The following is a 55,529-nucleotide window of genomic DNA, read 5'->3' as shown; positions in this document are numbered from 1 at the left end:
GTCACCCCCAACTCGCTAGCCTGGCGCTCCATTTGTGAGAGGGCGGGGAGGGGGGCAGTGATGGCCATACCGGCGGCGGCACGCGCTTACATTTGTGGCGCGGTGCTGTGCGCCGCGGTATGCGCACTGCCCGCGGTGCGGCACGCGGCCGAGGTCCCCTGGACCGCCGTGCTGCTGCTCGCCGGGCTGTACGCCGCGTGCGAGATGCCGGCCCGCTGCCGCTACCTCGGTAACTCCGTGCCGGTGGGCGCCGGATCCTTCTTCCCCGTACTGCTCGCCGGGGCGTTTGTACTGCCACCCGCCGCGGCCACGCTCGTCGCCCTCCCCGGCGCGCTGCTGGGCCGGGTCGACCAGCCGCCCGCGGGCATACGCCGGATCTGGCGGGCGGCGCAGCTCGCGCTCGCGACATGGGGAGCGGCGCAAACGTATCTGCTGCTCGCCGGGGAGCGCACGCTGCGGGCGCCGGACTTCCCGTACGCGCTGCTGCCCGCGGCGGCGGGGGCACTCGTCTTCTGTCTGGTGCTGACCGCGCTGGACGGCGGCATCCTCGCCACCGCGGAACAGCTGCCCGTACGGACCGCCTGGCGCGGGCTGCTGCTGCGGTCGTTGGCGCCGCACTGTGTGCACGGCCTCGCGGGGCTGATGATGGCGGTGCTGTGGCGCAGTCCGTACGGACCGCTGTCCGCGCTCCTCGTACTGCTGCCGATGTACATCTCCTGCTGGATCTTCGCGCAGTACCACCGGGAGCGTGCCGCGCACCAGGCGACGATCCGGGCGCTGGTGCAGGCCGTCGACATCAAGGACAAGTACACCCGGGGGCACAGCGAGCGGGTCGGCCGCGCCTCCGTGCTGATCGCGCGCGAACTGAGCATGGACGAGGGGCGGCTCGAGCTGCTCCGGTTCGCCGGGATCCTGCATGACGTGGGGAAGCTCGGAGTGCCGACGCGGGTGCTGCGCAAGGACGGTCCGCTGACGCCTCAGGAGCGGCGGGTGATCGAGCTGCACCCGGAGTACGGGCACGACATGGTGCGCGGCATCGGATTCCTGGGGGAGGCGAGGGCGGCGATCCTGCACCACCACGAGCGGCTGGACGGGAGCGGCTATCCGTACGGCCTCGTGGGGCGCCAGATCCCGGAGTTCGCGCGGGTCGTCGCGGTGGCGGACGCGTTCGACGCCATGACGTCGACCAGGTCGTACCGGCGGGCAAGGCCGGTGGCGGCGGCGCTGGAGGAGCTGAAGCGGTGCGCGGGGAGCCAGTTCGATCCACAGATGGTGCGGGCGCTGGTGAGGGCGCTGGAGCGGCACGGATGGGAGACGGCGGTGACGTCGGACGAGGCGGGCGCGGGAGCCGGATCCGGGGCCGCGGGCCGGGGCGTAAGCGGAAACGTCCCTCCGCAGCCGGGGCAGGCACGCGTGACGGTGCCGAGGCGTGACACGGGTACCCCGGGCGGACGGGGGTGACCCGCTCGCCCGGGACCCTCGGCCGACTCGTCCGCGCAGCCGCCGCGCTGCTCACCGGCAGTGCGCTGGCGGGGACTCTGTGGCAGGGCGTGGACCAGCCGTGGAACGCGCTTGCCTTCGGGGCGTTCATCGCCGTCGGGGAGCTCGCCCGGTGGGGGGCCCAGCCCGGGGAGAGGGAGCCGGCGCCGCTGGGGGCCGCGGGTGCGCTGGCATACGCGCTCCTCGGAGAGTGCGCCGGGCGGCCCACCACGCACGGGGTGCTGCAGGTCGTCGCCGTCGTCGTCGCGGCCGCGCTCGCCGGGGCTGTACCGCATGTGGCGCGCGGGAGCGGGCCCGCGCTCGACCATGTGGCACGGCGGGTGCTGACCGTCGGGTTCGCCGCCGTGTGCTTCCAGCCGCTGTACAACTCCGGTGAGCTGAAGCGCTGGGTCGGCCATGGCGCGTACTACGCGCTCTTTCTTCTCCTGGTGCTCGTGCTCACCGCCCTGTGCGACGCCGTTCTCGGCGCCGCGATGCTCCACGCCCGCACCCTCCCCCATGGCGCCAAGCGCATGGGAGGTACCCCTGTTCCGTACGGCCCCCTCCTTCGCGACGAGATCGGCGCCCTGCTCGGCATAGGCTCCGCGGTCTGCGCCACCGGAGCCGTGATGGCCCTCGCCGTAGCCGTCGCCGGACTCTGGGCGCTGCCCGTGTTCTGTGTGCCCCTCCTCCTCGCCCAGCTCTCCTTCCGGCGCTACGCGGCGGTCAGGACCACCTACCGGCAGACCATCGCGTCCCTGGCCCGCGCCACCGAGATCGCCGGATACACGCAGCCGGGCCACGCCCGCAGAGTCGCCGCGCTCAGCACCGCCGTCGGGCGGGAGCTCGGGCTCTCCGGGCCCGATCTGACCGTCCTGGAGTACGCGGCGCTGATGCACGACATCGGGCAGCTCTCGCTCGTCGATCCCGTACCGGAGGGGGCCACCGCCACCCTGCCCGCCGCCGAGCAGCGGCGGATAGCGCTGCTCGGCGGGGCGGTCGTCCGGCAGACCGGCGTCCCCGCGGCCGTCGCCGTCGTAGTGGAGATGCAGGCCGACCCGTACCGCGAACAGCCACTGCCCGCCCGGATCGTCCGGGCCGTCAACGCATACGACGATCTGGCCGGGGGAAGCGGAGGAACAGCGGGCGGGGCGCTGAGCGCACTCGAGCGGCTGCGGCTCGGCACCGGGCGCGACTACCAGCCCGAGGTGGTCGAATCCCTCGCCAGAGTCCTCGCACGAGGCGGTCTGACCCCAGTCCCACCTGGGTAACCCATGGGTAATGAGCGAGCCTCCGACTAGGCATGGTTGGATGCGAAAGAAGGCACAAGCACGTCCGGGACAGTGACCCGAGCGACCGGCAGGCGGGAATCGTGAGGATCTTCGGGAAGGTACGGCATCGGCCCTCCGCCTCTTGGCGGCAGGCCACCGACCGCGCGTTCACGCTGATCGGCGACGGCCGGTACGAGGACGCGGGCGCGCTGCTGACACGGGCGGCGGACCTCGAGCCCTGGCTCTCCGAGTCCTGGTTCAACCTGGCGCTGCTGCACAAGTTCCGCCACGACTGGGAGCAGGCGCGCGCCGCCGGCCTGCGGGCCGTCGCGCTGCTGGACAAGGAGACCGGCGCCCCCGACTGGTGGAACGTCGGTATCGCCGCCACCGCCCTGCAGGACTGGCCGCTGGCCCGCCGCTCCTGGCAGGCGTACGGCCTGAAGGTGCCGGGCGCGGCCGCCGCCAACGGCGAGCCGGTCGGCATGGACCTGGGCAGCGCGGCCGTCCGTCTGTCGCCCGAGGGCGAGGCCGAGGTGGTGTGGGGCCGCAGGCTCGATCCGGCCCGGATAGAAGTGCTCTCCATCCCGCTGCCGTCCTCAGGGCGCCGCTGGGGCGAGGTCGTCCTGCACGACGGCGTGCCCCATGGGGAGCGGATCACCTCCGCGGGACCTTCCTACCCCGTCTTCGACGAGATCGAGCTCTGGGCGCCCTCGCCCGTACCCACCTGGGTCGTGCTGCTGGAAGCCGCGACCGAGGCCGACCGGGACGCCCTGGAGCAGCTTGCCTCGGACGCCGGATTCGCCGCCGAGGACTGGTCCTCGTCGGTGCGGCTGCTGTGCCGGTCCTGTTCCGAGAGCCGGATGCCGAGTGCCGAGGGCGAGGGTGAGCACCTCGACCCGCACGACCACAGCGAGCCGGGCCACCCGGGGCCGCTCGGCCACCGCACGGCGGGCGACTTGTGGTCGCCGGAGCGCGAGTGCGGCATCGCGGCGCCCGACGGGCTTGTCCGGGGGCTGCTGGACAGCTGGGTCGCCGACAGCCCGGAGTCCCGTGAGTGGCGGGATCTCGAGGAAGTCTGCTGATCCCTGGCCGTAGGCTGTACGGGATCGGATTCGGGTTTTCAGGAAGGCGCAGTAGCGGACATGGCGCAGCAGCAGACGGACGAGCAGGTGAACGACGGCTTCGTCGTCGACACGGAGGACTGCGAGGAGCGTGAGCTGGCGCACCGCGAGCGCGGTACGGCACGGCCGATCACGGTCGTCGGCAACCCGGTGCTCCACAAGGAGTGCAGGGACGTCACTGAGTTCGACGACAAGCTCGTGGCGCTGATCGACGACATGTTCGCCAGCCAGAAGGCGGCCGAGGGCGTGGGCCTGGCCGCCAACCAGATCGGCGTGGACCTCAAGGTCTTCGTGTACGACTGCCCGGACGACGATGGTGTTCGTCACACCGGTGCCGTCTGCAACCCGGTCCTGGAGGAGCTGGCGCCCGAGCTGCGCGTCCTCGACGACTCCAATGAGGGCTGCCTCTCGGTGCCGACGGCGTACGCCTCGCTGCCCCGCCCCGACTACGCGGTGGTGCGCGGGCAGGACGCGGAGGGCAGGCCGATCCGGGTGCGCGGCACGGGGTACTTCGCCCGCTGCCTGCAGCACGAGACGGACCATCTGTACGGCTACCTCTACATCGACCGGCTCTCCAAGCGGGACCGCAAGGACGCGCTGCGGCAGATGGAAGAGGGCACGCCGCGCTACGAGACCGTGCCGAACGCCTGAGTTCTCAATTCCGAGTCTGCCGAGGGGTCCGCTCACGCCGAGCGGGCCCTTCGACGTGCTTGCCGCCATTGGGCGGACAAATGACGCCGCAGGAGACCCTGTTGACGCGCGTCGACCGTCCCGCCAGTCTCTGCCGTACACCGCTGTCACGGTATGGAGGCCCGATGTTCCGGCGTACCGCACGACTTCTGTTATCCCTTGTCATGCTTACGGTCGCAGCCTTGGCCGGCGTCGTCGCGACGGCCGGCACCGCCCAGGCGGACGGCTGCTACACCTGGTCGCGCACGCTCTCCCAGGGTGCGTCGGGTGCCGATGTCACCCAGCTGCAGATCCGGGTCGCCGGATATCCCGGTTACGGCGGGGTGCTCGCTATTGACGGCGACTACGGCCCGGCGACCACCGCGGCGGTCAAGCGGTTCCAGTCGGCCTACGGGATCGGCGCCGACGGAGTCGCGGGGACCGCCACGTTCTCCAAGCTCTACGCCCTCCAGGACGACGACTGCACGCCCGTCCACTTCAGCTACGGCGAGCTCAACGACTGCAACACCACCTGGGCCGGCGGTGCGGTGAGCGCCGCGACCGCCAAGTCCAACGCGCTGCGCACCATGTGGAAGCTGGAGGCCATGCGGCATGCGCTGGGCGATCAGCCCATCACGGTGACCAGCGGCTTCCGCTCGCAGGCATGCAACGACGCGGTCGGGGGCGCGGCGGGCAGCCGGCATCTGTACGGTGACGCGGCGGATCTGGGCGCCGGCCCGCACTCCCTGTGCAAGCTGGCGCAGCAGGCCCGCAACCACGGGTTCAACGGGATCCTGGGCCCCGGCTACCCGGGCCACAGTGACCACACGCACGTCGACCACCGCGCCAGTCGCTTCTGGTCGGCGTCCAGCTGCGGCATCTGAGGGCTCGGCTCAGGCGGCCGTACCGGGGGCGGCCGGCCCGCGGAGGGTCTTGCGGCAGGCGTTGGGCCCCGAGCGTCCGAAACGGCCGGGCGGACACGCGAAGGCGCCCGCCCGGCCGTGCGTCAGCAGAATCAGAAGTCGTCGTCGAAGCCGACCGAGCCCTCAACCGCCACCTGATAGGCGGAGGGACGGCGCTCGAAGAAGTTCGTCAGCTCCTGGACGCCCTGCAGCTCCATGAAGGAGAACGGATTCTCCGAGCCGTACACCGGGGCGAAGCCCAGCCGGGTCAGCCGCTGGTCGGCGACGCACTGCAGGTACTCGCGCATCGACTCGGTGTTCATGCCCGGCAGACCGTCGCCGCACAGATCACGGCCGAACTGCAGCTCCGCCTCGACTGCCTCCTTCAGCATGTCCGTCACCTGCTGCTCGAGTGCGTCGTCGAAGAGGTCGGGCTCCTCCTTGCGGACCGTGTCCACGACCTCGAAGGCGAAGTTCATGTGCATGGTCTCGTCCCGGAACACCCAGTTGGTGCCGGTGGCCAGGCCGTGCAGCAGGCCGCGGGAGCGGAACCAGTACACGTACGCGAACGCGCCGTAGAAGAACAACCCCTCGATGCAGGCCGCGAAGCAGATCAGATTCAGCAGAAAGCGCCGGCGGTCGGCCTTCGACTCCAGCCGGTCGATCTTCTCGCCCCCTTCCCCTTCGAGGGCGGCCATCCACTTGAAGCAGAACTGGGCCTTCTCCCGGATCGACGGGATCTCCTCGACCGCGTCGAAGGCGGCCGCGCGGTCGTCCGGGTCGGGGAGGTAGGTGTCCAGCAGCGTCAGATAGAACTGGACGTGCACAGCCTCCTCGAAGAGCTGGCGGCTCAGGTACAGCCGCGCCTCGGGGGAGTTGATGTGCTTGTAGAGGGTGAGCACCAGGTTGTTGGAGACGATCGAGTCGCCCGTCGCGAAGAACGCGACCAGCCGGCCGATCATGTGCTGCTCGCCCGGCGTGAGCTTTGCGAGGTCGGACACGTCGGAGTGGAGGTCGACCTCCTCGACGGTCCAGGTGTTCTTGATCGCGTCGCGGTAGCGCTCGTAGAAGTCCGGGTAGCGCATCGGACGCAGGGTCAGCTCGAAGCCCGGGTCCAGCAGGTTTCTGGCAGGGACAGACTTGTTCTCGGTCGAGCTCATTACTGACAGGCCTCGCAGGACTCGGGGTTTTCCAGGGAGCAGGCGATCGCGTCGGCGTCGGGCGCGGAGGCCTGCTGCACGGGGATGGTGGCCGCGGCGGGCGCGGTTGCGGATGCCGCGCGGGCGATCCGCGTCGCGGGACGGGAGCGCAGGTAGTACGTCGTCTTCAGGCCCTGCTTCCAGGCATACGCGTACATCGAGCTGAGCTTCCCGATGGTCGGCGTCTCAAGGAACAGGTTCAGCGACTGCGACTGGTCCAGGAACGGTGTGCGGGCGGCGGCCATGTCGATCAGGCCGCGCTGCGGGAGCTCCCACGCCGTGCGGTACAGCGCGCGGACGTCGGCCGGGATCCAGCTGAAGCCCTGCACCGAGCCACTGGACTCGCGCAGCGCCTCACGGGTCTGCGCGTCCCACACGCCCAGCTTCTTCAGCTCCTGGACCAGGTAGGCGTTGACCTGGAGGAACTCACCGCTCAGCGTCTCGCGCTTGAAGAGGTTGGAGACCTGCGGCTCGATGCACTCGTACACCCCCGCGATGGAGGCGATGGTCGCGGTCGGCGCGATGGCGAGGAGGAGGGAGTTGCGCATGCCGCTCTCGGCGACGCGGGTGCGTAGCGCGTCCCAGCGCTCCGGCCAGTTGAGCGCGACATCATAGTGGTCGGGGTGCAGTACGCCACGGGCCGCGCGGGTCTGGGACCAGGCGGGCAGCGGGCCGTTGCGCTCGGCAAGGGCGCAGGACGCCTCGTAGGCGGCGAGCATGATCCGCTCGGCGATCTTCGTGGAGAGCGCCGTCGCCTCGGGCGAGTCGAAGGGGAGGCGGAGCTTGAAGAAGACGTCCTGCAGGCCCATCGCGCCCAGGCCCACCGGACGCCACTTGGCATTGGAGCGGCCCGCCTGCTCGGTCGGGTAGAAGTTGATGTCGACGACCCGGTCGAGGAAGGTCACGGCGGTACGGACGGTCTCGTCCAGCCGCTCCCAGTCGATGACTCCCGACGCGAGCACGAACGAGCCGAGGTTGACCGAGCCGAGGTTGCAGACGGCGGTCTCCCCGTCGTCCGTCACCTCCAGGATTTCGGTGCACAGGTTCGATGAGTGGACCACCTTGCCCGGCTCCGCGGTCTGGTTGGCCGTGCGGTTGGAGGCGTCCTTGAAGGTCATCCATCCGTTGCCGGTCTGGGCGAGCGTACGCATCATCCGGCCGTACAACTCCCGTGCGGGGATGGTCTTTCGCGCGAGTCCTTCGGCCTCCGCCCCGCGGTACGCCGCGTCGAACTCGTCGCCCCACAGGTCCACCAGGCCCGGCACATCGGCGGGTGAGAACAGCGACCAGTCGGCGTCGGCCTCGACGCGGCGCATGAACTCGTCCGGGATCCAGTGCGCGAGGTTGAGGTTGTGCGTACGGCGGGCGTCCTCACCGGTGTTGTCGCGCAGCTCCAGGAACTCCTCGATGTCCGCGTGCCAGGTCTCCAGGTAGATCGCGGCGGCGCCCTTGCGCCGGCCGCCCTGGTTCACGGCGGCGACCGAGGCGTCGAGGGTCTTGAGGAACGGCACGATGCCGTTGGAGTGGCCGTTGGTGCCGCGGATCAGTGAACCGCGGGCGCGGATGCGGGAGTACGAGAGGCCGATGCCGCCCGCGTGCTTGGACAGGCGCGCGACCTGGTGGTAGCGGCTGTAGATCGAGTCGAGCTCGTCCAGCGGGGAGTCCAGCAGATAGCAGGAGGACATCTGCGGGTGGCGGGTGCCGGAGTTGAAGAGCGTGGGCGAGGAGGGGAGGTAGTCGAGGCGGCTCATCAGCCCGTACAGCGCGGCGACTTCGTCCACGGCGCCGGCGGAGATGTCTTCCGCCAGTCCGGAGGCGACACGCAGCATGAAGTGCTGTGGGGTCTCGATCACCTGGCGGGTGATGGGGTGCCGGAGCAGATAGCGGCTGTAGAGGGTGCGCAGCCCGAAGTAGCCGAAGCGGTCGTCCGCGTCCTGGTCGATCAGCGCGTCGAGACGGGCGGCGTGCAGCGTGACGAACTCGGCCGTGCGGTCGGCGATCAGGCCCTCGCGGTGGCCGACCGCGACCGACGCGGAGAAGGACACCGCGCCCTGTCCGGCAGCCTCGTCCGCGATGTGACGGGTCAGCAGGCGGGCGGCGAGCCGGGAGTAGGCCGGGTCCTCGGAGATCAGCCCCGCGGCGGCGTCGGTGGCGAGGCCGCGCAACTCGGCAGCGTCCGACCGGGCGTTGCGCCCGCGCAGCGCGGCGGAGGCGACGCGTCCCGGGTCGGTGTCCGGCAGATCGGCCGTGAGATCGGTCAGGGTCCGCAGAAGCGCGGCCCCGGGGCCGTCGGCAGCCTGCTCGATGATGCCTGAAGCCGGATCGGCTGGCGCGATGGTCACGTGGTGCTCTCCCTCGCTCGGCTCTGGGCCGGCGGGGGAGGGGGAGGGCCGCGGGGGCGTACGTACCCGGAAAAAGGCAGCACACCGCACGGCGTCCACCGACCCAACCGCGAGGCCCGGACGTCTCGGCACCCGGTTCGGTCGAGCCGGATGCGCCGTCGGCAGGTCTCCGGACTGGTGGGGTACGACAAAGCACACCACAGCACACCGTTGCGGGACAGTTCCGGATTCGCACCGGATTCCCCTGCGGCGACAGCGAGCATGAGCATACATGTGGGGGCCGCTGGATGCGTCACCCCCCACATGTTGTGTCCTGGCGGGCTACAGCTCCAACGCGTAAGTCAACAGGGAGAGTCCCGGGACGGGCTCCCAGTCCCGGTCGGGCGTACGAACGAAGCCCATCCGCTCGTATATCCGGTGGGCGGCGAGCATGCTGCTCTGCGTCGACAGCAGCAGACGTTCCACGCCGTCGATGGCCCGTGCCCGCTCGACGCAGGCCCGTACGAGCGCCTCACCCGCACCGCGCCCCCGCCCCTCCCGGGCGACCGCCAGCATCCGGAACTCGGCCTCGCCCCCGCGCGCGATGTCGGCCCAGACACTGCCCGGAGCGGCGAAGGTCACACCGCCGAGCAACTCCCCCTCGTCCACAGCGACGAGCACTTCCGCGCCGGCGGCCCGGCGCTCCACGGCCCGCAGTTCGTGGAGGTACGCGTCGTCCTCGCCGAAGTCCAGCAGCCCGTCGTCGAGATAGGCCCGTGCCGTGATCTCGCCGAGACGCTCGTACTCCTCGGGCCTGGCCTCCCTGATCGTGATGTCCATGCTCCGAAGTGTGCACCAGGGGTACGACAACGGGCCGCCGTATTTCCGTCCCCGGAAATGCGGCGGCCCGTCGTACCTTCACCGGCTCAGCTGCAGCCGTACTTCACGGGCTCAGCAGCAGCGGAACCCTTCGCGCGGATCCGCTTCCCGTGCGTCCGTGCGCTTGCGCTCGAACTCCCGCCGGGTCATGACCTCGGCGGCCGGGTCGCAGGATCTGGCGTGCGCGACGTACTTGTCGTAGACGCTCTCGCCCGACACCTCGCGTACGTACCAGCGGATCCAGTCCGCCGCCCGCCGGGCTCTCGTCACCGGGCTCACGGCGAGCCGGTCCCGGCCGGCACGCCGTCCTCGGCGCGGCCGTCCTTACGGATGCCGCCCTCGGGGCCGACCCCCGCGGCCAGGAGCTCGGCCTTCTCCTCCGCCGTGGGGAACAGACCGGCCGGTGCCACCAACTTCGACTCGGTGAACGGGACCTCGGACAGTTTGACGCTCGCGGGGTCCCTGACGGCCTTGACGCAGACCCGTGCCGCGTCCGCGATCACCACGATGATGAGGAGGGCGAAGAGGGCGCAGAGCACGCCGTCGACCGTGGAGTTGGTGACGACGGTGTGCATGTCGTCCATGGTCTTGGCGGGCGGCAGCACCTCGCCGGAATCGATGCCCGCCTGGTACTTGTCCCGCTGGGAGAAGAAGCCCACCCGCGGGTCGGCCGAGAATATCTTCTGCCAGCTCGCGGTGAGCGTGACGGCGGCGTCCCAGGCCAGCGGGACGGCGGTGATCCAGGCCCACTTGAGGCGGCCGGACTTGACCAGCAGTGTGGTGCAGACGGCCAGCGCCACGGCGGCCAGCAGCTGGTTGGCGATGCCGAACAGCGGGAAGAGCTGGTTGATGCCGCCCAGGGGGTCGTGCACGCCGACCCAGAGGAAGTAGCCCCAGCCGCCGACGACGACCGCGCTGGCGATCCAGACGCCCGGCTTCCAGCTGACCTGGCGGAAGGGCTTGTAGACGTTGCCCAGCATGTCCTGGAGCATGAAGCGGCCCACCCGGGTGCCGGCATCCACAGTGGTGAGGATGAACAGCGCCTCGAACATGATCGCGAAGTGGTACCAGAACGCCTTCATGCCGGCGCCGCCAATGACCGCGGAGAAGATGTCCGACATGCCGAGCGCGAAGGTCGGCGCACCACCGGTCCGCGACAGCAGCGAGGCCTCCTCGACGTCCGACGCGGCCTTCGCCAGCAGGTCCGGGGAGATGGCGAAGCCGAAGTTCGTCACGGCCTCGGAGGCGGACTGGACCGTTGTCCCGACCACGCCCGCGGGGGAGTTGATCGCGAAGTACAGACCGGGGTCGATGATGCAGGCCGTGATCATCGCCATGACGGCGACGAAGGACTCGGTCAGCATGGCCCCGTACCCGATCATCCGGATCTGGGTCTCCTTCTGGACCATCTTCGGGGTGGTGCCCGAGGAGACCAGGGCGTGGAAGCCGGAGAGTGCGCCGCACGCGATGGTGATGAAGACGAACGGGAACATCGAGCCGGCGAAGACCGGCCCGTCGCCGCGGCCCGCGAACTCGGTGACGGCGGGCATCTTCAGGGTCGGCAGGGCGACGAAGACGCCGATCGCGAGCAGCGCGATCGTGCCGACCTTCATGAAGGTCGAGAGATAGTCGCGCGGCGCCAGCAGCATCCACACGGGCAGTACGGAGGCGAGGAAGCCGTACACGATCATCCAGATGACCAGCGTGCCCGGCTCCAGGGTGAAGGTGTCGGCCAGCGAGGACTCGGCGATCCAGCCGCCCGCGACGATGGCGAGGAGCAGCAGTGCGACACCGATGACCGAGACCTCGGTGACCTTGCCAGGACGCAGTACCCGCAGATAGACGCCCATGAAGAGGGCGATCGGGATGGTCATGGCGATGGAGAAGACACCCCACGGGGAGTGCGCCAGGGCGTTGACGATGACCAGGGCGAGCACGGCCAGCAGGATGATCATGATGGCGAATACCGCGACCAGCGCGGCGGCTCCGCCGAAGGGGCCGATCTCGTCATGGGCCATCTGGCCGAGCGAACGGCCGTTGCGGCGGGTGGAGAAGAACAGCGTCACCATGTCCTGCACCGCGCCGGCGAAGATCACGCCCACGATGATCCAGATGGTGCCCGGCAGATAACCCATCTGCGCGGCGAGCACGGGGCCGACCAGCGGGCCCGCGCCCGCGACCGCCGCGAAGTGGTGTCCGAAGAGCACCCGGCGGTCGGTGGGATGGAAGTCGATACCGTTGTCGAGCCGCTCGGCGGGGGTGGCCCGGGCCTTGTCGACCTTCAGTACCCGGTTCGCGATGAAACGGGAGTAGAAGCGGTAGGCGATCGCATACGAGCCGAGCGCGGCCGCGAGCATCCAGGCGGCCGAGATCTCCTCGCCCCGGGAGAGCGCGAGTACGCCCCAGCCGGCCGCGGCCACGAGGGCGACGAGCGACCAGATGGCGATCGACTTCGGAGTGAGTCGTCCGAGTGGCGTGTTGGGTGGTGCTGACGGCTCTGGCATGTGCACGTCCCCTCGCTGATCACCTGTGTAATGCGCAGGAAATCTAGGCGAGTGGTCCGCGTACAGTCACCCCCCGTCCGTATATCGGTACTGCAACGTTCTGGTGTCAGCCGTTGGGCCGCTTCAGCCTCGCGACGAACTTGTACCGATCGCCCCGGTATACCGAACGCACCCACTCCACCGGCTCGCCCCGCGCGTCCAGCGAGTGGCGCGAAAGCATCAGCATCGGCAGACCCACGTCCGTCCCCAGCAGCCCGGCCTCGCGCGGGTTCGCCAGCGAGGTCTCGATCGTCTCCTCGGCCTCGGCCAGATGGACGTCGTACACCTCCGCCAGCGCGGTGTAGAGCGAGGTGTACTTGACCAGGCTGCGGCGCAGCGCCGGGAAGCGCTTCGCCGACAGATGCGTCGTCTCGATCGCCATCGGCTCACCGCTCGCCAGCCGCAGCCGCTCGATCCGCAGCACCCGTCCGCCGGTCGAGATGTCCAGCAGCCCGGCCAGCGTGTCGTCGGCCGTGACATACCCGATGTCCAGCAACTGCGACGTGGGCTCCAGGCCCTGCGCCCGCATGTCCTCGGTGTACGAGGTGAGCTGGAGGGCCTGCGAGACCTTGGGCTTGGCGACGAACGTGCCCTTGCCCTGGATGCGTTCGAGGCGGCCCTCGACGACCAGCTCCTGCAGCGCCTGGCGCACCGTCGTACGCGAGGTGTCGAACTCCGCGGCGAGCGTGCGCTCCGGCGGCACCGGCGTGCCGGGCGGCAGCGTCTCCGTCATATCGAGCAAGTGGCGCTTGAGCCGGTAGTACTTGGGCACGCGCGCGGTACGGGTCTGAGCCCCGCCCTCGGTCTCCGTGCCGCCCCCGTCCGTGGTCATGGCCCGCCTTCCCGACTCCTGTGCTGCTGCCGTCACCGGCTCCTCCGTCTGTTGCGGCTCACATGGTGGCACGGTCCGGTCACGCGTCGTCGCCCTGCCTCAGGTGTCGGTCCGATAACGGACGCGACAGCCCTTCTTATACACCCTTGACACCCCTAAAGGTCTAGGCCAAGCTCCGGGTACTGGTCTAAACCATTAAAGACCAGGTCCCAGCCCCACGGGCAGACCCTGAAGCGCTGTCTCTTCGTATTGCGCGACTCCCGGGTGGTGGTGGGGGGTAACTCTTGCATCCCTTGAGGAGGGTGGCGTGAAGCGCAAGCTCATAGCCGCGGTAGGTGTGGCAGCGATGGCGGCGTCGGTCGCGGCGTGCGGCTCCGGCGAAAGCAAGGCCGCGAAGGACCCGAAGGACCGCAAGGAGACGCTGACCGTCTGGCTGATGACGGACGCTCAGTCCACCTGGCCCGAACTGGTCAAGGACGTCAACACCCAGTTCAGCGCGAAGTACCCGGGCGTCAAGGTCAATGTCCAGTACCAGCAGTGGGCGGACAAGACCAAGAAGCTGGACGCCGCGCTCGCCGGTGACAAGTTCCCGGACGTGGTCGAGCTCGGCAACACCGAGACGATGACGTACATCCTCAACGGCGCTCTCGGCGAGATCGACCCGAAGAAGTACGAGAACTCGGACACCTGGATCAAGGGCCTCAAGGACACCTGCGCATACGAGGGCAAGCAGTACTGCGTGCCCTACTACGCGGGTGCCCGTGTGGCGATCTACAACAAGGACATGTTCAAGGCGGGCACCGGATCCGACGCGCTGCCCACCACCGAGGCAGAGCTCACCGCGGCCCTCGACAAGGTCCAGGCGAAGAACACCAAGGACAAGGCGTTCTCGCCGCTCTACCTGCCGGGCCGGTACTGGTACGCCGCCATGTCCTACGTCGCCGCGTACGGCGGCGAGATCGCCAAGTACGACGAGGGCAAGAAGGAGTGGAAGTCCTCCCTCTCCACGCCCGAGGCGCAGAAGGGCATCACGCACTTCGTCGACCTGGTCAAGAAGTACAACCACGGCGACAAGACCAAGGACGAGCAGGACCACGCCAACGTCATGGCCAACGAGAAGACCGCTCTTCTCTACGGCAACGGCTGGGAAGCCGGCAGTGTCATCGACCCCAAGGCCAACGGCAACGCCAAGCTGAAGGACAAGATCGGCACCGCCGGTATGCCGGGCCCCGACGGCAAGGCCCTGCCGTCCTTCATCGGCGGCTCCGACCTCGCCACCATCTCCAAGTCCAAGGTCCAGGACCTGGGCGAGGAGTGGATCTCGCTGTTCACCAGTGAGAAGTCCGAGGCGGTTCTCGCCGCCAAGAACATCCTTCCCAACAACACCAAGCAGCTCGAGCCGCTGAAGGCGAAGCCGGAGACCGCTCCGATCGCCAACGCTGTGCCGGACGCCTGGTTCACCCCGATCGCCCCGGGCTGGTCCGCGATCGAGAAGAAGGAAGTTCTCGAGCTGATGCTCCTCGACATCATCAAGGGCAAGTCCGTCGAGGAAGCCACCAAGAAGGCCGACGCGGAGATCGACAAGCTGATCAACGAGAGCTCCTGACTCTCCTGACCGCACAGCGGGGGTGGCCGGTCCGTGCTCAAGCACGGGCCCGCCGCCCCGCCCTCCGGTGACCAGTCCGAACGGAAGGCCACGCACCATGAGTGCCGCCGAAACGAAAGCAGCCGACCCGGCGGTGCCCCTCCAGCGGCACCCCGATGTCCTTCGCCCACAGCCGGCCGGGCGCGGTCGTGCGCCGCGGAAGGCCGGCGCACTGCTGCCCTATCTGCTGATCGGCCCCACGATCGTCGCGATCGCCGCCGTCTTCGTATGGCCGCTGATCAAGACGGCGGTCATGTCCTTCCAGGACGTCGGCCGCCGCGAGCTGTGGACCGGCGAGGCCGCACCGTGGGTGGGCTTCGAGCAGTTCACCAACATCTTCGGCGACCCGGCGTTCTGGGACTCGGTCGTGCTGACCGTCGTCTTCATGACCGCCTGTGTGGTCGTCACCCTCGGCTTCGGCCTGGCGATCTCGCTGATGATGCAGCGGATGTCCGCCTGGGCCCGGCTGCTGGTGACCGCCGCGCTGATCGCGGCCTGGTCGATCCCCCTGATGGTCGCCGCCTCGATCTTCCGCTGGTTCGCCGACTCGGACTACGGCGTCGCGAACATGGTCCTTTCGAAGTATCTCGGGCTGGACTTCCAGGGCCACAACTGGTTCCTCGACGCCAGACAGGGCTTCGTGGTCATCGGCGCCGTCGTCGTCTGGGGCGCCATTCCGTTCGTCGCCATCACGCTCTACGCGGCCCTCACCCAGGTGCCCAAGGAGCTGGAGGAGGCCGCGGCCATCGACGGCGTCGGCGCGTTCGGCAACTTCCGCTACGTCGTCTTCCCGGTCATCAAGCCGGTCTTCCAGATGGTCGCCACCCTCTCGGTGATCTGGGACTTCAATGTGCTCGGCCAGGTATGGCTGATGCGCGGCACCAAACCCGAGCCCGAGTACGAGGTGCTCGGCCTCTACGCCTTCAACAAGGCCTTCGAGTCCAACTCCTTCAGCCAGGGCGCCGCCATCTCGCTGATCACGGTGCTGCTGCTGTCCGGCGTCGCCGTGTACTACCTGCGCCAGCTGCTCAAGATCGGAGAGGTCGAGTGAGCGCCACCACCTCCGCCCCGAAGGCCCCCGCCCCCAAGGCCCCCGCCCCCAGAGCCACCCAGACCCTGCGGCCCGACCGCAAGAAGAAGAGCCGGATCGTCTACAACGCCATCGGGCTGCTGACCTTCGTGGTCATGATCTTCCCGGTGTACTGGCTCGTCATCAGCGCCCTGCGGCCCAACGCCGAGATCCGCAGCTACGACCAGACGCTGTGGCCCTCCTCGGTCACCTTCGACAACTTCAGCCGCGCGATGGACTACGCCAACTTCGGTACGGCGATCAAGTCCAGCCTGATCATCTGCGTCACCGCGGTGGTCGGCGCCATGCTCATGGCCACCGTTGCCGCGTACGCGATAGGCCGCTTCAGGTTCTTCGGCCGCAAGGGCTTCATGATCGTCCTGATCCTGGTCCAGCTGCTCCCGCCGACCGCGATGCTGATCCCCATCTACCTCCAGCTCAACGACCTCGGTGCGCTGAACGAGTACTGGGGCGTCATCATCATCTACCTCGTCTCCACGCTCCCGTTCGCGACCTGGATGATCCGCGGCTTCGTGATCAACATCCCGAAGGAGCTCGAGGAGTCCGCGATGGTGGACGGCTGCAGTCAGATGGGCGCCTTCTGGCGGATCGTCTTCCCGCTGCTTGCCCCCGGCCTCGCCGCGGCGTCCATCTACTCGCTGATCAACGCCTGGAACGAGTACCTCCTCGCGTACGTCGTTCTCCAGGACAACGACAAGTACACGCTGAACGTGTGGCTGGCGAACTTCACCACCTCCCGTGGTGTGGACTACGGCGCGCTGATGGCCGCCTCGACGCTCATCGCCATCCCGGTCGTGATCTTCTTCATGTTCATCCAGAAGAAGATGGCGGCAGGCCTCACCTCCGGTGCAGTGAAGGGATAACGCCGTCTCATGACCACTCTCGTACGTGGATCCTCGGACACCCTGACCCGCGACGCCCTCGCCGTCCTCCAGCCGGGATTCGTCGGCACCACCGCGCCCGAGTGGCTGCTGCGCCGGATCGGCGAAGGACTCTGCGCCGTCGGCCTGTTCGGCCGCAATATTGTCTCGACCGGCCAACTGACCGCACTCACCGCACAGTTGAGGGCCGAACGGGACGACGTACTTGTCGCGATCGACGAGGAGGGCGGGGACGTCACGCGCCTTGAGGTGCATAACGGTTCCTCCTTCCCCGGGAACTACGCGCTGGGGACGGTGGACGATACGGAGCTCACCCGGGCCGTCGCCCGGGAACTGGGCCGCCGGCTCGCCGAATGCGGCGTCGATCTCAACTGGGCACCCGCCGCCGATATCAACTCCAACCCGAACAACCCGGTCATCGGGGTTCGGTCGTTCGGCGCCGACACCACGCTGGCGGCCCGGCACACCGTCGCGTACATCGAAGGACTCCAGGCGGCCGGAGTCGCCGCCTGCACCAAGCACTTCCCCGGGCACGGCGACACCAATGTGGACTCGCACCACGCGCTGCCCCGGATCGATGCGGATCTCGACACTCTGCGCGCCCGTGAGCTGCTGCCTTTCCGGGCGGCGATCGCGGCGGGCTCCAAAGCCGTGATGAGCGCCCACATTCTGCTTCCCGCGCTCGACCCGGACCGCCCGGCGACGCTGAGCCCGCGGATCCTCACGGGTCTGCTGCGCGAGGAGTTGGGCTATGAGGGACTGATCGTCACCGACGGCATGGAGATGCAGGCCATCTCGGCGACGTACGGCATCGAGCGCGGCTCCGTCCTCGCCATCGCCGCGGGGGCCGACGCGATCTGTGTCGGCGGCGGCCTGGCCGACGAGGAGACCGTACTGCGACTGCGCGACGCGCTGGTCACGGCGGTACGGTCCGGCGAACTGGCCGAGGAGCGACTGGCCGGCGCGGCGGCGCGGGTACGCGCGCTCGCCGACTGGACGCGGCGGGCCAGAAGGGCCGCGGCGGTGGGCGTGGCTTCGAAGGGGGGTCTCCCGTCGGCGCAGTCGGGCGGAGGGACCGCGCCCTGCACCGACATCGGGCTGGTGGCGGCGCGCCGGGCGGTAAGGGTGACGGTGGGACAGTTGCCGTACGAGCCGGTGGCGCTCGCCCCCTATGTCGCCGCCTTCGCCCCGGTCGCGAACATCGCGGTGGGCGACGAGACCCCGTGGGGAGTGGCGGCAGAGCTGACGGCGATGCTGCCCGGGACCCGGGCAGGCACCTACGACAGCTCGACCGATACCTCCCGCTTGGCCGGAAATCTGCTGGCCGCCGCGGCGGACCGTAGGATCGTCGCTGTAGTACGCGACGTTCACCGCCACCCCTGGATGGCGGACGCCCTGGACGCCCTGATCGCGGCCCGGCCCGACACGATCGTGGTCGAGATGGGGCTGGACCGGGCGGAGCCGAGGGGTGCTCTGCACATCGCGACCCATGGCGCCGCCCGCGTCTGCGGGCGGGCCGCCGCGGAGGTCATCACCGGCAAGGGCGCCGGGGTCTGACCGACGCGGACCGTGCACAAGGAATGCCACATGGAGGCACCCCGCATGTCCCAGCAGCCGGGCCGGATCATGGCCGGTGAGATGGCAGAGCAGCCCGCGGTGCTGCGGCGCATCCTTCAGGAGGGCGCGCCGAGGATCCGCGAGGTGGCGGCGGCGATCGCGGCGCGCAGCCCGCGGTTCGTGCTGCTGACCGCGCGCGGCACGTCCGACAACGCCGCCCTGTACGCGAAGTACCTGCTGGAGATCCAGCTGGGTCTGCCGTGCGGGCTGACCTCCATGTCCACCACGACGGCGTACGGCGCACGGCCGGACCTGACCGACGTCCTGGTCATCACGGTCAGCCAGTCCGGCGGCTCACCGGACCTGGTGGCCTCGACGAAGGCGGCGCGCGAGGCGGGCGCCATCACGCTGGCGGTCACGAACAACCCGGACTCCCCGCTGGCGGCGGTGTCCGAATTCCATATCGACATCCTGGCGGGACCGGAGAAGGCGCTCCCGGCGACGAAGACGTACACCGCGTCGCTGCTGGCGCTCTACCTCTTCGTGGAAGGGCTGCGGGGCGGCGACGGCGCGGCGGCGAAGGTGCTGCCCGACCTGGCGACGCAGGTTCTGTCCCGCCAGGACGAGGTACGGCAGCTGGCGTCCCGCTACCGCTTCGCCGAACGGATGGTCATCACGTCGCGGGGTTACGGCTACCCCACGGCGAAGGAGGCCGCACTGAAGCTGATGGAGACGAGCTACATCCCGGCGCTCGCGTACTCCGGCGCGGACCTGCTGCACGGCCCGCTGGCGATGGTGGACAACATCTCCCCGGTCATCGCGGTGGTCACGGACGGCAAGGGTGGTCAGGCCCTGCAGCCGGTCCTCGACCGCCTCCGCGGACGCGGCGCGGACCTGGTGGTCGTCGGCCCGTCCTCCCAGGTCGAGGCAGCCTCGGCGGGCTTCGCCCTCCCGACGGACGGGGTCCCGGAGGACCTTCAGCCGATCCTGGAGATTCTCCCGCTGCAACGCCTGGCGTACGAGGTGACCATCGCCCGTGGCCAGGACCCGGACGCGCCAAGAGCACTGGCAAAGGTCACGGAGACGAGCTGAGGCGGAAAACCCGCGGGCCGCGGCGCCTGACGGGACCCTCAGCCCGTCCGGCACCGCAGCCCGGAGCTGCTCCGGCCGGCAGGTGTGCGGTCCCGCGCGGCCGTATCGGAGGTCTCGGCGCAGTCAGGGCAGAGAGCGCCGGGTACCTCGTTCCACCCTCCTGTGCGGGGAGGATGGAGGCTTTTACACAAGCACATTGTGGACTAGACCATTCTCCACTGTCCATCCGTCTGCAAAGCTTACTTCTCGGCCCATCCTCCAACACGGCCGGGCAACTCACCCGGTTCACCCCGCGGGTACGCTCGCAGTTGTGCCCTCCATGAACGAGCTCGTACGCCAGCACACAGCCCTCAGCGAATCCGATCTCGAGTGGCTGCATCTGCTGGTCTCGGAGTGGCAGCTGCTCTCCGATCTCTCCTTCGCCGACCTCGTCCTGTGGGTCCCCACCCGCGACGGCACCCGCTACGTCTCCGTCGCCCAGATGCGCCCCAACACCGGCCCCACCTCCTACCAGGACGACATGGTCGGCCATCTCGTTCCCCGTGGCCGGCGCCCGCTGCTCGACGCCGCGCTCGACGAAGGGCGGATCGTGCGCGAGGGCGACCCGGAGTGGCGCGAGGAGGTTCCGGTACGGGTCGAGTCCATCCCTGTACGCCGCGAGGGCCGCGTACTGGGCGTCATCGCCCGCAACACCAACCTCCTTACCGTCCGTACGCCCAGCCGGCTTGAGCTCACCTACCTCCAGAGCGCCTCCGACCTCGCCCAGATGATCGCCGCCGGCTCCTTCCCCTTCCCGGGGCAACAAGTCGACATGGACGCTTCCCCGCGCGTCGGCGACGGGCTGATCCGGCTCGACGCGGACGGCGTCGTGCAGTACGCCAGCCCGAACGGCCTCTCCGCGTACCACCGCCTCGGTCTCGCCTCCGACCTCGTCGGACACCACCTCGGCCAGCTCACCGCCGAACTCGCCCCGTCCCGCGGCCCCGTCGACGAGGCCCTGGTCAAACTCGCCAGCGGCTACGCGCCCCGTGAGACCGAGGTCGAGGGCAACGGCGGTGTCATCCAGCTGCGAGCTATCCCGCTCAAGCCCAAGGGCACCCGGATCGGCTCCCTCGTACTCTGTCGCGACGTCACCGAACTCCGCCGCCGTGAGCGTGAGTTGATAACCAAGGACGCCACCATCCGGGAGATCCACCACCGGGTGAAGAACAACCTCCAGACGGTCGCGGCCCTGTTGCGGCTGCAGGCCCGCCGGATGGATTCCGTACGCGGCCGTGAGGCGCTGAACGAAGCGGTGCGGCGCGTCGGTTCGATCGCGATCGTCCACGAGACCCTCTCCCAGAACCTGGACGAGCGCGTCGAGTTCGACGAGATCGCCGACCGGGTCATCGCTATGGTCGCCGAGATCTCCCCGGGCAAGGTCGAGTGCCGCCGTACGGGCCGCTTCGGCATCCTCGACGCCGAGGTGGCCACCCCGCTCGCGATGGTCCTCACCGAGGTGCTGCAGAACGCCCTGGAGCACGCCTTCGCGCCGGGGGAGCAAGGCTCGGTCGAGGTCGCGGCCGTACGAGGCGATCAGCGCACGGACAGCCGGCTGCTGATCACCGTCCAGGACGACGGGTGCGGACTTCCCGAGGGCTTCGACCCCCAGCAGACCGGCAATCTGGGTCTGCAGATCGTACGGACCCTGGTGGAGGGGGAGTTGGGCGGAACCTTCGACATGGTCCCGGCTCCCGGACGGGGTACCAGGGTTGTGCTCGACGTCCCCGTACAGGCGCAGAAGCAGTAGCCGAAACCGGCGGAAACAGCACCCGGGAACAACGCCCGGAAACAGCGCCCGGAAACAACGCCCGGAAACAGCAGCGAGTCCCGGACCGTATGAACACGGTCCGGGGCTCAGAGCTTTGTGCGCTTCGGGGTACTGCGCGCTGCGGCTCGGGAGGCGGTGAGTGCGTACTCTCTGTACGCGCCGCCAGGCTCAGGCTCGTAGCAGGGGTGGGCGTCAGGCGCTGGCGTTACGCGCCCGGTTGCGAGCGGCACGACGCTTCATTGCGCGGCGCTCGTCCTCGCTGAGGCCACCCCAGACGCCGGAGTCCTGGCCGGACTCGAGCGCCCACTGCAGGCACTGCTCCATGACGGGGCAGCGACGGCAGACGGCCTTGGCTTCCTCGATCTGCAGCAGCGCAGGACCAGTGTTGCCGATGGGGAAGAAGAGCTCGGGGTCTTCCTCGCGGCAAACGGCGTTGTGACGCCAGTCCATGGCTGCTACCTCTCCTTGGTATTACATGCGGGTTGCTTGTGAATGTGAACGCTTTCACGAATCCCCCCGCAAGGGAAGGGCCGACTGCCAGCAGCACTGGCGTGGTCCTGAAGTCTGAGGAGGGGTTCTGGCGGTCTGTGGGGCCGATGTTGCGGGCCGTCCCGATCGCCATGTAGAGATTCGCAAACCTCGGCGGCGGATACAACCCCTTCCGGAAACTTTTTTTTGATTCCTCGGTGTCGGCTAGGTCACAGCCGTACTTCTATGGGGTGGACCCCAGCCCATACGTTCGAGTTAAAGGCCTTTCGGCCCTTCCGCTCACACAATCACACGCAGTGCACGGCGTACGCCTGTGAACGTCACGCTCGTGCGGAGCCCGAGGTGGTCACCGTCCATCTGGAAGGGGAGGGGGACCTTCGAATGCAAGGTGAAGTCGGTGAGGTCATGCAGAGTGACGGCGTGCTTGCCGCGCGGTCCGCGCTCGGGGCTGGAAGTGAGCAGTTGGGTCGCATAGCGGGCAACGGCGGGGGTGGACATCTTGGACAGCGCGACGACGTCCAGGGCGGTGTCGAAAGAGGCCTGCGGGGACGCGTACACCGGGCGATTGCCCAGGTAGGTCCAGGGGGAGGTGTTGCAGATTATGGACAGCACAAGGTCGGTGACCGGATCCTCACCGGGGCGCGTCAGAGTGATCGGACCGTTCCGGCGGTGCGGCTCGTCCAGGAACTGGCGTACCACCTGGCGCATATAGAGGGCGTGAGTGGAGCGCTTGCCGCGCTCCCGCTGCTGTTCGACCCGGCCTATCACGCTCGCGTCGAAGCCGAGTCCGGCGCAGAAGGTGAACCAGCGGGCGGGGACCGCCTCGTCGTCGGTTCCCGGGGTGCCGGCCGCGAGTCCGAGTCCGATCGTCCGCTCGGTGCGGTCACGCAGTGCGTCCAGGATGGCGCCGGTCGCCTCGACGGCGTCGTTCGGGAGGCCGAGGGCGCGGGCGAAGACGTTCGTCGAGCCGCCGGGGACGACTGCGAGGCGGGGAAGGCGGTCGGGATCGGGGCCGTGGTGGAGCAGACCGTTGACGACCTCGTTCACGGTGCCGTCGCCACCGAGAGCGACGACGAGATCCATGTCGTCCGACTCCGCGGCCCGGCGACCGAGGTCCCGGGCGTGCCCGCGGTACTCCGTGGTCACGGCCTCCAGCTTCATCTCGCTGGCGAGGGCGTGGATGAGTACGTCGCGGGTGCGGGCACTGGTGGTGGTTGCTGCCGGATTGACCACAAGAAGTGCGCGCATGCGCAGCAGCGTACCCAGTGGGGTGGGGATTACCTGACCCAGCCCGGGCTTCGCACGACGGCTACCCTGCTGGGGTGAGCACTGACCAGACCCCCCGCCCCGCCCGCCTGACCGCCGCGGCCGCGGTGTCCGGCCTGGAAGGCCTGGCGTTGGTCGCGTGCGGCGTCTACATGCTGGTGATGGGCCTGCTCGGCCGGCCGGACAGCCCGTCGCAGGCGGAGATGGGCGGAGTGACGCTTGTCGCACTCGGCGCGATCCCGCTGGCCGCGGCGCGGGGCCTGCTGCGACTGCGCGGCTGGAGCCGCGGCCCGGCGATCATCACGCACCTGATGACCCTGATCCCGGCCTGGACGCTGCTGCGTGCGTCCGGGGCGCTGATCGCGCTGGGCATCGCACTGGCGGCGGTCGCGGTAACGGGCCTGGTGCTGCTGGTGAACCCGACGGCGACGCAGGCCCTGGGCATCCGCGGCCCGGCGCGCGACGCGTAGCCCTCGCGCCCTCCCCCTCGCGAGGGGGAGGGCCCCGCATGGTGTCGGCTTCGCGGCGCGACGTTCCCGGAGGGTCGGTACGGGTCGGTACAGCGCCGCGCGGGCCGGTTACTCCTCGACGAGGAGCTTCTCGCGGAGCTGTGCCAGCGTGCGGGCCAGCAGGCGGGAGACGTGCATCTGGGAGATGCCCACCTCCTGTGCGATCTGCGACTGCGTCATGTTGCCGAAGAACCTCAACAGCAGGATCCGCTTCTCGCGCGGTGGCAGGTCCTCCAGCAGCGGCTTCAGCGACTCGCGGTATTCGACGCCCTCCAGGGCCTCGTCCTCCGCGCCGAGTGTGTCCGCCACCGCCGGGGACTCGTCGTCCGTGTCGGGAACGTCCAGGGACAGCGTCGAGTACGCGTTCGCGGACTCGAGGCCCTCCAGGACCTCCTCCTCCGAGATGCCCAGGCGTTCCGCCAGCTCGTGGACCGTCGGGGAGCGGCCGTGCTGCTGGGAAAGTTCCGCGGTCGCCGTGGTCAGGGCGAGCCGCAGTTCCTGGAGGCGGCGCGGGACCCGGACCGCCCAGCCCTTGTCGCGGAAGTGGCGCTTGATCTCGCCGACCACCGTCGGCGTCGCGTACGTCGAGAACTCGACGCCCCGCTCCGGGTCGAACCGGTCCACCGACTTGATCAGGCCGATCGTCGCGACCTGGGTCAGGTCGTCCAGCGGCTCGCCCCGGTTGCGGAAGCGCCGCGCCAGATGCTCGACCAGCGGCAGATGCATACGCACCAGCTGGTTGCGCATCTCCGCCCGCTGAGGCGAGCCGTCGGGCAGCTTGCGCAGCTCGATGAACATCGCCCGCGCCCCGCTGCGGTCATGTGGATCGTGGTGCTGCTGCTCTTGCACGTGCTCGCTCATACGGTCCGCCCTCCCCCAGAGCTTCGTCTGGGAGGTACCCGCCTGCTCCGCCGCGGCCGTCCGGCCGTCAAGTCCGTCCCGTCCGTCCACCGGGTGCGGCCGCGCCTGCTGTTCCGGGATGCCCGTCACCGCGGGCGGCTCGTTCCGCACCGGACCGTCCCCGTTCCTCACGCCGGCCCGGGTCCCGCGCCGCGCTGTTTGTACAGGCTGATGGAGACCGTACGGTCATCGGCGACCGACGAGTCGACCTTGCCCGCCAGTGCCGAGAGCACTGTCCAGGCGAAGGTGTCACGCTCCGGCGCCCGGCCGTCTGTCGTCGGCGCCGAGACCGTGACCTCGAGCGAGTCGTCGACGAGTCGGAAGACGCAGCTGAGAACGGAACCGGGGACGGCCTGCTGAAGCAGGATCGCGCACGCCTCGTCGACCGCGATCCGCAGATCCTCGATCTCGTCGAGGGTGAAGTCCAAGCGGGCTGCGAGGCCTGCCGTGGCCGTACGCAGCACGGACAGGTAGGCACCCGCAGCGGGCAGCCGGACTTCCACGAAGTCCTGAGTCCCGGGCTCGCCTGCGATCTGGGACACCCTCACCTCCAAGGTGGCACAAGCTCTTTCGGGGCTTCGGGAGGGTAGATCCCGAAGCCGTCGCTACGTAGTCGTTGCGTCTGTACGTAGCCGGTACTGGCCCGGCGACGCTATCGCGATCCATGGTGCCCTGTCGCCGGGACCCCCAGTCGGTGTCTGTCACTCATGGTAAGCATATGGGCACACACAGTGGCTAGAGGTCTGCGTCGCCCAATTATGAGGAACCGGCGGAGGGTTGACGTACCCACCCGTCAGACGATCGAACCGTCGACAAAGCACCACCGCCATGTCTCGCCCGGTTCGAAGCTCCGCATTACAGAGTGCCCGGTCTGCGTGAAGTGCGCGGTGGCGTGCCGCAGGGGCGAGGAGTCGCAGCAGCCGACCATGCCGCAGATCAGGCAGAGTCGCAGCTGTACAGGATGGCTGCCGACCGCCAAACAGTCCGGGCAGGTCCGGTCCAGCGGGACGGGCTCCGGGTGGGGCAGTTCTGCTACGTGCGGGCACTCGCTCATGATTGCCAGGTTACGACGCTGGTGACGGACGTACGGACGGACGTGAGGTACGGCGAGATGGATGCACTGCCACTGGTCGCGCTGATCGCGGCGAGCGCCGCGATCGCCGGGGCGGCCCGCTGGACTCCGGTGCCGGCACCGCTCCTGCTGGTGACCGTGGGACTGATCGCGGCATTCGTGCCCGGGGTGCCGGACTACACCCTCGACCCGCACATCGTGCTGCCGCTTGTGCTGCCGCCGCTGCTGCACAAAGCCGCGGTCGACAGCTCGTACCTCGATCTGCGCGCGAATCTGCGGCCCGTGGCGCTGCTGTCGGTCGGCTATGTCCTCTTCGCGACGGTCGCTGTGGGTTACATCGCCCATGTGCTGGTGCCGGATCTGCCGCTGACCGCCGCGCTTGTGCTGGGCGCGGTCGTCGCGCCGCCGGACGCGGTCGCCGCGACCGCGATCGCCCGGCGGCTGGGGCTGCCGAACCGGATCACGACGATCCTGCAGGGCGAGTCCCTGGTGAACGACGCGACAGCGATCACCGCCTACAAGGTGGCGCTGGCCGCGGCGGTCGGCGAGGGCGCGAGCTGGGCGGGCGGCATCGGGGAGTTCGCGCTGGCGTCGCTCGGCGGGGTCGGCGTCGGACTGGTGCTGATGGTGCCGATCCACTGGCTGCGTACGCACCTGAAGGAAGCGCTCCTGCAGAACACCCTTTCGCTGCTGATTCCCTTCGTCGCGTACGGGGCGGCCGAAAGGGTCGGGGCGTCCGGCGTGCTCGCGGTGGTCGTCGTCGCGCTCTATCTGGGGCACCGCTCCTGGCAGGTCGACTTCGAGACCCGGCTGCAGGAGGAGGCGGTGTGGAGGATGGGCGCGTTCATCCTGGAGTCGTCGGTCTTCGCGCTGATCGGGCTGCAGGTGCCGTACGTGGTGGCGGGCCTCTCCGGCTACTCGGTGGGCGAGATGCTCATATATGCGGTCGCGGTCTTCCTCGCCGTGGTGGTGGTGCGGTTCGTCTGGGTCTTCCCGGCCACCTTCCTGCCGCGCGCCCTCTCGCGGCGGATCAGGGAGCGTGAGCCGGACACCAACTGGACAGCGCCCGTGATCGTGGGCTGGGCCGGGATGCGCGGGGTCGTCTCGATGGCGATCGCCTTCTCGATCCCGATGACCATGGCGGACGGCGAGCCGTTCCCGGCGCGGAACCTGATTCTGTTCCTGACCTTCACGACGGTGATCGGGACGCTGGTGATCCAGGGGCTCACACTGCCGGCGCTGATCCGGGCGCTGAAGGTGCCGCCGCGGGACGAGCACGCCGAGACGCTCGCCGAGGCGCAGGCGCAGAGCCAGGCGTCGCAGGCGGCGGAGCGGCGGCTGGAGGAGCTGCTGGAGGACGAGCGCAATGCGCTTCCGGGGCCGCTGGCCGACCGGTTGCGAACGGTGCTCGAGCGGCGGCGGAACGCCGTGTGGGAGCGGCTGGGGGCGGTGAACCCGGTGACCGGGGAGTCCGCGGACGACACCTACCGGCGGCTGGCGCGGGAGATGATCGAGGCCGAGCGCGAGGTCTTCGTACAGCTGCGGGACCAGCGGCGGATCGACGACGAGATGATGCGTACGCTGCTGCGCCGCCTCGATCTGGAGGAGGCGGCGGCCTACCGGGAGGCGTCCTGACCGGTGATGACGGCGGCGACCGCGGTGCCGGGCGGGAAGGCGCCGTCGGCGACGAGGGTGGTCAGGCCGTAGAGCATCTTGGCGACGTAGACACGCTCGACGGGGAGTTGGTGGCGCGCCTCGAAGTCGTCGGCGAAGGCGTCGAGTACGCGGGCGGTACGGGCGTATCCGCCGAAGTGGAAGCGGTCGTCGAGCGACCAGTCGCCGGCCGGCCCGCCGAAGGCCTCCTCCTGGAGGGCGCGTATCTCCCCGGCGAGGAAGCCGCCCTTGAGTACGGGGAATCCGATCGCGCTCCCCCTGCCTTCGGCGGGAGGTGCCCCCAGCCCGGGCGCGAGTCCCGCGGCGAGCCCGGCGAGGGTCCCGCCGGTGCCGCAGGCGACGGCGACGACGTCGGCGAGGTGGTGGAGCTCGCGGCCGAGGGCGGCGCAGCTCTGGGCGGCGAGGGCGTTGCTGCCGCCTTCGGGGACGACGTAGACGTCACCCGGGACCGCCCGCAGGATCTCGGCCAGGACCTGCGGGTCCTCCTTCGCGCGGTAGGTCGCGCGGTCGACGAAGAGCAGCCGCATACCGTCCGCCGCGCACTGGGTCAGGGACGGGTTCAGGGGGCGGGAGGCCAGCTCGTCGCCGCGGACCACGCCGATCGTCTCGAAGCCCAGCAGGCGGCCCGCGGCGGCCGTCGCGCGCAGGTGGTTGGAGTACGCGCCGCCGAACGTCAGCAGCGGGCGGCCTGCCGCCGCGTGGAGGTTCGGGGCGAGTTTGCGCCACTTGTTGCCCGGGAGTTCCGGGTGGATCAGGTCGTCGCGCTTGAGCAGGAGACGTATGCCGTGCCGGCTGAAGCGCTCGTCCTCTACCGGCTGCAGAGGCGACGGCAGTCGCGGCCGCAGGGCAGTGCTGAGGTCGAGCGCTTCCGGGGTCACGCACCCATTGTCACTTCAGGCGCTCGTGGATGCGTTCGCGCATGGAGTTCATTGTGAAGCCTCGGGGGTCGACCTTTCCCGGCTGCCATTCGAGGTGGCCGATGACGGAGCGCGCGGTCCAGCCGTGGCGGCGGCAGATCGCCGCGGCCGCCTTTTCGATCGCCTCCAGTTGGACGGCCGGCCATGGATCCTTGCCGTCGCCGAGGTTCTCGCACTCGAAGCCGTAGAAGTGGCGGTTTCCGTCGGTGTTCGCCTCGTTGTCCGCGGGGAGCGCCTTCTCCGCGATGACGGCGCGCAGCACATCGTCGTCGCCGAGCCCCGCGTGATTGGCGCGGCCGTAGCCGACGAGATGGACCTTGCCGTCCTTGGTGATGACGCCGTGGCACAGCGGCCCCGGCAGGCTCGCGTAGCCGTCCCGGCAGATGCGTACGGTCTGCGCGGTGCCCTGGGTGACGGTGTGGTGGATCATCACGCCGTGGACCGGGCCCCAGGGGCCCATGTGGTTGCGGTTGTGCGTACGCCAGTCGCCGACTTGGACGATCGTCAGCCCCTCGTCGCGCAGTGCGTCGAGGAAGCTGTTCGCGGACATGGGTGGGGACATGGCCGGCTCCTTGTGGAGGGGGAAGTGAGCGCAATGTGCCGTACCGCGCTCTTACCCCGAACTGCCGTGGGGAGACCGTCCCTTCACGCGGCTGGGAGCCGATCCGGTCAGCCGCCGACCGGCCGCCGCCGGCCGCAGGGCACCGGCACTCGTAGTTCGTGCGACGTTCCCCGCCTCCACTGAACTAGTCCCATCCATTTGTGTAATGGCGCATTCACTCTCCGTGCTGGAAAGCTTTCGGGTGCAGGTCAGACCCGTGATCGAGAGGGAGTCACATGTCGGTTGGTTCGGTTGGTTCTGCGGCCGACGAGGTCCGCGAGGCGCAGGCTTCGAAGCAGCAGAGCCTCGGTACGGCCGCCGCGCGAAACCTTGCCACAACCACCAAATCTGCCCCGCAGATGCAGGAGATCACCTCTCGGTGGCTGCTGCGCATGCTGCCCTGGGTGCAGGTGCAGGGCGGCACCTACCGGGTGAACCGTCGCCTCAGCTACTCGGTGGGCGACGGTCGCGTGACATTCGTGCAGACCGGCAACCGGGTGGCGGTCATCCCCGCCGAGCTCGGCGAGTTGCCCGCCCTGCGGGAGTACGGCGACGAGGCGGTGCTCACCGAGCTGGCGAACCGTTGCGATCAGCGGGAGTTCAGGGCCGGCGAGGTGCTTGCCGCCGCCGGCAGCGCGGCGGACCGCGTCTATCTGCTGGCGCACGGCAGGGTCGAGCAGATCGGCACCGGTCCGTACGGCGACGAGACGGAGCTCGGCGTACTCGCCGACGGGGCGTACTTCGGCGATCAGGCACTGCTGGAGCGCGATGCCTCCTGGGACTACACCGCGCGTGCCGCGACCGCATGCACGGTGCTCGTGCTGACCAGGGATGATGTGCTGAACCTCGCGGAGCGTGTCGACTCGCTCCGCGGACATCTGGCCGGTCTTTCGTCCCTGCCGCAGCAGCGGACCAACAAGTACGGCGAGGCGGCGATCGACCTGTCCGCGGGCCATGTCGGCGAAGCCGTCGTGCCGCACACCTACGTCGACTACGACGGGGCGCCGCGGGAGTACGAACTGAGCGTGGCCCAGACGGTGCTGAAGGTCCACAGCCGTGTCGCGGACCTCTACAACCAGCCGATGAACCAGACCGAGCAGCAGTTGCGGCTCACGGTCGAGGCTTTGCGGGAACGCCAGGAGCACGAGCTCATCAACAACCGCGAGTTCGGACTGCTGAACAACTGCGACTACGGGCAGCGGCTGCAGCCGCACGACGGCGCGCCCAGCCCCGACGACATGGACGAACTGCTCTCGCGGAGGCGCGGTTCGAAGCTGTTCCTGGCCCATCCGCGGGCCATCGCAGCCTTCGGGCGGGAGTGCAACAGGCGCGGTCTGGTGCCCGACAGCGTGGAGGTGGCCGGCCACCATCTGCCCGCCTGGCGCGGTGTGCCGATCTTCCCGTGCAACAAGATCCCGGTCACCGAGGCCAGGACCACCTCGATCATCTGCATGCGTACGGGCGAGGCCGACCAGGGCGTCATCGGACTGCAGCAGAGCGGCATCCCGGACGAGATCGAGCCCAGCCTGTCCGTGCGCTTCATGGGCATCGACGAGCAGGCGATCATCTCCTACCTGGTCACGGCCTACTACTCGGCGGCGGTGCTGGTGCCGGACGCGCTCGGCGTCCTGGAGAACGTCGAGGTGAGCCGCTGGCGGTGATCCGGACGCGCCGGGGGCCCGCGGCACCGCGCCGCGCCCCGGCCGCACCGCTCGGCCCATGCCCGGCCGGCCATCGGTCGGCCCCGTCAGTGCCCAACACCTGGAAAGGCCCGCCCGGATGACTATGTCGGACACCGTCGAGGCCGGCGAGGCCGTCGCCCTCCTGGAACGCACCCGCAGCGCCGTCAATCCCCAACTGCGCACCACCCTCGAGTCGTTGCCCGGATCCATACGCCGCGTCGCGATGTACCACTTCGGCTGGGAGCACGCCGACGGCACCCCGGCGGCCGGCGCGGCGGGCAAGGCCATCAGACCGGCGCTCGTGCTGGCCGCGGCCCGGGCCCTGGGCGGGGACTCCCGGCAGGCGGTGCGGGCGGCGGCCGCGGTGGAACTGGCGCACAACTTCACGCTCCTCCACGACGACGTGATCGACGAGGACTCCACCCGCAGGCACCGCCCCACCGCCTGGACGGTCTTCGGCACCCCGGACGCCATCATCACAGGCGACGCGCTGCTCGCCCTCGCGCTGCGACTGCTTGCCGAGGACCGGCATCCCGCGTCGGCCGCAGCGGCGGAGCGGCTCGCGGCGTGTGTCATCGAGCTCTGCGCGGGACAGCAGGCGGACTGCGCCCTGGAGGAGCGCGCGCCGCACGAGGTCTCCCTCGACGAGTGCCTCGCCACGGCGACGGCCAAGACCGGCGCGCTGCTGGGCTGCGCCTGCGCGCTCGGCGCGCTGTACGCGGGCGGGGGCGAGGAGGAGGCCGCGGCCATGGACGCCTTCGGGCGGGAAGCGGGGCTCGCCTTCCAGCTCATCGACGATCTGATCGGGATCTGGGGTGACCCGGCGCGTACGGGAAAGCCGGCAGGCGCCGATCTGGCGGCTCACAAGAAGTCCCTGCCGGTGGTCGCTGCTCTGACCTCCGGGACTCCGGCGGGGGCCGACCTGGCCGAGCTCTACCGCGGCCCGATGACCCCCGCGGCCGTGCGGCTGGCTGCCGAGGCCGTCGACCGGGCGGGCGGCCGCGACTGGGCACAGCTCCAGGCCGCGGACCGGATGGCCCGCGCCGTCCATGAGCTCGCCCGCGCGGTCCCGGACCTCGCGGCGGCGGGCGACCTGCTGGCGCTGGCCGAATTCGTCACCCGCCGCACCCGCTGATGCGGACCATATGGCGCGAGGCGCAAGCGGGTTGAGGAGCGGTTGAGCCGCAAGCGGGTTGACAGGTCCGCCGGCGAATGGCCTTGCGCAACCACTACATTCGAACCACTATGAGCGGAGTGGTTGGTGCCTCGGTTGTCGGTGGCCACCCTCATATCCCGTGGCGCCATATCCCGTGACGCTCGTATCCCTGACGAACAGGACCGGTTTGCGAAAGCTCAGCTACTTCATCGCCGCGTCGATCGACGGCTTCATCGGGGCCCCGGACGGCAACGCGGACTTCTTCACCTCGTTCGTGACCGGGGACTTCCTCGACTACCTCAAGACCCAGTGCTCGGACACCCTGCCGACCCCGGCCCGACAGGCCTTCGGTGTCGACGACGCGCCGAACACCGAGTTCGACACGATCATCCAGGGCCGGGCCAGCTACGACCTCGCCCTGGACATCAAGCTCACCAGCCCGTACGCACATCTACGGGAGTACGTGGCGTCCCGCAGCATCAAGGAGTCGCCCGACCCGCACGTGGAGATCGTCTCCGGCGACGTCGCGGCGAAGGTCCGGGAGCTCAAGCAGGAGGACGGGCTCGGCATCTATCTCTGCGGGGGCGCGAGCCTGGCCGGCCAGCTGCTGGACGAGGTCGACGAGCTCGTCATCAAGACGTATCCGGTGGTCCTCGGCTCGGGAATGCCCATGTTCGCCGCGGAGTTCCGCATCGCGGATTTCACGCTCGATTCCGTCCGCGCCTTCGACAATGGCGTCCTTGTCAGGAAGTACCGCAGGAAGCACTGACCGCAGGACTGTCCGGCTTGCCCATACCGCCATATCCTGGGGGTATGGGCAGCGAAGGACGCGATACCGTCCGCAGCCCGCAGGCCGAGTACCGTTGCCCGGCGTGCGGAGAGCCTGTCGGCACGGTCATCAAACGACGCAAGACGCTAGGCGCATACGTCCCTGTATGGGAACCGGGCTCGTGCCATAGCCCCCGGTGCCCGCTGAGCGACGTGAGCCAGAGCGAAAAGTCCCCTGAGGAGTCCGCCGACAAGTCCGCTGACGATTCCGCCGAGAAGACCGGCGGTGGGTCCGGCGGTGAACGCGGTGGTGAGCCCGGCGGTGGGCCCGGCGCGGAGGTGGGGGCGCCCTGAGGGATCCCGGCTGTTCAGCGGAACAAGTCGTACCGCTACAGTCCGCGCCATGTCATCGGAGTCGACGGAAGTCTGGGCGGGCTGGTACCGCGACCGCGCGGGCGCGGAAGCGTTCTCGATCGCGGCGAGCGGGCGGCAACTGCGTACGCGAATAAGGGATGTTGAGTACGAAGGGGCGACATTCGCCGCCCTCAGGGCAGTGGGCGCGGTCGGGGTGTTGTCGTCGTGCGTGCTGGAGTGGGACATGCCGCTGCCCGTCCACGCGGACGGGGGGGTCCAACAGGCCACGCTGAGCTGCCTGTTGACGCTCGGCGAGCCGCAGCAGGACGGGTCGCTGGACCGGGCCGACCTCAATCTGACCCTGCACTACGGCGGGGCCGCGTACGAATCCGGTGTCGCCGGAGGTGACTTCGGCGACGCTCTCGGCGGCATCCGGAAGCAGCTGCCGCCCGGCGCGGAATTCGGGGCGCGCACGCCGGTGGGCGCCTGACGAGCGGGTGACCCGGCCGGTCAGCGCAGGCCGTTCCAGCCCCAGCGCGGGGTCGGACCCGGGTCCCCGAGGTCCGTGCCCGCCGGGTCTGCCGAGACCTCGCGGGCGATCTTCGTACCCCAGTCGAAGTACTCCATCACCCGGCGGCGCAGCAGCTCATCGTCCGGGAGCTCCTTCTCCACCGCGGCGGTCATCAGCTCCATCCAGCGCAGCCGCTGCTCCTCGGTGATCGAAAGACCGAGATGCGCGCGGAGCAGAGCCTGGTGGCCGCCCAGTTCGGCGGTGAAACGGGCCGGGCCGCCGAAGATCTCGGCGAGCCAGACGGCGACATGCTCGATATGGGTGGGCGTGAAACCGGCGAAGACGGGGGCGAGCAGCGGATCGGCGAGGACGGCCTCGTAGAAGGTGTTGCTCAGCCGCCGCAGGACGTCGCTGCCGCCGACGGCCTCGTACAGAGTCTCGGGACGCTCACTCGGTCTTGTCATGCCACCCACACTATGCGTGCCCGCTGTCAGGGGGGAGCGAGCAGTGAACGAGCCTGCTCCCGCGCGGCGCCGAGAGCGTCGGGGAAGACGTTCAGGCCGTGCGCGACCAGCGCGCCCTCGTGGATCAGCATGAGCGTACGGCCGAGCGCCTCGTAGTCCGCCGCTGGGCGGGCTTCCCGCGCCAGTGTGGTGAAGAGCGAGAGCATCCATGCCTTCTGACCGGTGATGATCGCGTACGCCGGGTGGTTCGGGTCGCTGATCTCGGCGTGCGCGTTGACCATGCTGCAACCTCTGCCGCTGTTCTCCCCGGCCCACTCGCGGGAGGCATCGAAAACCGCCACGACGCGCTCGGCCGCGGTCGGTCCCGCCGTGCCCATACGCTCCGCGAGGAAGGCCCGCCAGCGTTCGTCGCGCGCGGCCAGGTACTCCACGACCAGCTGCTCCTTGGAACCGAACCGGTCGTAGAGGGTCTTCTTCGTCACCCCCGCCTCGGCAGCGATCAGATCGACCCCGACGGCGTGGATGCCGCGCTCGTAGAAGAGCCGGGACGCGGCGTCCAGGGCGCGGCGTGCTCCAGGGGTCAGCGCGATGCGTTGCGGCGTTGCCGGACTGCTCATGCAATCGAGTATACCGATCTGTATAGTGACTACGTATACCGATCTGTATACCTCGTGGTGCCTGTGGGTGGTGACCGGCCATGAACGTCCTTCTCTCGGCCGCCTTCGTGCTGTGCTGGAGCTCCGGATTCATCGGGGCCAAGCTCGGCGCGGGCAGCGCCGACGCCGTCACCATCCTGATGTGGCGGTTCCTCCCGCTGGCCGCCGTCCTCGCGGGCGTCAGTCTGCTCATGAGGGCGTCCTGGCGCGGACTGGCCGCGCGGGACATCCTCCGCCAGGCCGTCATCGGCGCGCTCTCGCAGAGCGGCTATCTGCTCACTGTGTACGTCGCCATCCAGCTCGGCGTCTCCAGCGGCACCACGGCGCTGATCGACGGCACACAGCCGCTCGTCGCGGGCGCGCTGGCCGGACCGCTGCTGCGCCAGTACGTTTCCGGGCGGCAGTGGCTCGGCCTGTGCCTCGGGGTGTCCGGCGTCGCTGTCGTCACGCTCGCGGACGCCGCGGCCGCCGAGGGCGTCGCCGGCTGGGCATACCTCATACCCTTCACCGGGATGCTGTCGCTGGTCGCGGCGACGTTCCTGGACAGCCGTACGCGTACGCCCGTCGCGCCCTCGGTCGCGATGACGGTCCACTGCGGGACCAGCGCCGTCGTCTTCACCGTCCTCGCCGCGGCCTTCGGATCCGCTCTCCCGCCCGCGGAGACGTCGTTCTGGGTGGCCGTCGGCTGGCTGGTGGTCCTGGCCACCTTCGGCGGGTACGGCCTGTACTGGCTGGTGCTGCGGCGCTCCGGGGTGACCAAGGTCAACACGCTGATGTTCCTGATGGCCCCGGTGACCGCGATCTGGGGCGCGGCGATGTTCGACGAGCCCTTCGGCGTGCAGACCGTGCTGGGGCTGGCGCTCGGGCTCGCGGCGGTGTTGATCGTGCACAGGGGCAGGGGCAGGGGCAGGGGCAGGGGCAGGGGCAGGGCGTCGAGCGGGGTGTCGGGCAGTCGTAACGCCGCGCCAAGTCCCGTGGATGGGCGAGCGGTTCGGGCGCACCGGAGCTGAGCTCCGGCCGATGTCAGTGGCGCCCTGCATCATTGCTTCGTGAGGCGGAACGGGCCGTCACATCGCCGGTATTCTTCGCGCGGAGTCGGCCCACCCGGATGGTGAGTCGCGAAGGGGGAGCCCCTGTGGCGACAGGCAAAGACCGTTCACGGATGATCGCCACCGAGGGCAGTCACCGGGTGACGCCCGCGGAGCTGTTCTTCGACCTGGTCTTCGTGTACGCGATCACCCAGGTCACCGCGTTGATGGCGGCCGACCCGACACCCCTGCGGCTGGTCGGCGCGATGGTGGTGCTCGCCCTGCTGTGGTGGTGCTGGTGCTGCTTCGCCTGGCTGGGCAATGTGGTGCGGGCCGACACCGGAGCGATGTTCGCCGTGCTGGTCGCGGTGATGGCGGTGGTGCTGGTCGTATCGCTGACCGTGCCGGAGGTCTACGACGACGCGCCCGGCGGCCTCTCGGCACCGCTGGTATTCGTGCTCTGCTACGGCGCGGTCCGGATCCTGCATCTCGTCTCGTACTGGATCGCCAGCCCCGGCGACGAGGCGCTCCATGTCACGCTGCGCCGCACCGCGCTGCTGTCGGTGGCACCGCCGTTCGTGCTGCTCCTGGTCGGCAGTTCCCTCACTGGCATCGCACAGGTACTGGTGTGGCTCGGCGCGGTGTTGATCGACTACGGCGGGATCTACATCACCGGAGCCTCGGGCTGGCGGGTGGCCTCGCCCGGGCACTTCGCCGAACGGCATGGCCTGATCGTGATCATCGCGCTGGGCGAGTCGATCGTCGCGATCGGTGTGGGCGTCTCCGGCCTGCCCATCTCCACCCCCATCCTGGCCGGGGCCGTCGCGGGCCTGCTGGTCGTCGCCGGGCTGTGGCGTCTGTACTTCCGCCAGATCACCGAGACGGCCGAACACCGGCTGAGCACCCTGCAAGGCAATGACCGCACCCGGCTGGCGCGCGACGTCTATACGTTCCTGCACCTGCCGCTCGTCGCGGGGATCGTGCTCACCGCGCTCGGCATGAAGAAGGTGCTCCACCAGGTCGCCGACAGCGAGCACTACGACCTCTCCGAGCCTTTGCACGGCGTGGAGGCATGGGCGCTCACCGGCGGCGTGGGCGTATTCCTGCTCGCGGCGGCGGCGATTCTGCTGCGCACCAGTGGGCGAAAGCCGGTGGCACTCGTCGTCGGAGGGCTCGGCTGCCTGGGGGCGGGCGCGCTGGTTGCCCTGATTCCCGCACTGCTCGCGCTGCTCCTGCTGGCCACGGCCGTAACGGGACTTGTGGTCCTGCACAGCCGGAAGACCGGGACCGCGGAGGCGGATGCGGCATGAACGGGCGAGGCTTCCTGGCGGTGACGCCGCAGTACAGCCCGACCCGTGAACTCCTGTCGGCAGCGGCCGGACAGCGAGGGATGGATGTGGAGGTGCTACCTGCGCACGCCGGAGCAGGTGCTCTGGGGGAGCGGCAGGGCGGGCACTACTACGGCGGCCCTGCCTTTGCCTTTGCGGCGAGGGCAGTCGACGATCTCGCGGTCGCGCTGCTGGAGCCGACCGACACATGGCTGTCGGTGCTGCCCGCTGCGTACACCCGACGGAACATCGCTACCTCGACTCTGGGTGCGGCACGGAGGCTGACGCGGCCCGCGTTCGTCAAGCCGCCAACGGACAAGAGCTTCCCGGCCGCCGTCTACGCCGACGGCAGCCGTCTTCCGGATGAGTCCGGGCTGTCACCCGAGACTCCGGTGCAGATCAGCGATGTGGTGAGCTGGGTGGCAGAGTTCCGTCTGTTCGTTCTGGACGGCGAGGTGCGCACGGGTTCGCAGTACGCCACCTTCGGTCGGCTCGACGCGGCGCCACTGGAGGGGCACCACCACCGTGATGCCGCCCTGGAGTTCGCCGGACGATTCTTCGCCGACTGCGCCCATACGCTCCCCAGCGCCGCGGTCGTGGACATCGGGCTGCTGGCCACACCCGAGAACGGGGCCACCGAGGAGTGGGCCGTCGTCGAGGCGAACATGGCGTGGTTCAGCACCTGCTACGCCGCCGACCCGGACAGGGCCCTGGACGTCGTCCTGCGTTCTGCCGGTCCGCGGGCGCAAGTGGCCGAGCGGGACCGCCCGTTCCGGCGCGACCGCGGTCTGTGAGAGCCAGGCGGGACGAGGAGGTGCTGCCTGGGGGCGGGGCCTCGCAGACGCCGACAGCACCCGGCTCCGCGCGGATGCCGGGTGCTGTCGTACGTAAGCGAACGTGCGCAAAAAAGACGTGACCGGGAAGGTCAGGCCTTCTTCGTCTCCCAGAAGATCTTGTCGATCTGGGCGATGTAGTCCAGCGCCTTCTGGCCCGTCGCCGGGTCCGTCGACGCCTTCGCGGCCGACAGCGCCTTAAGGGCGTCGTTGACCAGCTGGTGCAGCTCGGGGTACTTCTCGAAGTGCGGCGGCTTGAAGTAGTCGCTCCACAGCACCGAGACGTGGTGCTTGGCGAGCTCCGCGCGCTGCTCCTTGATGACCGTGGCGCGGGCCCGGAAGTGCGGGTCCTCGTTGGCCTGGAACTTCTCCTGGACGGCCTTGACCGACTCGGCCTCGATGCGGGCCTGGGCCGGGTCGTAGACACCGCAGGGCAGGTCGCAGTGGGCGCTGACCTTCACCTTGGGGGCAAACAGGCGGGAGAGCATTGAGCTGTCCTTCCTCGTGATCGTCTTCTCAGGTGGGACATTACTCCGTGAGAAGTGTGTTTTCGCGAGTGCCCCCTAGGGCTTAGGACAAAAGTCCGGGGTCAGTATGGGACTGGTGGCCCCGAACGTACGGTGGGACTGGGAGGTGGCGGATGTCTGAGCAGGGGCGGGAGCCGAGAGCGCCGTTCGGAGTCGCCGAAGTGACAGGTCCTTCCATGTACCCGACGCTCAAGCACGGCGATCAACTGCTGGTGCACTACGGCGCGGAGGTGAAGGCCGGCGACGTCGCCGTGCTGCGCCATCCGCTCCAGCAGGATCTGCTCATCGTCAAGCGGCTCGTCGAGCGGCGCGAGGACGGTTGGTGGGTGCTGGGGGACAACCCGGGGGCGGAGGGGGACAGCCGGCTGTTCGGAACCGTGCCGCATGACCTGCTGCTGGGGCGGGTACGCGGCAGATACCGGCCGTTCGCGGAGGATCAGCGCTCTGTGCGCGGGGTCGTCTCCTGGGCGTTCTCGGCGGTCCGGCCCGTGCTCTGCGACCGCTCCGTCTCCAGGCGTTTGCGGGCCCGGTAGGCGGCCACATTGGCGCGGGTCGCGCAGCGGTCCGAGCAGTAGCGGCGGGAGCGGTTGGTCGAGGTGTCGAGGTAGGCGTTGCGGCACGGCGCCGCCTGGCACAGGCCGAGCCGGTCGACCCCGTATTCCGTCAGATGGAACGCGAGCCCCATCGCGGCGATCGCGGCGTACCCCGCCGTCGCGTTGGAGGGGTGGTCGGCCAGATGCATGTGCCACTTCGGGCGGTCGTCCTCGTCCCGGTGCTCGTGGCCCGAGATCTGCGGGTTGACCGGGAACTCCAGCAGCAGCGAATTGAGGAGGTCCACCGCCTGGGTCTCGTCGCCCGCGTCGGCGGCGGTGAAGACCGCGCGCAGCCGGCCTCGTACGGACCGGAAGCGGGTGACGTCCGCCTCGGTGGCACGGCGCGCTGCCTGGGCGGACGGGCCGAAGAGCTCCCGGACGGCGTCGACCGAGGTGAGGGAGTCCTTGTTGCGGGCCGGTTCCTCGGTGTTGACCAGGCGCACGGCATAGTCCGAGTAATGGGCCAGTTCCACTTGTAGTCCTTACCGCGGCGTTCTAGTGTGGCGTAACAGCTGCTGCAGCTTCGAGGGTATTACGGACGGGAGGGTTCCGGTGTCGGAGACGGTGACGGGTACGGGCACGGACGCAGGTGCGGGAGCGGGAGCCGACTGGCGGGCCTGGCAGGAGAGCTGGGACCGGCAGCAGGAGTGGTACATGCCCGACCGTGAGGAGCGGTTCCGGGTGATGCTGGACATGGTCGAGGCCCTGGTGGGCCCCGAACCACGAGTGCTGGACCTCGCCTGCGGTACGGGAAGTATCACGGACCGGCTCTTCCGGCGGTTCCCGAAGTCCACCAGCACGGGGGTCGATCTGGATCCCGCTCTGTTGACCATCGCCCGGGGTGATTTCGACGGCGACGAGCGGGTCACCTTCGTCACGGCCGACCTGAAGGACCCCGGCTGGGTCGCGAAGCTGCCGTACGACTCCTACGACGCCGTGCTCACCGCCACCGCGCTGCACTGGCTGCACACCGAGCCGCTCACCGCGCTGTACGGGCAGATCGCCGGGGTCGTCCGGGAAGGCGGCGTGTTCATGAACGCCGACCACATGATCGACAGCGCCACCCCGCGCATCAACGCCGCCGAGCGCGCCCAGCGGCACGCGCAGATGGACCGCGCCAAGGCCGCCGGCGCGCTGGACTGGGCCGACTGGTGGGCGCTGGCCGCCAACGACCCCGTTCTCGCGGAGCCGACGGCGAAGCGCTACGAGATCTATGGCGAGCACGCGGACGGGGAGATGCCGTCCGTGCACTGGCACGCGCAGACGCTGCGCACGGCCGGGTTCGGGGAGGCGCGCGCCGTGTGGGCCTCGCCCTCCGACACCCTGCTGCTCGCCCTCAAGTAGCCGCGGGGACGCGAAAGGGCGGTACGGACCCCTGGTCCGTACCGCCCTTTCGCGTACCGCCGTCTTCAGTACCGCTGTCCTCGGTCCCGCTCAGAGCACCTTCGACAGGAACGACTTCGTTCGGTCGTGCTGCGGGTTGGTCAGTACGTCGCGCGGGTGGCCCGACTCGACCACCACGCCGTCGTCCATGAAGACCAGCGCGTCGCCGACCTCACGCGCGAAGCCCATCTCGTGCGTGACGACGATCATCGTCATGCCGTCCTCGGCCAGGCCGCGCATGACGTCCAGGACGTCACCCACCAGCTCGGGGTCGAGGGCGGAGGTGGGCTCGTCGAAGAGCATCAGCTTCGGCTCCATCGCCAGCGCACGGGCGATGGCGACGCGCTGCTGCTGGCCGCCGGAGAGCTGGGACGGGTAGCTCCTGGCCTTGTCACTCAGTCCCACTCGGTCCAGCAGCTGCTCGGCCCGGGCGCGGGCCACCGCCTTGGCCTCGCCGCGCACCTGGATCGGCGCTTCCATGACGTTCTCGATGGCCGTCATGTGCGGAAAGAGGTTGAAGCGCTGGAAGACCATGCCGATGTCGCGGCGCTTGAGGGCGACCTCACTGTCCTTGAGCTCGTAGAGCTTGTCGCCCTTCTGGCGGTACCCGACGAGTTCGCCGTCGACGGACAGCCGGCCGGCGCTGACCTTCTCCAGGTGGTTGATGCACCGCAGAAAGGTCGACTTACCGGACCCGGACGGGCCGATCAGACAGAACACCTCACGCGGCGCGACCTCCAGGTCGATGCCCTTGAGGATGTGCGCTGGACCGTAGGACTTGTGGACGCCCTCGGCCTTCACCATGGCGGTCATGTCACACCCCCCTGGGGCTTGTGAGGGACAGCATGTTGGCCTTGACCTTCTGCCACGGCGTCGGCGGCAGCTGCCGCAGCGACCCGCGAGCGTAGTACCGCTCGACGTAGAACTGGCCGACGCTGAAGACGCTGGTCAGAGCCAGGTACCAGACCGAGGCCACCAGCAGCATCTCCATGACCGCGAACGACGTGGAGCCGATGTTCGTCGCTGCGCGGAGCAATTCGGTGTACTGCACCGCGGACACCAGGGACGAGGTCTTGAGCAGGTTGATGAACTCATTCCCGGTCGGCGGCACGATCACCCGCATCGCCTGCGGGAGCACGATCCGCCGCATGGTCTTGCCGGCGGGCATGCCCAGCGCGTGCGACGCCTCGCTCTGGCCCTCGTCGACCGACTGGATGCCGGCCCGGACGATCTCGGCCATATAGGCGCCCTCGTTCAGGCCCAGGCCCAGCAGGGCGACCACGAACGGGGTCATGACGTCGACTGTCTCGTCCTTGTAGAACCCGAAGTTCAGGACGGGGAAGATCAGCGCGAGGTTGAACCACAGCAGCAGCTGCACGAACACCGGCGTGCCGCGGAAGAACCAGATGTACAGCCAGGCAACCGCGCCCGTCACCGGGTTCTTCGACAGGCGCATGACCGCGAAGACAACGCCCAGAATCAGGCCGATCAGCATCGACAGCACGCTGATGAGCACCGTGTTGCCCATGCCCGCCAGGATCCGGTCGTCGAAGATGAAGGACCCGACCGTGTCCCAGTTGATGTCGCCCTGCGAGAACGAGTACACCAGCAGGCCCAGCAGAGCTACGACGACGACGCCGCTGATCCAGCGGCCCCAGTGCCGTACCGGGATGGCCTTGATCTGCTCAGGGGGGGTGAAGGCCCCCTTACTGACCGTCGAGTCCGCTGGTGGTTCGTCGGCGGGCGTTTTGTCGAACTTGTCAGTCACAGTGACTGCCCTTCAGTGAACGCTTGAGGCGAGAACGCCGAAATTACTTGCCGGCGTTGATGGTCGCCTCGGTCACGGCACTGTTCTTGACGTCCCACTTCTCCAGGACCTTCTCGTACTCGCCGTTCTTGATGATCGCGTTCAGGGCGTCCTTGAGCGCGTCGCGGAGCTGCGCGTTGTCCTTGTCGACGGCGATGCCGAACGGACCGGCTTCGGTCTGGTCGCCCACGACCTCGAAGTCGTTGCCGCCGCCCGCGGTCTTCGCGATGTGCGCGGCGACCGGGTAGTCGTTGAGGTCGGCGACGGCGCCACCGGACTTCACACGGGTCTGGGCCTCGGCGTCGGTGTCGAACGCCTCGATGGCCAGCGCGCCCTTGCCGTCCGTCTTGCACTTGGCGGCCTGCGTCTTGAAGGTGTCCTCGTAGGTCGTGCCGCGCTGGACGGCAACCTTCTTGCCGCACAGGTCGTCGAGCGACTTGATGTTGTCCGGGTTGCCCTTCTTGACCAGGAGCGAGACGCCGGAGGTGAAGTAGTCGACGAAGTCGACGCCCTCGCCGACCTTCTTGCCCTTGTCGTCCAGGCCCTGCTGGCGGGCCTTGGTGTCGCTCATGGCGGACATGACGATGTCCTGCCGGCCGCTGTTGAGCGACGAGATCAGGCCGTCGAAGGTGCCGCTGGTGAACTGGAACTTGACGCCCAGCTGCTTGCCGAGGGCCGCGGCGATGTCGGGGTCGATACCGACGATCTTGCCGCCCTCCTCGAACTCCATCGGAGCGTACGCGGCGTCCGTGCCGACCTTGATCACGCCGGCGTCCTGGTACTTCTTCGGCAGCTTGTCGAAGAGCGCGGCGCCGGTCGAGGTGCCGTCGGACTCCTTGGTGCTCGAGCCGGAGCTCGTCTGGTCACCACAGGCGGTGAGCAGCAGAGCGCCGGCGACCGCGATCGCGCCGACCGCTGCGATCCGGGACCTGGCTGCGGTCGTACGACGGGTGTTGCTTGCGGTCATGATCGGGGTCCTCCGGCGGGTGAGGGTTCGGACATTTCGGTCGTTGTACTCATCTTCGAGTGTCGCGACCTTGTGTGTTTTCGGCATCTTGCCATTCGGACTAGCCCAAACAGGGGACCGCGCATGTCAAAATCGGGTAACGGGACACCCCCGAACCCCACGAGGCCGGTACATCAAGGCCGGACCTTTCACGGGAATGCCTTCTTCCGACCGGAAGATCTGCGGCCCGCCACGCGTTGCGCACGGATCTCCGGGCGCAAAATTTGACGTGTCCTGATATTCGGCAATGAGTCATGTCAGCAGGCGGATACCGACTCGTCGCCGACGCCTCGGTCCGGTAAGAAGGACGTTTACACCCCTCATCCGGGGCTCAGGGCGCGTGTGCGGCGCGCCCGCGCGTACGTACCTCCCCCTGCCAGGCGGGCCAACCGCCGAGGCGGGGCACGGACGCGGTGCCCGCCCACCCCTCCTCAACCAGGAGTGGCCACCCTCAACTGATGAAGACTTAAGGGGTCAACCAAATGGCAGCGGAGATCGTCAATCCTCGCAGCGACAGCGGAGACGGGTCGGAGGGAGCTCCCGAGGAGCCCTTCGATCCGGCCTTCGCGCTGCACCGTGGCGGCAAGATGGCCATCCAGGCCACGGTGCCGGTGCGTGACAAGGACGACCTTTCCCTCGCGTACACACCCGGTGTCGCCAAGGTGTGCAGCGCGATCGCCGAGCGGCCGGAGCTCGTCTACGACTACACCTGGAAGTCCCAGGTCGTCGCTGTCGTGACGGACGGGACCGCGGTGCTGGGTCTGGGCGACATCGGACCGGAGGCGTCGCTTCCGGTGATGGAGGGGAAAGCCATCCTCTTCAAGCAGTTCGGCGGCGTGGACGCGGTTCCGATCGCGCTTGCCACGACGGACACGGACGAGATCATCGAGACCGTCGTGCGGCTCGCGCCGTCCTTCGGCGGAGTGAACCTCGAGGACATCTCGGCCCCCCGCTGCTTCGAGATCGAGCGCAGGCTCCAGGAGCGGCTCGACATCCCGGTCTTCCACGACGACCAGCACGGCACGGCCGTGGTGACCCTCGCCGCGCTGCGCAACGCCGCGAAGCTGACCGGGCGCGGTCTCGGTGATCTGCGCGCCGTCATCTCGGGCGCGGGCGCGGCGGGCGTGGCCATCGCGAAGTTCCTGCTGGCGGCGGGCATCGGCGATGTGGCCGTGGCCGACCGCAAGGGCATCGTCAGCCCGGACCGCGAGGACCTCACCCCGGTCAAGCAGGAGCTCGCGGAGATCACCAACCGGACGGGGCTGAGCGGCTCGCTGGAGAGCGCGCTGGCCGGCGCGGACGTCTTCATCGGTGTCTCCGGCGGCACGGTCCCGGAGTCCGCGGTCGCGGCGATGGCGCCCGGCGCCTTCGTCTTCGCCATGGCCAACCCGAACCCGGAGGTGCACCCCGATGTCGCGCACCGGTACGCCGCGGTGGTGGCGACGGGTCGCAGCGACTACCCCAACCAGATCAACAATGTGCTGGCCTTCCCGGGCATCTTCGCGGGCGCACTCCAGGTGCGGGCCTCCCGGATCACCGAGGGCATGAAGATCGCCGCGGCGAACGCGCTGGCGGACGTGGTGGGCGACGCGCTGGCGGCGGACTATGTGATCCCGTCGCCGTTCGACGAGCGGGTGGCCCCGGCTGTCACGGCGGCGGTGGCCGCGGCCGCGCGCGCCGAGGGCGTCGCCAGGCGCTGACGCCACTCGTACGTACGTCACGGGCCGTGCCGTATCCCTGGAAGGGGTCCGGCGCGGCCCGTCGTTGTTGACGGGCGCCGCTGCCGGGCGCCCTATCCGTGCCGGGGTGCCTCCGATCGGGTGGATCCGGGGCGGCCGGCGCAGAGATCGGCGCAGGGACCGCCGCAAGGGCAGGCGGGACGCGTGTCACACCGGTGCGCGGTTCCGCCCGGCACCGGCCCGCCCTACCCTCAAGGTCATGTTCGCCGCATACGCCGCACGCATCGACCGTGAAGCCCCGCTCAACGGCCTGGAGCTGGGTGAACGCCCGGCCCCCGAGGCCCGCCCCGGCTGGACCACCGTCACCGTCAAGGCCGCCTCACTCAACCACCACGACCTCTGGTCGCTGCGCGGCGTCGGCCTCGCCGAGGACAAGCTGCCGATGATCCTCGGCTGCGACGCCGCGGGCATCGACGCGGACGGCAACGAAGTGGTGCTCCACTCCGTCATCGGCCAGACCGGGCACGGTGTCGGTCCGGACGAGCCGCGCTCCATCCTCACCGAGCGCTATCAGGGCACCTTCGCCGAGCAGGTCGCCGTCCCGACCTGGAATCTGCTGCCCAAGCCGAGGGAGCTCAGCTTCGAGGAGGCCGCCTGCCTGCCGACCGCCTGGCTCACCGCGTACCGCATGCTCTTCACCAACGCCGGGGTACGGCCCGGCGATTCGGTCCTCGTCCAGGGCGCGGGCGGCGGCGTCGCCACCGCCGCGATCGTCCTCGGCAAGGCGGCCGGACTGCGGGTGTACGCCACCAGCCGCGACGAGGCCAAGCGCAAGCGGGCCGTCGAACTCGGCGCGGAGGAGGCGTACGAACCGGGCGCGCGGCTGCCCCGGCGGGTGGACGCCGTCATCGAGACCGTCGGCGCCGCGACCTGGTCGCACTCGGTCAAGTCGCTGCGGCCCGGCGGCACGCTGGTGATCTCCGGCGCGACCAGCGGCGATCGCCCCTCGCACGCCGAACTCACCCGGATCTTCTTCCTGGAGCTGAAGGTCGTCGGCTCGACGATGGGCTCCAAGGACGAGCTGGAGGATCTCCTCTCCTTCTGCGCGGCCACAGGCGTACGGCCGGTGATCGACGAAGTGCTGCCGCTGGACCGGGCCAGGGAAGGCTTCGAGCGGATGGCCGGCGGCGACCTCTTCGGAAAGATCGTGCTGACGCCCTCTTGATGGACCGTCAGTTGCGCTGATGGGATCCGTCCCATGCGAACGCGCCGAACGATCCGGGCACTTGTGGCAGTCTGCTGCACTCTTCTGCTGTTCACGGGGGTCGTGGGGATCGCGGGGGCTCCGGCCGCCGCGGACCCCGGCGGCCCGGCCGGCATCCCGCGGCTGACCGACGACCGCGGCCGGACCCTCACCCTGCGCGGCTGGAACGTCGAGGACAAGGCGAACCGCGGCGAGCGGGCGCTCTCGGCCATCACCGAGAAGCACTTTGGCGACATGCGTGCCAAGGGGTTCAACTTCGCCCGCCTGCTGATCTTCTGGGACGACCTCGAACCCCGGCAGGGCCACTACAGCGTGGTCTATCTGCGCAAGATCGAGCGGATCCTGGACTGGGCGCGGAAATACGACGTCCAAGTGCTCATCGACGCCCACCAGGATGTGTTCGGCCCTGCCTTCGGGCATCGCGGCATCCCGGAGTGGGCTACGAGGACCGACGGACTGCCCTTCACTGCGCACCCGGACGACTGGTTCTCCGAGTACTTCGAACCCGCTGTGCAACGTGCTTTCACCCACCTCTACGAGGACGCGGACCTGCGGCGGGCGCAGGCGCGGATGTGGCGGGTCATCGCCGAACGCTTCGATCACCATCCGGCCGTCCTCGGCTACGACCTGATCAACGAGCCGATGGGGGAGCTGCGCGCGGGCGAGGATCTGCCCGCCGCCGCCCGCCGGATCGAACGTGATCAGCTCACACCGATGTACAACCGCCTTGCGGACGCGGTCCGTTCGGCCGACGACGGCAACTGGCTCTTCGTCGAGCCGACCCCGATCGTGGGCGAAGGCGTCCCCACGGGCCTCGGCAGGATCGAGGACCCGAAGGTCGTCTACGCCCCGCACTTCTACAACGCGGCGATGGAGGCGGGAGCGGACTACGACCCGGCTGCGGGCTGGATCGAGTCGTACGAGGCGGCCGTCACCGCGTACCCGAAGGAGCAGCGGATCCCGGTCGTGGTGGGGGAGTGGGGCCCCCTCAACAACTCCCTTCCGAACATGGGCCGCTTCTACCGCGAGGCGCTGGCTTCCCTGAACCGCTACAGCTCGGGGTGGGCGAGCTATGTCTGGTGCTACGGCGGCGGCTATTGCGCGGTCGACGACCGGGGTCTGTTCCGCGCGAACAAGGAGCAGACCGCGGCGCCTTACGCGGCGGCTGTCGCGGGGCGGGTCGCGTCCGACGCCTACGACCCGGGGAACGGGATGTACCGACTGGTGTACCGGGCCTCCGCGCGGCCGGGCATGACGGAGGTTTCCCTGCCTCCTCGCCCTGCCGGCTGGCGCATCGCCGTGCACGGCCCGGCCTGGACGAGCACCCGGACGGTGCCGGCGGGCAGACCGGGGACGGTGCGGGTCCTTGCCCGGCCGGGGGCGCGGATCGCCGTAACCGCCACACCTCGTACGCCACGATCTGTCAACGACGGTTGACGGTAGCCAGTTGTCAATGTAGGTTGACACTCATGACCGAAGCAACCGATCTCGCCGAGCGGGCGGGTGACCGTGACCCACGGGTGGGGCTGCGGGCGGTCGCCGCGCTGCGGCGACTTCTCGAACAGCTCGAAGCCGTACAGGTGCGAAGTGCCCGCAATCAGGGCTGGTCGTGGCAGGAGATCGCGGCCGAGCTGGGTGTCAGCCGGCAGGCCGTACACAAGAAGTACGGGAGGCAGTGATGTTCGAGCGCTTCACCAAGGACGCCCGTGATGTTGTGACGGGCTCGGTAGGCCACTCGGAGCGGGCGGGCGCGGAGTCGGTCACCGATGAGCACCTGCTACTGGCGCTCCTCGACCAGGAGGGGACGCGGACGGCGTTCGCGTTCACGGCGCTGGGGATCATGGACCGGCGCGGGTCGGTGGAGGACGCACTGGCGGACGCGCGGCGGCAGGCCGGTCTGTCGAAGGCGGACACGGATGCGCTGGCGGGGCTCGGGATCGATGTGGCCGAGATCGTCTCCAGGGTCGAAGAGACGCATGGGGCAGGGGCGTTGCAGGCGGGCGTGGCGTCGAATAAGCGGTGGTCGCGCCGGCGCCCCTTCGGCGCGGCGGCAAAGGGCACGCTGGTGCAGTCGCTCCGCATCGCGGCGGGCCGCGGGGACCGCGAGATCGGCGGCGAGCATCTACTGCTGGCGCTGACGGCGCGGCGGGGGGTGGTGGCGGAAGTGCTGGCGGATCACGGGGCGACGTACGAGGCGGTGGAGCGGGTGATGTACGGGGGCGGGGCGGCGCGGGGTGCGGGGTGATGGTGTGATCCGGGGTGCGGGCGTACGGGGTGCGGGTGCTTGTCCCCCACCCCGCGACCGTTCCCGAAACCGGGGCGGCGCCCCCGGCCCCCAGGGGGACATGGGGGCTGACGCCCCCACACCCCGGGGAACGGCAGCTCCGCACCGCTGGTCCGGCCCCCAGGTGGGCCGGCGTCGGGGCGCTGGATGCCTCGAATCGTTCGGGTGCAGGGGGACGCGCAGGGGTCGTGTTCTGGACGTAAAGCGGCGCAACTCGCGCGAAGCGCAGTGAGGAAAGCAGTCCAGAATACGAGCCCCGGAGCGGCCCCAGCCCCCCGCCCCGCGGTCCCGGCCAAGCGAACCCCCGCCCCGCGGTCCCGCGTACCCCGGTCAACCCAAGGCCCGCGCCCCGCGGTCCAGCGCACCCCGGTCAACCCAAGGCCCCCGCCCTGCGGCCCAGGGCTGCCGGGAAAGCGAACCCGAGCCCCGCGGCTCGGGCGCCCCGACCAAACGAACCCGCGGTCCCGCGCACCCCGGTCGACCCAAGGCCCGCGCCCCGCGGTCCCGGGCTGCCCCGAGAGCCGCAGACGCGGCCTTACGCCTCCGGCTTCCGCAGCAGCGCTCCGATGTGGGCCGCTGCCGTGGACAAGTGGCTCCTCGCCTCCGCCAGTTGTCGGGCCGTAACGCCCTGGTCCCGCGCCGCGTCCCTGATGTCGTCGCGGAAGCGGTCCAGCAAGCGGTCCAGGTCGCGTGCCGGGTCGCGTGCCGGGTCGTCGGAGTCCGTCGTGTCCTTCGCCCATTCCGGGGCCGGGGCAGGGGCCGGCGCCGTGGTCGTGCCTCGGGCCAGGCTGCCCAACTGCGCGCTCAGTTCCGACAGGCCCTCCCGTACGCCCGTCGGCCAGTCGCCCCGCGCGAAGTGGTCCTGCACCTGGTCCTGTACCTGCTTGGCGATGCGCTGCATCTCCCGACGGGCCGTCTCCTGCGCCTCTTTCGCCTGGCGGCGCGCCTGCTGCGCGTCCTCGCGGGCCCGGCGCGACTCGTCCTTCGCGCGGCGCGCCTGCTCCTTCCACTCCTGCTTGGCCTTGCGCAGCTCCTCCTTGGCCGCCCGCCACGACTCCTTGTCGCCCCAGTCCTTCTCCGTGCCGGACGTCGTCCGCGTCTCCGTCGCCGCCGCGCGCATCTCGCTGCGCAGCTTCCCCGCGGCCCCGCGCACGTCGTCGCGGATCTCCGCGGCCAGCTCGGAGACCGACTCGCGGATCTCCAGTTCGAGGTCGGCCAGTTCGCCGCTGCGTCCGGCCAGTTCCTCGCGGCCCGCGTCGGTGATCGAGTAGACCTTGCGGCCGCCCTCGGTGGCGTGCGTGACCAGACCCTCGGTCTCCAGCTTGGCCAGCCGCGGGTACACCGTTCCGGCCGACGGCGCGTACAGCCCCTGGAAGCGCTCCTCCAGCAGTCGGATCACCTCGTAGCCGTGGCGCGGAGCCTCGTCCAGGAGTTTCAGCAGATACAGCCGCAGACGGCCATGGGCGAAGACGGGCGGCATGTCAGAGCACCTTTCCGGTCGGGGCTGCGTCGTACGGTTCGTCCTCCGAGGGCGGCCGGCGGAGCAGCGCTATCGAACCGGACACTGTCGTCGCCTTGAGCGTGCCCGTGCCGGCGCCCAGCGTTCCGGTGATCTTCTTCGCGCCCCACTGTCCGCTGATCCGCAGGTCGTCGAAGGCGTTGGAGACCGAGCCGCTCGCGGTGTTCGCCTCGACCTGCGCGTCCGCGGGGTGCGGCAGCCGGATCGCGACCTCGCCGGAGACCGTGGTCAGCCGGATGTCGGTGGGCCCGCCCGCCGGGTCGAGGTCGATGACCATGTCGCCGCTGACGGATTCGGCCCGTACGGACGAGCCTGCCCCCTCGATCACCGTCAGATCGCCGGAGACGGAGTTGTAGCGCAGATCGCCGGTGACGGACTGGGCCTCCAGATTCCCGGAGACGGTGTCGGCGCGGACCGTGCCGGAGAGCCCGACGAGCGTGGTGTCGCCGCTGACGCCGCGTACGGCCGTCGTTCCCCGGATCCCGGATACGACTGCTCCCGCGCCGACGACGCCGACCTCGACGGCCGAACCGGCCGGGACGGCGAGGGAGACGACCGCGCTGCGGTGCCAGCCCTTGCGGTCGAGCCAGTTGAGGAAGCCCTTCCAGGGCAGGTCCTCGTAGGCGACGGTGAGTGTGGTGCCCTGCTGGGTGACCATCAGCGGGGGGCCGTCGATCTCGGAGATCTCGAGGCGGGCGGAACCATTGTCGGTGCCCACGACGTTGACCGTTCCATTGACGATGCGCACATTGAGTGCTGTCACAGGGTCGTCGAAGGTGAGTTTCTTGGGCTCAGAGACTTCCCACGTCGACTCTGCCATGGTGCTGACCTCCCGAGGCGGCTGCGACGCAACATATCGCGTCTTCTGCTGAACACGATATATCGCGGTTGTGGGATGTCAAGCACTATGCCGGGCTGGTGGGCGGGCATTGAGCGTCGTATGCGGACAAACTGGCCTAGCGTATGGGCCATGAATCCGACACCCGTGGGAGCGCTGCTGCTGTGCCGGGCCGAACCGGCTGCCGTAGGGCCCGCGGCCCATCTGCTGCGCGAGCACCAGCTCCTCGCCCCGGCCGGGCAGCGGTGGAGCGTCCTCGTCCCCGAGGGGAAGCCCTGGCTGGACGGCGGCGAACCGGTCGACCGGGTGCTGGCCGGCTGGGCGGTCGCGCTCGCCGTGGCCGCGAACTGGCCGGTGCTCGCCCTGTGGTGGGACGGCGACCGGGCCGGATTCACCCTGGCGTCCGGCTTCCGCAGGCCCGTCGGCTACACCTGGCTCGCGGACGGCACGCCGGTCGGCGAGGACGAGGCGATGCAGACGTTCGCGGCCCGGCTCGGCCTCGATCCCGTACTCGATCTGCAGGCGCTCGAGCCGCTCGCTCGGCCCGACCCGGAAGCGGACGCGCGGGCCCGGCTGCTCGGCCTGATCGCGGTCCTGGCGCGGACCGGGCTCGCCCTTCCCGCGGGTCTGTCCCCGGGCGAACCGGCCGACCGGCTGAGGTCGGCCGCCCGCGAGCTGGGCGCGGAGACGGTGGAGTGGTCAGGCTGGCGCGATGCCGTACGGGCGGAACTCCACGCGGTCGAGGAAAGCCGGCTGGGCCGCTGGCTCCGCGGCCCGAGGGCCCGCCTGCTCGGGGCTGCCCAGCTGGCGGCGGGCGTCCCGCTGCTGGCCTGGGGCTTCGCCCGCCGCCCCGCCGGCCTGGGCTGGGCGGCGGCGGGCGCGGTGCTGGTCGCGAACGGGGCGCTCAGCCTGGTGTACGACCGGGTGCGACGGGAGCCGGGCGCGTCGGCCGGAACGAGGCAACGGGGCGGGTCGATCGAGGCCGGTTAGGCAGGGACCACCCCGCGCCCCCTACTCGTCACTCGTCGTCGTCCTCGTCGTCCAGTCGCGCCAGCCAGGTGGCCAGGCGCTCCACCGGCACCTCGAAGTCCGGGTTGAGGTCGACGAAAGTGCGCAGCTGCTCGGCGAGCCACTCGAAAGTGATCTCCTCCTCGCCGCGTCGCTTCTCCAGCTCCTCGATGCCGCGATCGGTGAAGTACAAGACATGCTCCTGGTACGGACGGGCTCTACCTCTTCAGGTTACGGCGACTTCTGACTCTCCCCTGCAACCGTGCAGGCCAGTAACGTCGTCGCCATTCGCACACCGCCCAAGTGCGCCAGCGCCGGGGCCAGTTGGCCGTGGAGACGGGGGGAACCGTGAACGCACGCGTCCAGCAGATCGAATTGCCCGGGGGAGCCGTCGTGCTCGCCCGGCTGTCCACCGCGGGCGGCGGATACGGCGAGGACGACGAGGACGTCGGCTTCGTCGAGAACGCCACCGCCAAGGTCCAGCAGCTCCAGCAGCTGATCACCGGGGTCGGCGCCTCGGTGCTGGAGGCCGCGGCCGCTGCCGAGCCGGACGAGGCGAGCGTCAGCTTCGGCGTCGAGCTAACCGCCAAGTCCGGTGTCGCCCTTGCCGTGCTCGCTGCCGGGGAGGCCAAGGCGTCGGTCCAGGTCACGCTCACCTGGAAGCTCAAGGGTCAACAGAACGACATGAGCGATGACACGGCATGAGCGATTGCGACTCCGTCATCGACGCCCTCACCCGCGCCGCCACCGTCCACTTCTCGCCCGTACACGACGAGCCGGCGGCCATGTGGGGCAGCGGCTTCTTCGTCGCGCCCGGCTGGGTCCTGACCTGCGCCCACGTACTCGCTCCCCATCTCAAGGGCGGCCGGGACCGGATCTTCCACCTCCGTGGCAGCGAGGTGAACGACGGCGAGCCGCTCCAGGCCCGGCTCGACTGCTGGCTGCTCGACGGCGAGCCGCGCGCCGAGCAGCGCGTACCGGTCGAGCAGGATCTCGCGCTGGTCAGGCTGGTCGACCCGCACGTCGAGCACGAGTGCGTCTGGCTCACCGACCGCACCGACTACCCCGGCGGCCGCGGCATCGTCCACGGTTACCGGCCCGAGCAGCAGGAAGAGGGAGCCGAAAAGCGCGCCGTGCGCTGGAAGGCCGCCGCCACGATCAACGGCTTCGACGACGACTACGGGATGCGATTTCGGCCGGAGGCCGAGTTCCCCAAGGGCGGCTCGGGTTCGCCCGTGCTCGACGCCCACACCGGCGCCGTCGTCGGCATTCTCAAGTCACGCCGGGCCGGCCGGGACGGCGGCATGGCGATCGCGGCCACCGCACTGCGCCGGTTCGGATCCACGTACCAGGTGCTGATGGCCGCGCACGACCGCTGGCACGGCCAGTCCCCGAAGGTCACCGGGCACAACTGGATCGAGCGCCAGCACCAGCTCCCGGGCGCCGGCGTGCATACCAGCGGTGACCAGTGGTGGAGTCCCCGCGACCGGCGCGAGGCGCTGTTCCTGCTCGCGGGTGTGCACCCGCCGGCTGCCATCCGGCCCGTCGTGGAGCTCGCGAAGAAGGCCCGCGGCGGTGTTGCGTCACCGCCCGGCCAGCTCCTGCCGCGCAGCTGGCGCGACGGACACGGCCTGCTGTACGAGGCTGGGCAGCCCGTCGCCGCCATCGCCGCGCTGCACTACCTCCAGCTGGTGGTGGAGTACGAACGCAGCCGCGGCGGCGACCCCGTGGCGCTCGCGGACTGGGTGGCCCGCAGACTCCAGGAAGTGCCCCGCATCGTGCACACCGTGGTCACTCAGGCGACGCTGCCGCCCGGACTTCTGCACCCGCGCACGCCCGAGGGTCAAGGCCGTATCGTCGTCCGCTATCCGCGGCACGGTGACGGGTCCGCCGTCGTCATCGTCGAGCTGGAGCCGGTCTGCGACGCCCGGCCCACCCGCTTCTACTGGCGGATACGGGTCGACGACGGCCAGGACGTGAACGAGCCGCTGCACGAGGAGCAGACCGGCGACGGCGTCCCACCCGAGCTGCTCATCCAGCGGCTGCGCGGCCCGCTGGACGAGGTCTTCGCGTCCGTAGACTCGCCCGCCGTCCCGGCCCCGCTCGAAGTCGCCCTGCCCGTCGACCATTTCGACACCGCCGTACACCGCTGGCAGCTCACCGAGATGGCCCGGCTGCACCATCCTGCGTATGTCGGCGTACGGCGGATGGTGGTGCTGCGCGACCTCGGGAGACGAGGAAAACCGGATGCGGTCTGGCAGCGCCGCTGGGAGGGGCTGGCCGCCTCCGATGCGCTTTCCGCCTTTCGCGCCCCGCCGCAGCGACAGGTCCCAAGGCCCCGCCACTTCGAGGACATGCCGCCGGCCGCCGTGCCCGTCCTGTGCAGGCCCGCGGGCAGCGGGGTCGGCCGGAGAGCCATCGGCATGGCCCTTCAGGCGGGCCACGGCATCGCTCTGTGGCACACCGACGGCCATCCCGACCACGGCTGTACGGAGTTCTGCGAGGACCTGCACCGGGGCGCGGCCCAGCTGCTCGGGCAGAGTGCGGGCGCCAGTGAGCTGCCCGACCGGCTGCGACGTATCAGGGACGACATCAGCGGATCGAGGAACAGCCGCCACTGGGCGGAGGGGGTGGCCATGCTCTACGACGACCCGAGCCGCCCTCTGCCCGCCGACGACACCGGACCGCTGGACTCCCCATGAGGAGCCGCACCCGGGCCGTGCGGGTTCGCCTCGCAGTGTCCTCGCCGGGCACTGTGGCCGACCTGCCTTACCTGCCGGTGGTCCGGGGGCCGTCCGCCGGAAACGCAGTATGGGACGGCAGGCCGGTGGGTACAGGACAGAAGTGGTCCGCCCACCGGTCCGCCCACCGACCGCCTACGAGGAGCGAGCGATGGACGACTGGCTGATCTACCGGGGCGTCGGGGCACCGGATCCGGACCGGATCCGCCGACTGCCGCCGCCGCCCCCCTGGCGTTCCTTCTCCGGAGAGCCGCTGCCCGATCCGGCGCCGCCGATCGACAGTTCGTCGACGCGGCGGCTCGGCGCGCGCGTGGCCGCCCCGCCCGCCCAGGACGCCGAGACCCTCGAACTCATCAACGCCGCCCTCTACTTGCGCCGTCCGCTCCTCGTCACCGGCGAGCCCGGCTCCGGCAAGTCCACGCTCGCGCACTCCGTCGCGTACGAACTCGGGCTCGGCCGGGTCCTGCAGTGGCCCATCGTCAGCCGCACCGAGCTCAAGGACGGGCTGTACACCTACGATGCCATCGGCCGGCTCCAGGACGCCCAGCTCGCCGAGCGGGGATCCGGGCGTGGGTCCGACGACATCGGCCGGTACATCAGGCTCGGCCCCCTCGGCACCGCGCTGCTGCCGGCCGAGCTGCCCCGCGTCCTGCTCATCGACGAGCTCGACAAGAGCGACATCGATCTGCCGAACGACCTGCTGAATGTGGTGGAGGAGGGGGAGTTCGCCCTTCCCGAGCTGGAGCGGATGGCCGACCGGCCCGGCCAGGACGAGGTGCGGGTGCTCACCGACGACGGCCGGCGGGTGCCCGTCAAGGACGGCCGGGTGCGCTGCCATGCCTTCCCCTTCGTGGTGATGACCAGCAATGGAGAGCGTGACTTCCCCGCCCCGCTGCTGCGCCGCTGCATCCATCTGCACCTCGACCCGCCGCGCGACGAGCGGCTCGCCGCCATGGTGCAGGCCCACTTCGGAGCCGGATCCGACGAGCGGAACCTCGATCTGATCGCCCGGTTCACCCGCGAGGACGGCGACGGCGAGCTGCGGCCCACCGACCAGCTCCTCAATGCCATCTACCTCACGCAGCAGGCGATTCGTGCGGACGCCGGGCGCCGCGAGGAGATCGCCGAGCTGCTGATACGTCCGCTCGACACCCGGCAGCGGTGACCTGGTGAGCCCGGCCGTCCCGCCCCTGGCACTGATCGCGCTGGTCGCGCGGCTGCGCGAGGCGGAACTGAGGCTCACCGCAGAGGAGTTGGCGGACGCCATGTGGCTGTCGCGGCATGTGCCCGCGGCTGCCTCCCGGCGGTCGGGCGGCGCGCCCGCGGGGACGGCCGGGCCGCAGCCGGCGGACCGCCCGGCCGTCGAGGTCCCGGACCGGCC

General features: G+C 69.8%; 56 protein-coding genes and 1 riboswitch. Of the genes, 33 read left to right on the top strand and 23 right to left on the bottom strand.

Features of this window, described 5'->3' with window-relative positions:
- The first annotated feature begins 57 nt into the window (after window positions 1-57).
- The 5 genes from J7E87_RS18455 (at window position 58) to J7E87_RS18435 (ending at window position 5,424) form a co-directional block, all read left to right on the top strand.
- Entirely contained in the window at window positions 58-1,461 is a 1,404-nt protein-coding gene (locus tag J7E87_RS18455; RefSeq protein WP_374195191.1) for an HD-GYP domain-containing protein, read from the top strand.
- On the top strand, window positions 1,458-2,750 hold the full coding sequence (locus J7E87_RS18450; RefSeq protein WP_215095312.1) for an HD-GYP domain-containing protein: 1,293 nt from the start codon (window positions 1,458-1,460) through the stop codon (window positions 2,748-2,750). The genes J7E87_RS18455 and J7E87_RS18450 overlap by 4 nt, the downstream gene beginning before the upstream one ends.
- Before the next feature lie 101 nt (window positions 2,751-2,851).
- Window positions 2,852-3,832, top strand: a complete 981-nt coding sequence (locus J7E87_RS18445) for a hypothetical protein (RefSeq protein ID WP_215095311.1) — start codon at window positions 2,852-2,854, stop codon at window positions 3,830-3,832.
- A 60-nt stretch (window positions 3,833-3,892) separates the two neighbouring features.
- Entirely contained in the window at window positions 3,893-4,522 is a 630-nt protein-coding gene (gene def / locus J7E87_RS18440; RefSeq protein ID WP_215095310.1) for a peptide deformylase, read from the top strand.
- A gap of 164 nt (window positions 4,523-4,686) precedes the next feature.
- Complete coding sequence (locus J7E87_RS18435) at window positions 4,687-5,424, top strand: D-Ala-D-Ala carboxypeptidase family metallohydrolase (RefSeq protein ID WP_215095309.1); 738 nt, start codon at window positions 4,687-4,689, stop codon at window positions 5,422-5,424.
- Between the two features lie 131 nt (window positions 5,425-5,555).
- Here J7E87_RS18435 and J7E87_RS18430 read toward each other — a convergent pair whose 3' ends face one another.
- The 6 genes from J7E87_RS18430 to J7E87_RS18405 all read right to left on the bottom strand — a co-directional run bounded on the left by J7E87_RS18430 (window position 5,556) and on the right by J7E87_RS18405 (window position 13,216).
- A complete protein-coding gene (locus J7E87_RS18430; RefSeq protein ID WP_215095307.1) occupies window positions 5,556-6,602 on the bottom strand; it encodes a ribonucleotide-diphosphate reductase subunit beta in 1,047 nt (348 codons plus the stop codon).
- On the bottom strand, window positions 6,602-8,983 hold the full coding sequence (locus J7E87_RS18425) for a ribonucleoside-diphosphate reductase subunit alpha (protein ID WP_215095305.1): 2,382 nt from the start codon (window positions 8,981-8,983) through the stop codon (window positions 6,602-6,604). Before J7E87_RS18425 ends, J7E87_RS18430 begins: the two co-directional genes overlap by 1 nt.
- 142 nt (window positions 8,984-9,125) lie before the next feature.
- Window positions 9,126-9,259: riboswitch (cobalamin riboswitch) on the bottom strand.
- Between the two features lie 45 nt (window positions 9,260-9,304).
- On the bottom strand, window positions 9,305-9,802 hold the full coding sequence (locus tag J7E87_RS18420; RefSeq protein WP_215095303.1) for a GNAT family N-acetyltransferase: 498 nt from the start codon (window positions 9,800-9,802) through the stop codon (window positions 9,305-9,307).
- Window positions 9,803-9,913: 111 nt separating this feature from the next.
- Window positions 9,914-10,111 carry a YbdD/YjiX family protein gene (locus J7E87_RS18415; protein WP_215095301.1) on the bottom strand — a complete coding sequence of 66 codons (198 nt, stop codon included), beginning with the start codon at window positions 10,109-10,111 and terminating at the stop codon, window positions 9,914-9,916.
- Between the two features lie 5 nt (window positions 10,112-10,116).
- A complete protein-coding gene (locus tag J7E87_RS18410; protein WP_215095299.1) occupies window positions 10,117-12,345 on the bottom strand; it encodes a carbon starvation CstA family protein in 2,229 nt (742 codons plus the stop codon).
- Window positions 12,346-12,451: 106 nt separating this feature from the next.
- On the bottom strand, window positions 12,452-13,216 hold the full coding sequence (locus J7E87_RS18405; RefSeq protein ID WP_215095297.1) for a GntR family transcriptional regulator: 765 nt from the start codon (window positions 13,214-13,216) through the stop codon (window positions 12,452-12,454).
- A 307-nt stretch (window positions 13,217-13,523) separates the two neighbouring features.
- On the opposite strand from J7E87_RS18405, the gene J7E87_RS18400 reads away from it, so the two are divergent.
- The 6 genes from J7E87_RS18400 to J7E87_RS18375 all read left to right on the top strand — a co-directional run bounded on the left by J7E87_RS18400 (window position 13,524) and on the right by J7E87_RS18375 (window position 21,270).
- Window positions 13,524-14,822: a sugar ABC transporter substrate-binding protein gene (locus J7E87_RS18400; protein ID WP_215095295.1), complete on the top strand. Its 1,299-nt coding sequence runs from the start codon at window positions 13,524-13,526 to the stop codon at window positions 14,820-14,822.
- 97 nt (window positions 14,823-14,919) lie between these two features.
- Window positions 14,920-15,912, top strand: coding sequence for a carbohydrate ABC transporter permease (locus J7E87_RS18395; RefSeq protein WP_215095293.1), 993 nt, complete (start codon window positions 14,920-14,922; stop codon window positions 15,910-15,912).
- Window positions 15,909-16,814 (top strand): carbohydrate ABC transporter permease, encoded by a 906-nt coding sequence (locus J7E87_RS18390; protein ID WP_215095291.1) that lies wholly within the window; start codon window positions 15,909-15,911, stop codon window positions 16,812-16,814. The genes J7E87_RS18395 and J7E87_RS18390 overlap by 4 nt, the downstream gene beginning before the upstream one ends.
- 9 nt (window positions 16,815-16,823) lie before the next feature.
- Window positions 16,824-18,389: a glycoside hydrolase family 3 protein gene (locus J7E87_RS18385; RefSeq protein ID WP_215095289.1), complete on the top strand. Its 1,566-nt coding sequence runs from the start codon at window positions 16,824-16,826 to the stop codon at window positions 18,387-18,389.
- Between the two features lie 30 nt (window positions 18,390-18,419).
- Entirely contained in the window at window positions 18,420-19,481 is a 1,062-nt protein-coding gene (locus J7E87_RS18380; RefSeq protein ID WP_215095287.1) for an SIS domain-containing protein, read from the top strand.
- A gap of 319 nt (window positions 19,482-19,800) precedes the next feature.
- Complete coding sequence (locus J7E87_RS18375) at window positions 19,801-21,270, top strand: sensor histidine kinase (RefSeq protein WP_215095449.1); 1,470 nt, start codon at window positions 19,801-19,803, stop codon at window positions 21,268-21,270.
- Between the two features lie 213 nt (window positions 21,271-21,483).
- Here the strand turns inward: J7E87_RS18375 and J7E87_RS18370 are convergent, their stop codons facing one another.
- Both J7E87_RS18370 and J7E87_RS18365 read right to left on the bottom strand, forming a co-directional pair.
- Complete coding sequence (locus tag J7E87_RS18370; protein ID WP_003953983.1) at window positions 21,484-21,741, bottom strand: WhiB family transcriptional regulator; 258 nt, start codon at window positions 21,739-21,741, stop codon at window positions 21,484-21,486.
- A gap of 318 nt (window positions 21,742-22,059) precedes the next feature.
- On the bottom strand, window positions 22,060-23,028 hold the full coding sequence (locus J7E87_RS18365) for a diacylglycerol kinase family protein (RefSeq protein WP_215095285.1): 969 nt from the start codon (window positions 23,026-23,028) through the stop codon (window positions 22,060-22,062).
- Between the two features lie 74 nt (window positions 23,029-23,102).
- Here J7E87_RS18365 and J7E87_RS18360 point away from each other — a divergent pair, with 74 nt between their 5' ends.
- On the top strand, window positions 23,103-23,516 hold the full coding sequence (locus J7E87_RS18360; RefSeq protein WP_215095284.1) for a hypothetical protein: 414 nt from the start codon (window positions 23,103-23,105) through the stop codon (window positions 23,514-23,516).
- Window positions 23,517-23,624: 108 nt separating this feature from the next.
- On the opposite strand, the gene J7E87_RS18355 is transcribed toward J7E87_RS18360, so the two are convergent.
- The 3 genes from J7E87_RS18355 to J7E87_RS18345 all read right to left on the bottom strand — a co-directional run bounded on the left by J7E87_RS18355 (window position 23,625) and on the right by J7E87_RS18345 (window position 25,509).
- Entirely contained in the window at window positions 23,625-24,587 is a 963-nt protein-coding gene (locus J7E87_RS18355; protein ID WP_374195190.1) for an RNA polymerase sigma factor SigF, read from the bottom strand.
- Window positions 24,584-24,997, bottom strand: coding sequence for an anti-sigma regulatory factor (locus tag J7E87_RS18350; RefSeq protein ID WP_018845530.1), 414 nt, complete (start codon window positions 24,995-24,997; stop codon window positions 24,584-24,586). Before J7E87_RS18350 ends, J7E87_RS18355 begins: the two co-directional genes overlap by 4 nt.
- 251 nt (window positions 24,998-25,248) lie before the next feature.
- Window positions 25,249-25,509, bottom strand: coding sequence for a UBP-type zinc finger domain-containing protein (locus tag J7E87_RS18345; protein ID WP_215095279.1), 261 nt, complete (start codon window positions 25,507-25,509; stop codon window positions 25,249-25,251).
- 57 nt (window positions 25,510-25,566) lie between these two features.
- Between J7E87_RS18345 and J7E87_RS18340 the strand changes: the two genes are divergently transcribed.
- Window positions 25,567-27,162 carry a Na+/H+ antiporter gene (locus J7E87_RS18340; protein ID WP_215095277.1) on the top strand — a complete coding sequence of 532 codons (1,596 nt, stop codon included), beginning with the start codon at window positions 25,567-25,569 and terminating at the stop codon, window positions 27,160-27,162.
- On the opposite strand, the gene J7E87_RS18335 is transcribed toward J7E87_RS18340, so the two are convergent.
- Both J7E87_RS18335 and J7E87_RS18330 read right to left on the bottom strand, forming a co-directional pair.
- A complete protein-coding gene (locus tag J7E87_RS18335) occupies window positions 27,144-28,079 on the bottom strand; it encodes a 1-aminocyclopropane-1-carboxylate deaminase/D-cysteine desulfhydrase (RefSeq protein ID WP_215095275.1) in 936 nt (311 codons plus the stop codon). The genes J7E87_RS18340 and J7E87_RS18335 overlap by 19 nt on opposite strands.
- Window positions 28,080-28,089: 10 nt before the next feature.
- Complete coding sequence (locus tag J7E87_RS18330) at window positions 28,090-28,680, bottom strand: N-acetylmuramoyl-L-alanine amidase (protein ID WP_215095273.1); 591 nt, start codon at window positions 28,678-28,680, stop codon at window positions 28,090-28,092.
- A 275-nt stretch (window positions 28,681-28,955) separates the two neighbouring features.
- Here J7E87_RS18330 and J7E87_RS18325 point away from each other — a divergent pair, with 275 nt between their 5' ends.
- From J7E87_RS18325 to J7E87_RS18305, 5 genes are all read left to right on the top strand, one after another.
- A complete protein-coding gene (locus J7E87_RS18325; protein ID WP_215095271.1) occupies window positions 28,956-30,380 on the top strand; it encodes a family 2B encapsulin nanocompartment shell protein in 1,425 nt (474 codons plus the stop codon).
- Window positions 30,381-30,498: 118 nt separating this feature from the next.
- On the top strand, window positions 30,499-31,536 hold the full coding sequence (locus J7E87_RS18320) for a family 2 encapsulin nanocompartment cargo protein polyprenyl transferase (protein WP_215095270.1): 1,038 nt from the start codon (window positions 30,499-30,501) through the stop codon (window positions 31,534-31,536).
- Window positions 31,537-31,744: 208 nt separating this feature from the next.
- Window positions 31,745-32,326, top strand: coding sequence for a dihydrofolate reductase family protein (locus tag J7E87_RS18315; RefSeq protein ID WP_215095447.1), 582 nt, complete (start codon window positions 31,745-31,747; stop codon window positions 32,324-32,326).
- 212 nt (window positions 32,327-32,538) lie between these two features.
- Entirely contained in the window at window positions 32,539-32,679 is a 141-nt protein-coding gene (locus J7E87_RS35145; RefSeq protein ID WP_251017626.1) for a hypothetical protein, read from the top strand.
- Window positions 32,680-32,728: 49 nt separating this feature from the next.
- Window positions 32,729-33,169, top strand: coding sequence for a DUF6304 family protein (locus J7E87_RS18305; protein ID WP_215095266.1), 441 nt, complete (start codon window positions 32,729-32,731; stop codon window positions 33,167-33,169).
- A gap of 20 nt (window positions 33,170-33,189) precedes the next feature.
- Here the strand turns inward: J7E87_RS18305 and J7E87_RS18300 are convergent, their stop codons facing one another.
- Window positions 33,190-33,654 (bottom strand): group II truncated hemoglobin, encoded by a 465-nt coding sequence (locus J7E87_RS18300; RefSeq protein WP_215095264.1) that lies wholly within the window; start codon window positions 33,652-33,654, stop codon window positions 33,190-33,192.
- Window positions 33,655-33,680: 26 nt separating this feature from the next.
- Window positions 33,681-34,271, bottom strand: coding sequence for a TetR/AcrR family transcriptional regulator (locus tag J7E87_RS18295; protein WP_215095262.1), 591 nt, complete (start codon window positions 34,269-34,271; stop codon window positions 33,681-33,683).
- An 80-nt stretch (window positions 34,272-34,351) separates the two neighbouring features.
- Here J7E87_RS18295 and J7E87_RS18290 point away from each other — a divergent pair, with 80 nt between their 5' ends.
- The 3 genes from J7E87_RS18290 to J7E87_RS18280 all read left to right on the top strand — a co-directional run bounded on the left by J7E87_RS18290 (window position 34,352) and on the right by J7E87_RS18280 (window position 37,460).
- On the top strand, window positions 34,352-35,320 hold the full coding sequence (locus tag J7E87_RS18290; protein ID WP_215095260.1) for a DMT family transporter: 969 nt from the start codon (window positions 34,352-34,354) through the stop codon (window positions 35,318-35,320).
- Between the two features lie 152 nt (window positions 35,321-35,472).
- The gene (locus J7E87_RS18285) at window positions 35,473-36,648 is read left to right on the top strand and encodes a low temperature requirement protein A (protein ID WP_251017625.1); all 1,176 of its coding nucleotides are present in this window, start codon (window positions 35,473-35,475) and stop codon (window positions 36,646-36,648) included.
- Window positions 36,645-37,460, top strand: coding sequence for an ATP-grasp domain-containing protein (locus J7E87_RS18280; protein ID WP_215095256.1), 816 nt, complete (start codon window positions 36,645-36,647; stop codon window positions 37,458-37,460). The genes J7E87_RS18285 and J7E87_RS18280 overlap by 4 nt, the downstream gene beginning before the upstream one ends.
- 131 nt (window positions 37,461-37,591) lie before the next feature.
- Here the strand turns inward: J7E87_RS18280 and sodN are convergent, their stop codons facing one another.
- Window positions 37,592-37,987, bottom strand: coding sequence for a superoxide dismutase, Ni (sodN, locus tag J7E87_RS18275; protein ID WP_215095254.1), 396 nt, complete (start codon window positions 37,985-37,987; stop codon window positions 37,592-37,594).
- Window positions 37,988-38,139: 152 nt separating this feature from the next.
- Between sodN and sodX the strand changes: the two genes are divergently transcribed.
- A complete protein-coding gene (gene sodX / locus J7E87_RS18270; RefSeq protein ID WP_215095252.1) occupies window positions 38,140-38,559 on the top strand; it encodes a nickel-type superoxide dismutase maturation protease in 420 nt (139 codons plus the stop codon).
- Here sodX and J7E87_RS18265 read toward each other — a convergent pair.
- Window positions 38,463-39,092: an ABATE domain-containing protein gene (locus J7E87_RS18265; protein ID WP_215095250.1), complete on the bottom strand. Its 630-nt coding sequence runs from the start codon at window positions 39,090-39,092 to the stop codon at window positions 38,463-38,465. The two genes, sodX and J7E87_RS18265, sit on opposite strands and share 97 nt — an antisense overlap.
- 79 nt (window positions 39,093-39,171) lie before the next feature.
- Between J7E87_RS18265 and J7E87_RS18260 the strand changes: the two genes are divergently transcribed.
- On the top strand, window positions 39,172-39,963 hold the full coding sequence (locus J7E87_RS18260; RefSeq protein WP_308312968.1) for a class I SAM-dependent methyltransferase: 792 nt from the start codon (window positions 39,172-39,174) through the stop codon (window positions 39,961-39,963).
- A 90-nt stretch (window positions 39,964-40,053) separates the two neighbouring features.
- On the opposite strand, the gene J7E87_RS18255 is transcribed toward J7E87_RS18260, so the two are convergent.
- From J7E87_RS18255 to J7E87_RS18245, 3 genes are read right to left on the bottom strand one after another with little or no spacing between them, the layout of a single operon-like run.
- Window positions 40,054-40,806, bottom strand: a complete 753-nt coding sequence (locus J7E87_RS18255) for an amino acid ABC transporter ATP-binding protein (protein WP_215095442.1) — start codon at window positions 40,804-40,806, stop codon at window positions 40,054-40,056.
- Window positions 40,807-40,816: 10 nt separating this feature from the next.
- Window positions 40,817-41,770: an amino acid ABC transporter permease gene (locus tag J7E87_RS18250; RefSeq protein ID WP_215095248.1), complete on the bottom strand. Its 954-nt coding sequence runs from the start codon at window positions 41,768-41,770 to the stop codon at window positions 40,817-40,819.
- 43 nt (window positions 41,771-41,813) lie between these two features.
- Entirely contained in the window at window positions 41,814-42,776 is a 963-nt protein-coding gene (locus J7E87_RS18245) for an ABC transporter substrate-binding protein (protein WP_215095246.1), read from the bottom strand.
- A 521-nt stretch (window positions 42,777-43,297) separates the two neighbouring features.
- On the opposite strand from J7E87_RS18245, the gene J7E87_RS18240 reads away from it, so the two are divergent.
- From J7E87_RS18240 to J7E87_RS18220, 5 genes are all read left to right on the top strand, one after another.
- Complete coding sequence (locus tag J7E87_RS18240) at window positions 43,298-44,515, top strand: NADP-dependent malic enzyme (RefSeq protein WP_215095244.1); 1,218 nt, start codon at window positions 43,298-43,300, stop codon at window positions 44,513-44,515.
- 238 nt (window positions 44,516-44,753) lie between these two features.
- On the top strand, window positions 44,754-45,719 hold the full coding sequence (locus tag J7E87_RS18235) for a zinc-binding dehydrogenase (RefSeq protein WP_215095242.1): 966 nt from the start codon (window positions 44,754-44,756) through the stop codon (window positions 45,717-45,719).
- Between the two features lie 33 nt (window positions 45,720-45,752).
- Window positions 45,753-47,195 carry a glycoside hydrolase family 5 protein gene (locus J7E87_RS18230; RefSeq protein ID WP_215095240.1) on the top strand — a complete coding sequence of 481 codons (1,443 nt, stop codon included), beginning with the start codon at window positions 45,753-45,755 and terminating at the stop codon, window positions 47,193-47,195.
- A gap of 32 nt (window positions 47,196-47,227) precedes the next feature.
- Entirely contained in the window at window positions 47,228-47,437 is a 210-nt protein-coding gene (locus J7E87_RS18225) for a helix-turn-helix domain-containing protein (RefSeq protein WP_018571396.1), read from the top strand.
- Complete coding sequence (locus J7E87_RS18220; RefSeq protein WP_215095238.1) at window positions 47,437-48,003, top strand: Clp protease N-terminal domain-containing protein; 567 nt, start codon at window positions 47,437-47,439, stop codon at window positions 48,001-48,003. Before J7E87_RS18225 ends, J7E87_RS18220 begins: the two co-directional genes overlap by 1 nt.
- Window positions 48,004-48,577: 574 nt before the next feature.
- Here the strand turns inward: J7E87_RS18220 and J7E87_RS18215 are convergent.
- Complete coding sequence (locus tag J7E87_RS18215; RefSeq protein WP_215095236.1) at window positions 48,578-49,522, bottom strand: PadR family transcriptional regulator; 945 nt, start codon at window positions 49,520-49,522, stop codon at window positions 48,578-48,580.
- Between the two features lies 1 nt (window position 49,523).
- Window positions 49,524-50,381, bottom strand: a complete 858-nt coding sequence (locus J7E87_RS18210; protein WP_215095235.1) for a DUF4097 family beta strand repeat-containing protein — start codon at window positions 50,379-50,381, stop codon at window positions 49,524-49,526.
- 150 nt (window positions 50,382-50,531) lie between these two features.
- Between J7E87_RS18210 and J7E87_RS18205 the strand changes: the two genes are divergently transcribed.
- Window positions 50,532-51,389: a hypothetical protein gene (locus J7E87_RS18205; RefSeq protein WP_215095233.1), complete on the top strand. Its 858-nt coding sequence runs from the start codon at window positions 50,532-50,534 to the stop codon at window positions 51,387-51,389.
- 28 nt (window positions 51,390-51,417) lie between these two features.
- Here the strand turns inward: J7E87_RS18205 and J7E87_RS18200 are convergent, their stop codons facing one another.
- Complete coding sequence (locus J7E87_RS18200; protein ID WP_128381182.1) at window positions 51,418-51,600, bottom strand: DUF6104 family protein; 183 nt, start codon at window positions 51,598-51,600, stop codon at window positions 51,418-51,420.
- 155 nt (window positions 51,601-51,755) lie between these two features.
- Here J7E87_RS18200 and J7E87_RS18195 point away from each other — a divergent pair, with 155 nt between their 5' ends.
- The 4 genes from J7E87_RS18195 to J7E87_RS18180 all read left to right on the top strand — a co-directional run.
- A complete protein-coding gene (locus J7E87_RS18195; protein ID WP_215095231.1) occupies window positions 51,756-52,112 on the top strand; it encodes a CU044_2847 family protein in 357 nt (118 codons plus the stop codon).
- Window positions 52,109-54,109 (top strand): trypsin-like peptidase domain-containing protein, encoded by a 2,001-nt coding sequence (locus J7E87_RS18190; protein WP_215095229.1) that lies wholly within the window; start codon window positions 52,109-52,111, stop codon window positions 54,107-54,109. The genes J7E87_RS18195 and J7E87_RS18190 overlap by 4 nt, the downstream gene beginning before the upstream one ends.
- Before the next feature lie 190 nt (window positions 54,110-54,299).
- Window positions 54,300-55,313 (top strand): MoxR family ATPase, encoded by a 1,014-nt coding sequence (locus J7E87_RS18185; protein WP_215095227.1) that lies wholly within the window; start codon window positions 54,300-54,302, stop codon window positions 55,311-55,313.
- A 4-nt stretch (window positions 55,314-55,317) separates the two neighbouring features.
- Window positions 55,318-55,529: hypothetical protein (locus J7E87_RS18180; RefSeq protein WP_215095225.1), on the top strand; the 212-nt coding region annotated here is incomplete at its 3' end.

Origin of the sequence: Streptomyces sp. ISL-1, assembly GCF_018614585.1 — a bacterium.
GTDB lineage: Bacteria > Actinomycetota > Actinomycetes > Streptomycetales > Streptomycetaceae > Streptomyces > Streptomyces maoxianensis.
This window is presented reverse-complemented; position numbering and strand designations above follow the sequence as displayed.

What these genes read in the sequence shown, in the direction of transcription:
- def (WP_215095310.1), top strand. Translation starts at nt 3,893, where the DNA reads ATGGCGCAGCAGCAGACGGACGAGCAGGTGAACGACGGCTTCGTCGTC.
- J7E87_RS18435 (WP_215095309.1), top strand. Translation starts at nt 4,687, where the DNA reads ATGTTCCGGCGTACCGCACGACTTCTGTTATCCCTTGTCATGCTTACG.
- J7E87_RS18430 (WP_215095307.1), bottom strand. Translation starts at nt 6,602, where the DNA reads ATGAGCTCGACCGAGAACAAGTCTGTCCCTGCCAGAAACCTGCTGGAC.
- J7E87_RS18420 (WP_215095303.1), bottom strand. Translation starts at nt 9,802, where the DNA reads ATGGACATCACGATCAGGGAGGCCAGGCCCGAGGAGTACGAGCGTCTC.
- J7E87_RS18410 (WP_215095299.1), bottom strand. Translation starts at nt 12,345, where the DNA reads ATGCCAGAGCCGTCAGCACCACCCAACACGCCACTCGGACGACTCACT.
- J7E87_RS18405 (WP_215095297.1), bottom strand. Translation starts at nt 13,216, where the DNA reads ATGACCACGGACGGGGGCGGCACGGAGACCGAGGGCGGGGCTCAGACC.
- J7E87_RS18395 (WP_215095293.1), top strand. Translation starts at nt 14,920, where the DNA reads ATGAGTGCCGCCGAAACGAAAGCAGCCGACCCGGCGGTGCCCCTCCAG.
- J7E87_RS18385 (WP_215095289.1), top strand. Translation starts at nt 16,824, where the DNA reads ATGACCACTCTCGTACGTGGATCCTCGGACACCCTGACCCGCGACGCC.
- J7E87_RS18380 (WP_215095287.1), top strand. Translation starts at nt 18,420, where the DNA reads ATGGAGGCACCCCGCATGTCCCAGCAGCCGGGCCGGATCATGGCCGGT.
- J7E87_RS18375 (WP_215095449.1), top strand. Translation starts at nt 19,801, where the DNA reads ATGAACGAGCTCGTACGCCAGCACACAGCCCTCAGCGAATCCGATCTC.
- J7E87_RS18370 (WP_003953983.1), bottom strand. Translation starts at nt 21,741, where the DNA reads ATGGACTGGCGTCACAACGCCGTTTGCCGCGAGGAAGACCCCGAGCTC.
- J7E87_RS18365 (WP_215095285.1), bottom strand. Translation starts at nt 23,028, where the DNA reads ATGCGCGCACTTCTTGTGGTCAATCCGGCAGCAACCACCACCAGTGCC.
- J7E87_RS18345 (WP_215095279.1), bottom strand. Translation starts at nt 25,509, where the DNA reads ATGAGCGAGTGCCCGCACGTAGCAGAACTGCCCCACCCGGAGCCCGTC.
- J7E87_RS18340 (WP_215095277.1), top strand. Translation starts at nt 25,567, where the DNA reads ATGGATGCACTGCCACTGGTCGCGCTGATCGCGGCGAGCGCCGCGATC.
- J7E87_RS18330 (WP_215095273.1), bottom strand. Translation starts at nt 28,680, where the DNA reads ATGTCCCCACCCATGTCCGCGAACAGCTTCCTCGACGCACTGCGCGAC.
- J7E87_RS18325 (WP_215095271.1), top strand. Translation starts at nt 28,956, where the DNA reads ATGTCGGTTGGTTCGGTTGGTTCTGCGGCCGACGAGGTCCGCGAGGCG.
- J7E87_RS18320 (WP_215095270.1), top strand. Translation starts at nt 30,499, where the DNA reads ATGACTATGTCGGACACCGTCGAGGCCGGCGAGGCCGTCGCCCTCCTG.
- J7E87_RS18305 (WP_215095266.1), top strand. Translation starts at nt 32,729, where the DNA reads ATGTCATCGGAGTCGACGGAAGTCTGGGCGGGCTGGTACCGCGACCGC.
- J7E87_RS18300 (WP_215095264.1), bottom strand. Translation starts at nt 33,654, where the DNA reads ATGACAAGACCGAGTGAGCGTCCCGAGACTCTGTACGAGGCCGTCGGC.
- J7E87_RS18295 (WP_215095262.1), bottom strand. Translation starts at nt 34,271, where the DNA reads ATGAGCAGTCCGGCAACGCCGCAACGCATCGCGCTGACCCCTGGAGCA.
- J7E87_RS18290 (WP_215095260.1), top strand. Translation starts at nt 34,352, where the DNA reads ATGAACGTCCTTCTCTCGGCCGCCTTCGTGCTGTGCTGGAGCTCCGGA.
- J7E87_RS18285 (WP_251017625.1), top strand. Translation starts at nt 35,473, where the DNA reads ATGATCGCCACCGAGGGCAGTCACCGGGTGACGCCCGCGGAGCTGTTC.
- J7E87_RS18280 (WP_215095256.1), top strand. Translation starts at nt 36,645, where the DNA reads ATGAACGGGCGAGGCTTCCTGGCGGTGACGCCGCAGTACAGCCCGACC.
- sodN (WP_215095254.1), bottom strand. Translation starts at nt 37,987, where the DNA reads ATGCTCTCCCGCCTGTTTGCCCCCAAGGTGAAGGTCAGCGCCCACTGC.
- sodX (WP_215095252.1), top strand. Translation starts at nt 38,140, where the DNA reads ATGTCTGAGCAGGGGCGGGAGCCGAGAGCGCCGTTCGGAGTCGCCGAA.
- J7E87_RS18255 (WP_215095442.1), bottom strand. Translation starts at nt 40,806, where the DNA reads ATGGTGAAGGCCGAGGGCGTCCACAAGTCCTACGGTCCAGCGCACATC.
- J7E87_RS18245 (WP_215095246.1), bottom strand. Translation starts at nt 42,776, where the DNA reads ATGACCGCAAGCAACACCCGTCGTACGACCGCAGCCAGGTCCCGGATC.
- J7E87_RS18240 (WP_215095244.1), top strand. Translation starts at nt 43,298, where the DNA reads ATGGCAGCGGAGATCGTCAATCCTCGCAGCGACAGCGGAGACGGGTCG.
- J7E87_RS18235 (WP_215095242.1), top strand. Translation starts at nt 44,754, where the DNA reads ATGTTCGCCGCATACGCCGCACGCATCGACCGTGAAGCCCCGCTCAAC.
- J7E87_RS18230 (WP_215095240.1), top strand. Translation starts at nt 45,753, where the DNA reads ATGCGAACGCGCCGAACGATCCGGGCACTTGTGGCAGTCTGCTGCACT.
- J7E87_RS18225 (WP_018571396.1), top strand. Translation starts at nt 47,228, where the DNA reads ATGACCGAAGCAACCGATCTCGCCGAGCGGGCGGGTGACCGTGACCCA.
- J7E87_RS18220 (WP_215095238.1), top strand. Translation starts at nt 47,437, where the DNA reads ATGTTCGAGCGCTTCACCAAGGACGCCCGTGATGTTGTGACGGGCTCG.
- J7E87_RS18215 (WP_215095236.1), bottom strand. Translation starts at nt 49,522, where the DNA reads ATGCCGCCCGTCTTCGCCCATGGCCGTCTGCGGCTGTATCTGCTGAAA.
- J7E87_RS18210 (WP_215095235.1), bottom strand. Translation starts at nt 50,381, where the DNA reads ATGGCAGAGTCGACGTGGGAAGTCTCTGAGCCCAAGAAACTCACCTTC.
- J7E87_RS18205 (WP_215095233.1), top strand. Translation starts at nt 50,532, where the DNA reads ATGAATCCGACACCCGTGGGAGCGCTGCTGCTGTGCCGGGCCGAACCG.
- J7E87_RS18190 (WP_215095229.1), top strand. Translation starts at nt 52,109, where the DNA reads ATGAGCGATTGCGACTCCGTCATCGACGCCCTCACCCGCGCCGCCACC.
- J7E87_RS18185 (WP_215095227.1), top strand. Translation starts at nt 54,300, where the DNA reads ATGGACGACTGGCTGATCTACCGGGGCGTCGGGGCACCGGATCCGGAC.